This window comes from Tepidimonas sp. HKU77, assembly GCF_049728535.1.
Lineage (GTDB): Bacteria > Pseudomonadota > Gammaproteobacteria > Burkholderiales > Burkholderiaceae_C > Tepidimonas.
In genome coordinates, this window is record NZ_CP187300.1 from 1,351,411 (window position 1) to 1,392,500 (window position 41,090).

Annotated in this window: 36 protein-coding genes and 1 tRNA gene (2 of these 37 only partly in view); 22 read left to right on the plus strand and 15 right to left on the minus strand. The window is 68.1% G+C overall.

Features of this window, described 5'->3' with window-relative positions:
* From secY to ltrA, 10 genes are all read left to right on the plus strand, one after another.
* A protein-coding gene (gene secY / locus ACPP3B_RS06510; RefSeq protein ID WP_424860094.1) for a preprotein translocase subunit SecY crosses the window boundary here: on the plus strand, positions 1-778 show its 3' portion. The gene continues 539 nt to the left of window position 1, outside the view; only the last 778 of its 1,317 coding nucleotides appear in the window; its start codon lies beyond the left edge, outside the window; it ends in the stop codon at positions 776-778.
* A 4-nt stretch (positions 779-782) separates the two neighbouring features.
* Entirely contained in the window at positions 783-1,001 is a 219-nt protein-coding gene (gene infA, locus ACPP3B_RS06515) for a translation initiation factor IF-1 (protein WP_043700245.1), read from the plus strand.
* A 30-nt stretch (positions 1,002-1,031) separates the two neighbouring features.
* A complete protein-coding gene (gene rpmJ, locus ACPP3B_RS06520; RefSeq protein ID WP_072242940.1) occupies positions 1,032-1,145 on the plus strand; it encodes a 50S ribosomal protein L36 in 114 nt (37 codons plus the stop codon).
* A gap of 18 nt (positions 1,146-1,163) precedes the next feature.
* Positions 1,164-1,529, plus strand: coding sequence for a 30S ribosomal protein S13 (gene rpsM / locus ACPP3B_RS06525; protein WP_424860095.1), 366 nt, complete (start codon positions 1,164-1,166; stop codon positions 1,527-1,529).
* Between the two features lie 21 nt (positions 1,530-1,550).
* The gene (gene rpsK, locus ACPP3B_RS06530; protein WP_144328861.1) at positions 1,551-1,955 is read left to right on the plus strand and encodes a 30S ribosomal protein S11; all 405 of its coding nucleotides are present in this window, start codon (positions 1,551-1,553) and stop codon (positions 1,953-1,955) included.
* 215 nt (positions 1,956-2,170) lie between these two features.
* Positions 2,171-2,794 (plus strand): 30S ribosomal protein S4, encoded by a 624-nt coding sequence (rpsD, locus tag ACPP3B_RS06535; RefSeq protein ID WP_424860096.1) that lies wholly within the window; start codon positions 2,171-2,173, stop codon positions 2,792-2,794.
* A 111-nt stretch (positions 2,795-2,905) separates the two neighbouring features.
* Positions 2,906-3,892 (plus strand): DNA-directed RNA polymerase subunit alpha, encoded by a 987-nt coding sequence (locus tag ACPP3B_RS06540; protein WP_424860097.1) that lies wholly within the window; start codon positions 2,906-2,908, stop codon positions 3,890-3,892.
* 79 nt (positions 3,893-3,971) lie between these two features.
* Positions 3,972-4,373, plus strand: coding sequence for a 50S ribosomal protein L17 (gene rplQ / locus ACPP3B_RS06545; protein ID WP_314226340.1), 402 nt, complete (start codon positions 3,972-3,974; stop codon positions 4,371-4,373).
* Between the two features lie 24 nt (positions 4,374-4,397).
* Positions 4,398-4,474 (plus strand) — tRNA-Met (locus tag ACPP3B_RS06550).
* Positions 4,475-4,891: 417 nt separating this feature from the next.
* Positions 4,892-6,256, plus strand: a complete 1,365-nt coding sequence (ltrA, locus tag ACPP3B_RS06555) for a group II intron reverse transcriptase/maturase (protein WP_424860098.1) — start codon at positions 4,892-4,894, stop codon at positions 6,254-6,256.
* A gap of 113 nt (positions 6,257-6,369) precedes the next feature.
* Here the strand turns inward: ltrA and ACPP3B_RS06560 are convergent, their stop codons facing one another.
* The 4 genes from ACPP3B_RS06560 to pgi are packed head-to-tail and all read right to left on the minus strand — an operon-like array spanning position 6,370 to position 10,409.
* Positions 6,370-7,575, minus strand: coding sequence for a CaiB/BaiF CoA transferase family protein (locus ACPP3B_RS06560; RefSeq protein ID WP_424860099.1), 1,206 nt, complete (start codon positions 7,573-7,575; stop codon positions 6,370-6,372).
* A 4-nt stretch (positions 7,576-7,579) separates the two neighbouring features.
* On the minus strand, positions 7,580-8,089 hold the full coding sequence (locus ACPP3B_RS06565; protein ID WP_299019153.1) for a low molecular weight protein-tyrosine-phosphatase: 510 nt from the start codon (positions 8,087-8,089) through the stop codon (positions 7,580-7,582).
* Between the two features lie 45 nt (positions 8,090-8,134).
* Positions 8,135-8,758 carry a MarC family protein gene (locus ACPP3B_RS06570; protein ID WP_299019157.1) on the minus strand — a complete coding sequence of 208 codons (624 nt, stop codon included), beginning with the start codon at positions 8,756-8,758 and terminating at the stop codon, positions 8,135-8,137.
* Between the two features lie 46 nt (positions 8,759-8,804).
* A complete protein-coding gene (gene pgi, locus ACPP3B_RS06575; RefSeq protein WP_299019160.1) occupies positions 8,805-10,409 on the minus strand; it encodes a glucose-6-phosphate isomerase in 1,605 nt (534 codons plus the stop codon).
* A 207-nt stretch (positions 10,410-10,616) separates the two neighbouring features.
* On the opposite strand from pgi, the gene ACPP3B_RS06580 reads away from it, so the two are divergent.
* From ACPP3B_RS06580 to secF, 5 genes are all read left to right on the plus strand, one after another.
* Complete coding sequence (locus ACPP3B_RS06580) at positions 10,617-14,258, plus strand: indolepyruvate ferredoxin oxidoreductase family protein (RefSeq protein WP_424860100.1); 3,642 nt, start codon at positions 10,617-10,619, stop codon at positions 14,256-14,258.
* A 79-nt stretch (positions 14,259-14,337) separates the two neighbouring features.
* The gene (locus tag ACPP3B_RS06585; RefSeq protein ID WP_424860101.1) at positions 14,338-15,354 is read left to right on the plus strand and encodes a DMT family transporter; all 1,017 of its coding nucleotides are present in this window, start codon (positions 14,338-14,340) and stop codon (positions 15,352-15,354) included.
* Positions 15,355-15,459: 105 nt separating this feature from the next.
* A complete protein-coding gene (gene yajC, locus ACPP3B_RS06590; protein ID WP_299023104.1) occupies positions 15,460-15,780 on the plus strand; it encodes a preprotein translocase subunit YajC in 321 nt (106 codons plus the stop codon).
* A 70-nt stretch (positions 15,781-15,850) separates the two neighbouring features.
* Entirely contained in the window at positions 15,851-17,728 is a 1,878-nt protein-coding gene (gene secD / locus ACPP3B_RS06595) for a protein translocase subunit SecD (RefSeq protein WP_424860102.1), read from the plus strand.
* Between the two features lie 18 nt (positions 17,729-17,746).
* Positions 17,747-18,697 carry a protein translocase subunit SecF gene (gene secF, locus ACPP3B_RS06600; RefSeq protein WP_424860103.1) on the plus strand — a complete coding sequence of 317 codons (951 nt, stop codon included), beginning with the start codon at positions 17,747-17,749 and terminating at the stop codon, positions 18,695-18,697.
* A gap of 31 nt (positions 18,698-18,728) precedes the next feature.
* Here the strand turns inward: secF and dprA are convergent, their stop codons facing one another.
* Both dprA and ACPP3B_RS06610 read right to left on the minus strand, forming a co-directional pair.
* A complete protein-coding gene (gene dprA / locus ACPP3B_RS06605; RefSeq protein WP_299023098.1) occupies positions 18,729-19,850 on the minus strand; it encodes a DNA-processing protein DprA in 1,122 nt (373 codons plus the stop codon).
* 18 nt (positions 19,851-19,868) lie between these two features.
* A complete protein-coding gene (locus ACPP3B_RS06610; protein WP_424860157.1) occupies positions 19,869-21,035 on the minus strand; it encodes a LysM peptidoglycan-binding domain-containing protein in 1,167 nt (388 codons plus the stop codon).
* A 201-nt stretch (positions 21,036-21,236) separates the two neighbouring features.
* Here ACPP3B_RS06610 and def point away from each other — a divergent pair, with 201 nt between their 5' ends.
* The 4 genes from def (at position 21,237) to ACPP3B_RS06630 (ending at position 23,971) form a co-directional block, all read left to right on the plus strand.
* Positions 21,237-21,818 carry a peptide deformylase gene (def, locus tag ACPP3B_RS06615; RefSeq protein ID WP_299023095.1) on the plus strand — a complete coding sequence of 194 codons (582 nt, stop codon included), beginning with the start codon at positions 21,237-21,239 and terminating at the stop codon, positions 21,816-21,818.
* Between the two features lie 65 nt (positions 21,819-21,883).
* Entirely contained in the window at positions 21,884-22,852 is a 969-nt protein-coding gene (gene fmt, locus ACPP3B_RS06620; RefSeq protein ID WP_424860158.1) for a methionyl-tRNA formyltransferase, read from the plus strand.
* Positions 22,849-23,643, plus strand: a complete 795-nt coding sequence (locus ACPP3B_RS06625; RefSeq protein ID WP_424860104.1) for an AzlC family ABC transporter permease — start codon at positions 22,849-22,851, stop codon at positions 23,641-23,643. The genes fmt and ACPP3B_RS06625 overlap by 4 nt, the downstream gene beginning before the upstream one ends.
* Positions 23,636-23,971: an AzlD domain-containing protein gene (locus tag ACPP3B_RS06630; RefSeq protein ID WP_424860105.1), complete on the plus strand. Its 336-nt coding sequence runs from the start codon at positions 23,636-23,638 to the stop codon at positions 23,969-23,971. The genes ACPP3B_RS06625 and ACPP3B_RS06630 overlap by 8 nt, the downstream gene beginning before the upstream one ends.
* On the opposite strand, the gene ACPP3B_RS06635 is transcribed toward ACPP3B_RS06630, so the two are convergent.
* The 3 genes from ACPP3B_RS06635 to ACPP3B_RS06645 form a co-directional block, all read right to left on the minus strand.
* Entirely contained in the window at positions 23,922-25,913 is a 1,992-nt protein-coding gene (locus ACPP3B_RS06635; RefSeq protein ID WP_424860106.1) for a response regulator, read from the minus strand. The two genes, ACPP3B_RS06630 and ACPP3B_RS06635, sit on opposite strands and share 50 nt — an antisense overlap.
* Positions 25,910-26,374, minus strand: coding sequence for a molybdopterin-dependent oxidoreductase (locus ACPP3B_RS06640; protein ID WP_299023091.1), 465 nt, complete (start codon positions 26,372-26,374; stop codon positions 25,910-25,912). Before ACPP3B_RS06640 ends, ACPP3B_RS06635 begins: the two co-directional genes overlap by 4 nt.
* Before the next feature lie 100 nt (positions 26,375-26,474).
* Positions 26,475-28,577 carry an ATP-dependent helicase gene (locus ACPP3B_RS06645; protein ID WP_424860107.1) on the minus strand — a complete coding sequence of 701 codons (2,103 nt, stop codon included), beginning with the start codon at positions 28,575-28,577 and terminating at the stop codon, positions 26,475-26,477.
* A gap of 117 nt (positions 28,578-28,694) precedes the next feature.
* On the opposite strand from ACPP3B_RS06645, the gene ACPP3B_RS06650 reads away from it, so the two are divergent.
* Complete coding sequence (locus ACPP3B_RS06650; protein WP_299022259.1) at positions 28,695-29,645, plus strand: AEC family transporter; 951 nt, start codon at positions 28,695-28,697, stop codon at positions 29,643-29,645.
* 15 nt (positions 29,646-29,660) lie between these two features.
* On the opposite strand, the gene priA is transcribed toward ACPP3B_RS06650, so the two are convergent.
* The 3 genes from priA to ACPP3B_RS06665 all read right to left on the minus strand — a co-directional run bounded on the left by priA (position 29,661) and on the right by ACPP3B_RS06665 (position 35,459).
* The gene (gene priA, locus ACPP3B_RS06655; RefSeq protein ID WP_424860108.1) at positions 29,661-31,772 is read right to left on the minus strand and encodes a replication restart helicase PriA; all 2,112 of its coding nucleotides are present in this window, start codon (positions 31,770-31,772) and stop codon (positions 29,661-29,663) included.
* A gap of 283 nt (positions 31,773-32,055) precedes the next feature.
* Positions 32,056-33,168 (minus strand): uroporphyrinogen decarboxylase, encoded by a 1,113-nt coding sequence (hemE, locus tag ACPP3B_RS06660; protein WP_424860109.1) that lies wholly within the window; start codon positions 33,166-33,168, stop codon positions 32,056-32,058.
* A gap of 77 nt (positions 33,169-33,245) precedes the next feature.
* The gene (locus tag ACPP3B_RS06665; RefSeq protein ID WP_424860110.1) at positions 33,246-35,459 is read right to left on the minus strand and encodes a protein-disulfide reductase DsbD family protein; all 2,214 of its coding nucleotides are present in this window, start codon (positions 35,457-35,459) and stop codon (positions 33,246-33,248) included.
* 175 nt (positions 35,460-35,634) lie between these two features.
* On the opposite strand from ACPP3B_RS06665, the gene ACPP3B_RS06670 reads away from it, so the two are divergent.
* Both ACPP3B_RS06670 and ACPP3B_RS06675 read left to right on the plus strand, forming a co-directional pair.
* Positions 35,635-36,903, plus strand: coding sequence for an SAM-dependent methyltransferase (locus tag ACPP3B_RS06670; protein WP_299022275.1), 1,269 nt, complete (start codon positions 35,635-35,637; stop codon positions 36,901-36,903).
* A 26-nt stretch (positions 36,904-36,929) separates the two neighbouring features.
* Entirely contained in the window at positions 36,930-37,799 is an 870-nt protein-coding gene (locus ACPP3B_RS06675) for a creatininase family protein (protein ID WP_299022277.1), read from the plus strand.
* 12 nt (positions 37,800-37,811) lie between these two features.
* On the opposite strand, the gene ACPP3B_RS06680 is transcribed toward ACPP3B_RS06675, so the two are convergent.
* The 3 genes in view from ACPP3B_RS06680 to ACPP3B_RS06690 are tightly spaced (at most 27 nt apart) and all read right to left on the minus strand, a layout consistent with a single transcriptional unit that may run on beyond the window.
* The gene (locus tag ACPP3B_RS06680) at positions 37,812-38,480 is read right to left on the minus strand and encodes a histidine phosphatase family protein (RefSeq protein ID WP_424860111.1); all 669 of its coding nucleotides are present in this window, start codon (positions 38,478-38,480) and stop codon (positions 37,812-37,814) included.
* Between the two features lie 27 nt (positions 38,481-38,507).
* Positions 38,508-39,161 (minus strand): LysE family translocator, encoded by a 654-nt coding sequence (locus tag ACPP3B_RS06685; RefSeq protein WP_424860112.1) that lies wholly within the window; start codon positions 39,159-39,161, stop codon positions 38,508-38,510.
* Positions 39,158-41,090: the 3' portion of an ABC-F family ATP-binding cassette domain-containing protein gene (locus tag ACPP3B_RS06690; protein WP_424860113.1), read on the minus strand. It continues 14 nt past the right edge of the window; only the last 1,933 of its 1,947 coding nucleotides appear in the window; its start codon lies off the right edge, out of view; it ends in the stop codon at positions 39,158-39,160. Before ACPP3B_RS06690 ends, ACPP3B_RS06685 begins: the two co-directional genes overlap by 4 nt.

Below are 41,090 nucleotides of genomic sequence, written 5' to 3' on the forward strand. Positions count from 1 at the left end.
CGGCATCTCGATCCTGATTTTTGCGGGGATCGTGGCCGGTTTGCCGAACGCCATCGGCGGGCTGCTCGAGCTGGTGCGCACGGGGGCGATGAGCATCCTGGCGGCGATCTTCATCGTCACGTTGGTGGTGCTGGTGACCTATGCGGTGGTGTTTGTCGAACGCGGTCAGCGCCGCATTCTGGTGAACTACGCCCGGCGTCAGGTCGGCAACAAGGTCTATGGCGGCCAGTCGTCGCACCTGCCGCTCAAGCTCAACATGGCCGGCGTCATTCCGCCGATCTTCGCCTCGTCGATCATTCTTCTGCCGACCACGCTGGTGAGCTGGATGAGCACGGGTGACGGCACGCGTTGGTTGCGCGACTTGGCCTCCGCCCTGTCGCCGGGGCAGCCGATCTACGTGGCGTTGTATGCGACGGCGATCGTTTTCTTCTGCTTCTTCTACACGGCGCTCGTCTTCAACAGCCGCGAGACCGCCGACAACCTGAAGAAGAGCGGGGCGTTCATCCCCGGGATCCGTCCCGGCGAGCAAACCGCGCGCTACATCGACAAGATCTTGCTGCGTCTGACGCTGGTTGGCGCGGTCTACATCACACTGGTGTGTCTGCTGCCGGAGTTCCTGATCCTGAAGTACAACGTGCCGTTCTACTTCGGCGGCACTTCGCTGCTGATCATCGTGGTGGTGACCATGGACTTCATGGCGCAGGTGCAAAACTACCTGATGTCGCAGCAGTACGAGTCACTGCTGAAGAAGGCCTCGTTCAAGGCCTCGGGTGCGTGAGATCATGGCGAAGGACGATGTCATCGAGATGCAGGGTGAGGTGATCGAAAACCTCCCCAATGCCACCTTCCGGGTCAAGCTGGAAAACGGCCACGTCGTGCTGGGGCATATCTCCGGCAAGATGCGCATGCACTACATCCGCATCCTGCCCGGAGACAAGGTCAAAGTGGAGCTCACGCCCTATGACCTGACCCGCGCGCGCATCGTGTTCCGCGCCAAGTGAGCGACCGGTTTTCGTTTTTAGGAGAGCAACATGCGAGTTTCGGCTTCGGTCAAGAAAATGTGCCGCAACTGTAAGATCATCCGTCGCCATGGCGTCGTGCGCGTGATTTGCACCGACCCGCGACACAAGCAGCGTCAAGGCTGATTCGAGTAGAGGACCACCATGGCACGTATCGCTGGTATCAACATTCCGCCGCACAAGCACGCGGAGATCGGCCTGACGGCGATCTTCGGCATCGGCCGCACCCGCGCGCGCCAGATCTGCGACGCTTGCGGCATTCCGTATTCCAAGAAGATCAAAGACCTCACCGACACTGAGCTGGAAAAGGTGCGTGAGCAAGTGGGTCGATTCACGATCGAGGGCGACCTGCGCCGTGAAGTGACCATGAACATCAAGCGCCTGATGGACATCGGCTGCTACCGCGGGTTCCGTCACCGCCGTGGCCTGCCGGTGCGTGGTCAGCGCACCAAGACCAATGCGCGCACGCGCAAGGGTCCGCGCAAGGCCGCCCAGCCGCTGAAGAAATAATTTGCCGCATAAAGGACAGTCATGGCCAAGTCTCCCTCCGCCAATGCTGCGGCGCGCGTGCGTAAAAAGGTCCGCAAGAACATTTCGGACGGCATCGCGCACGTGCACGCGTCGTTCAACAACACCATCATCACCATCACCGACCGCCAGGGCAATGCGCTGGCATGGGCGTCCGCAGGTGGTCAGGGCTTCAAAGGCTCGCGCAAGTCCACGCCGTTTGCAGCCCAGGTGGCCTCCGAGGCCGCTGGCCGCGCGGCCATGGAGCAGGGCATCAAGAATCTGGATGTCGAGATCAAGGGCCCAGGCCCGGGTCGCGAGTCATCGGTGCGCGCGCTGGGTGCGCTGGGCATCAAGATCACGTCGATTTCGGACGTGACCCCGGTGCCGCACAACGGCTGTCGACCGCCGAAGCGGCGCCGCATCTGATGCGGTTGGCGCGCCGTGGCAGAAAAGCCGGGCGCGCGCTAGAATCGCAAGCTTTTCGAAGAGGCGGTCGGGCGTCGTCCGGCCGTGCGTGATTGAGACCACCGCCAGTGCGGCCGGGTGATGAGTGTCAGCGTTAGCCGATCCATCGCCCCACGCACGGGCTCCCGCAATGACCCCGGAAGGGGTGGGTTGCGGCAGTACGGAAAGGAAAACCAGTGGCACGTTATCTGGGCCCCAAGGCCAAACTCTCCCGCCGTGAAGGCACGGACTTGTTCCTCAAGAGCGCGCGCCGCTCGATCAGCGACAAGGCCAAGTTCGACACCAAGCCCGGCCAACACGGTCGTACCTCGGGTTCGCGTACATCGGACTTTGGCTTGCAGCTGCGCGAGAAGCAAAAGGTCAAGCGCATGTACGGCGTGCTGGAGCGTCAGTTCCGCCGCTACTTTGCCGAAGCCGACCGCCGTCGTGGCAATACCGGTCAAAACCTGCTGTCGATCCTCGAATCGCGCCTGGACAATGTCGTCTACCGCATGGGTTTCGCGTCCACGCGCGCCGAAGCGCGCCAGCTGGTGTCGCACAAGGCGATCAGCGTCAATGGGCAGACGGTCAATATCCCGTCGTACCTGGTCAGCCCCGGTGACGTGATCGCCGTGCGCGAAAAGGCGCGCAACCAAGCCCGCGTCAAAGAAGCGCTGGAGCTGGCCAAGCAGATCGGCTTCCCTGGCTGGGTCGAGGTGGCGGCAGACAAGTGCGAGGGTGTCTTCAAGAAGGTGCCGGATCGTGATGAGTTCGGCGCCGACATCAACGAATCGCTCATCGTCGAACTGTACTCGCGTTGATCGTCGGGCGAGCCCCGTTAGAGCCCGGATCCCGCTGCGTGCGGGGTCCGGGATTTTGTGCTCCATCGGCCTTATCGGTGTAACGAGCCGAGGGTATTGAAGGAAGTCCGAATGCTGAATAACCTGCTCAAACCCAAGACCATCCAAGTCGAGCGCTTGGCGGACAACCGCGCCGAAGTCACGCTCGAGCCCTTCGAGCGGGGCTATGGCCACACGCTGGGCAATGCGCTGCGGCGAGTCCTGTTGTCGTCGATGGTCGGGCACGCGCCGACGGAGGTCACGATCGCCGGGGTGGTGCACGAGTTTTCCACCATCGACGGCGTGCAAGAGGACGTGGTGCACATCCTGCTCAACCTCAAGGGCGTGGTGTTCAAGCTGCACAACCGTGACGAGGTGACGCTGAGCCTGCGCAAGGAGGGCGAAGGGGTCGTCAAGGCGGGCGACATCCAGACGCCGCACGATGTGGAGATCCTCAACCCCGAGCACCCGATCGCCACGCTCGCGCCGGGTGCCAAGCTCGACATGCAGATCAAGGTCGAAAAAGGCCGTGGCTATGTGCCGGGCAACCTACGCAAGGGTGACGATCATCGCAACAGCATCGGGCGCATCGTGCTCGACGCCTCGTTCTCGCCCATCAAGCGCGTGAGCTATGCGGTCGAAAACGCCCGCGTGGAGCAGCGCACCGATCTCGACAAACTGGTGCTCGACATCGAGACCAACGGCGCCATCGGCCCCGAGGAAGCGGTGCGGGCGGCGGCCAAGATTCTGGTCGAGCAACTGTCGGTGTTTGCGCAACTCGAAGGCGGCGCGGCGTTCGAGTCGGGCGCGTCCGCCAAGGGTGGCGCGCCGGCGTTCGACCCGATCTTGCTGCGTCCCGTCGACGAGCTCGAACTGACCGTGCGTTCGGCCAACTGTCTCAAGGCCGAGAACATCTACTACATCGGTGACCTGATCCAGCGCACCGAAAACGAGCTGCTCAAGACGCCCAACCTGGGGCGCAAGTCGCTCAACGAGATCAAGGAAGTCTTGGCGTCGCGTGGCCTGACGCTGGGCATGAAGCTCGAAAATTGGCCGCCGGCCGGTCTGGAAAAGCACTGACCGCCGTCTTTTCTCTCCCCCAGTGACCCCCGGCGGTACCTGATCCGGCCGCCGGTGACAAGACAGAAAGGAAACTCCCATGCGTCACGGACACGGACTGCGCAAACTCAACCGCACCAGCGCCCACCGCCAGGCGATGCTGCGCAACATGGCCAACTCGCTGCTCAAGCACGAAGCGATCAAAACCACCCTTCCCAAGGCGAAGGAACTGCGCCGCGTGGTCGAGCCGCTGATCACGCTGGCCAAGAAGCCCACGTTGGCCAACCGTCGCCTGGCGTTCGACCGGCTGCGCGACCGCGACACCGTGGTCAAGCTGTTCAACGAGCTGGGCCCGCGTTTTGCCAACCGGCCGGGTGGCTACACGCGCATCCTGAAGATGGGCTTCCGCGTCGGCGATAACGCGCCGATGGCGTACATGGAGCTCGTCGATCGCGCCGAGCCGGCCGCGGCTGCCGAGCCCGCCGGTGACAAGGCCGAATAATCGTGCTATAATTCCAGCTTCTGACGCGCGGTGGAGCAGTCTGGTAGCTCGTTGGGCTCATAACCCAAAGGTCGGTGGTTCAAATCCATCCCGCGCAACCACTTTCCGAACCCGCTGGCGTGCTCCAGCGGGTTTTTTATGTGCGCCCGGCACGGGCGCACTCTTGTGGGTGAAAGTCCCACCGTAAGTTGATCACAGCGAACGAAGCGAAGCGCAACTGCATGAGGGCGACCGAGTGTGGGGAGGAAGCGTGGAGCGAAACTGCGAGCCGATGGACAAGAACCGGATAGAAGGCGCTGCCGAGCAGGGCGAGCGGGCATGAATCCGCGAAGCTCTCGTGATCAAGGCGAAGCGGCGTAAATCCGGCGGTTGTGCAGTGAAGGAGTGCGTTCTTACCCGGGGAGATCTCGCCTTATGCCTGAAAGGGCGACGTGGTGACACGGAGCGAGAAGTCAGCAGAGGCCATAGTAGCTGCCAGTCGTGAGCGAAGGGCCGAACGAGAAGGAGTGCTTGAGACCATGTCGATGCTGGAAGCAAGGCGTCAGAAGTCTGCGCAAGCAGAGCGGGCGGGGGTAGCGCACGGTGAAGCCGGGCGGGAACCTGTCAGCGACGAAGCGGCCGGCCCGCGACGGGACACCGAGAGCACAGGGCCGGGACTGCTGCAAGCGGTTCTGGCGAGAGAGAACCTGCGGCGAGCATGGAAGAGAGTCAAAGCCAACAAAGGCGCAGCCGGCGTGGATGGGCTGGACATTGACCAGACCGCCCGCCATCTGGTGACGGCGTGGCCATTGATTCGGGAACAACTGCTGCAGGGGAGGTACCGGCCCAGTCCGGTACGACGGGTAACGATCCCGAAGCCGGACGGTGGCGAGCGCGAGCTCGGCATTCCGACGGTCACGGATCGGCTGATCCAGCAAGCACTGCTGCAAGTGCTGCAACCGCTACTTGACCCGACATTCAGCGAGTGCAGCTACGGCTTCCGGCCGGGCCGACGAGCCCACGACGCGATACTGGCGGCGCAGGGCTACATCCAGTCCGGACGGAAGATCGTGGTTGATGTCGATCTGGAGAAATTCTTTGATCGAGTCAACCACGACATCCTCATCGACCGCCTACGCAAACGCATCGACGATGCTGGAATCATTCGGCTGATACGGGCGTACCTGAACAGCGGCATCATGAGCGATGGCGTAGTGTTTGAGCGGTATCAAGGCACGCCGCAAGGTGGGCCGCTGTCGCCGCTGCTGGCGAATGTGATGCTGGACGAAGTGGATAAGGTACTGGAGAAGCACGGCCACTGCTTTGCGCGCTATGCCGACGACTGCAACGTCTATGTCCGTAGTCGGAAAGCTGGCGAACGGGTCATGGCGCTGCTGCGCAAGTGTTACGGCAAGCTGAGGCTCAAGGTCAATGAAGCCAAGAGTGCGGTGGCCAGCGTCAAGGGAAGGAAGTTCTTGGGCTACAGCTTCTGGTTTGGCAAGGAGGGCGTCAAGCGCAGGGTGGCCGACAAGCCGATGGCGACGTTCAAGCAGCGGGTGAGGCAACTGACCCGGCGCTCAGGCGGACGCAGCATGGCGGAGGTCATTGAGCGACTGAAACCTTATCTGTTGGGATGGAAAGCCTACTTTGGGCTGGCGCAAACACCGGGCGTCTGGCGATCGCTGGACGAATGGCTGCGCCACCGACTACGGGCGATCCACCTCAAGCACTGGAAGCGGGGTAGCACGATCTACCGGGAACTGCTCAACCTAGGCGCGTCCGAACACGTGGCAAAGCGGGTGGCAGGCAATTCCCGCTGCTGGTGGCGGAATAGCGCGGGCGAGCTCAACCGGGTGCTGACCATTGCCTACTTCGACAAACTTGGCGTTCCCCGTCTCTCATGACCTCAACTTCTCGAACCGCCCGGTGCGGACCCGCATGCCGGGTGGTGTGGGAGGGGCCCGGTCAGGTATCCTGACCGCCCCTATCTCGATTGGCCTGGGCCGAATGCAACGGTTCAGCCGCCCCGGCAGGGCCAGCCCGCGGCGTGGCGCACGTCATCGTCATGCTCCCCCAGCCGCGGTGCCCGGTGGCGTAACGACCCCGGGGTGGCGCTCAGCTTGGGCACGACGCCCGGCACTTTGAGCGGGCGGCCCTCGCGGTCGGTGGTTTGCACGATCATGGCGCGCGCGTGGTATTGCGGGTCGCGCGCGATGTCGGCCACGCTGTAGATTTTGCCGACGGGGACGTCGGCGGCGTCAAGGGTCTGGATCACCTCATCCACGCTGCGCTGCTGGGTCCAGGCTTCGATGGCGGCGTCGAGCTCGTGTGCGCGGCGGGCGCGGCCGTCGTTGTGGGCCAGCTCGGGGTCTTGCGCCAAGTCGTCGCGGCCGATCGCGGTCATCAAGCGCCGAAAGATGCCATCACCGTTGCCACCGATCAGCACATAGGTTTCCCGCCCGTCGGGGCCCGAGCGACAGCGGTAGGCATTGGACGGAGCGATGCCTGGCAACGCGCTGCCCGCGCGCTCGCGCACGACACCAAAAGCGTCGTATTCGGGTAGCAAGCTCTCCATCAGGTTGAACACGCTCTCGTACAGGGCGACGTCGACCATCTGCCCCGTGCCGCCGCGCGCATCGCGGTGGTAGAGCGCCATCAGCACGCCAATGACGCCGTGCAGGGCGGCGATCGAGTCGCCGATAGAAACGCCGCAGCGCACGGGGGTACGTCCGGGCTCGCCGGTCAGGTAGCGCAGCCCGCCCATGGCCTCACCCAGGATGCCAAAGCCGGGTTTGTGTGCGTAGGGCCCCGTCTGTCCATAGCCGGATAGCCGCAGCATCACCAGCCGCGGGTTGAGGGCGTGCAGCTCGTCCCAGCCCAGGCCCCAGTCTTCGAGGGTGCCGGGCTTGAAGTTTTCGATCAACACGTCGGCTTCGGCAGCCAGCCGCCGCACCAGCGCCTGTCCCTCAGGCGTGCGCAGATCGGCACACACAGAGCGCTTGTTGCGCGATTGCACCTCCCACCACACCGATGTGCCGTCGCGCAACAGGCGCCATTTGCGCAGTGGGTCGCCCGAGGGCGGCTCGATTTTGATGACGTCGGCACCGAAGTCGGCAAGCGTTTTGGCCGCAAACGGCCCCGCGATCAACTGGCCGAGTTCGAGCACACGGATGCCAGCCAGGGGGCCGGCAGCGGGCAAGGCGTCGCGTTCAGGGGTTTGCATGGGGTCAGTGACGAGTCGGCTGGCGCGCGGCGAGCACGCGTTCGATGTGGTCGATGAGTCCGTCGCAGGCGTCCTCGATCAGGTCGAGCACGTGCTCGAAACCGTCGGTGCCCCCGTAGTAGGGGTCGGGCACGACCGGACTGTCATGGCGGCGGCAGAACTCTGTGAGGCGTCGCAGCTTGCGCCGATGCGCGGGCGGACACATGGCCTCGGCCAGCGCCAGGTTGTCCCAGTCCATGGCCAGCAGCAGGTGGGCGCGCTCGAAATCGGCAGGCGCCAGTTGCCGCGCACGCAGATCCGACAGGTCGTACCCGCGCCGTTGGGCGTGGTACTGGCTGCGCGGATCCGGGGGCTCGCCCACATGGTAGGCGTGGGTGCCTGCCGAATCGACCGCCACGCGTTGGTGCAGGCCACGGGCCAGCAGCCGCTCGCGCAAGACGCCGTGGGCGGTGGGGCTGCGGCAGATGTTGCCCATGCAAAAAAACAGCACCCGGTACTCGAAGACATCGTCCATGGGACGCATTGTGCCGCGATCGCTGCGCTGGCACCTCCGCCCGCACTATCCCCCCGCCAGTGCCGGAAATAGCCGCACCAGGCCACTGGCCATCACCTCCACCGCCAATGCCGCAAGAATCAGGCCCATCAAGCGGGTCATGACATTGATGCCTGTCTTCCCGAGTACACGTGAGATCGGCTCGGCCAGGGTAAAGCACAGCGCGGTCGCCGCGGCGATGACGACACCGTAGCCGACCAAAGCCGCGTGTTGCCAGAAGGTCTTGGCCTGGTCGGCGTAGATGACGACGGTAGACATGGTGGCCGGGCCGGTGAGCAGCGGAATGGTCAACGGTACGACGGCGATCGAGGCGCGGCTGGCGGCGTCGTCGACCTCGTCGCGCGTGGCTTTGGCCTCGGCGGGCTGCGCATTGAGCATCGACAGCGCCGACATCAACAGCAGCATGCCGCCGCCGACCTGGAAGCTGGCCAGCGAGATGCCAAAGAACTCCAGGATCTGCAAGCCCGCGAGGGCGCACACGGCGATGACCGCGAAGGCCGTCAGCGCCGAGATGGCCACCGTGCGCCGCCGCTGGCGAGGCGAGAAGCCCAGCGTGTAGTGGATGAAGAAGGGCACGATGGCCAAGGGGTTGACGATGGCCAGCAGGGTGATGAGGGGCTTGAGGTCCATGGGCAATGCGCGCGTCAGACGCACTGTAGCACCCCGAGTGGCGTCCTCAGTGCCTATGTGCGTTGCCGCCGGGTTGCTGTTGAGCCAGCGTCTTGCCCAGTTCGACCCCCCATTGGTCGAACGGGTGAATACCCCACAGAACCGCCTGATAAAACACTTTGTGTTCGTGGGCAGCGATCAGGGCGCCCAGGTGGTACGGATCGAGCCGAGGCAACCAGATCAGGTTGCTCGGCACGTTGCCGCGGTAGGTGCGGTGCGGGGTCATCCGGGCGACGCTGACCTCGTCCAGACCCTCGGCGCGCAGGGCGGCGGCCGTGGCGGCTTCGTCCCGGCCTTCGGCCAGCGCCTGCGCTTGCGCCAGCAGGTTGTTGCGCACCACGCGCGCATGGGCCGATCCCAGCGGCAGCGGTTCACCGAGATCCTGCACGCCGATGAAGTCCACCGCGATGCGGTGGGTGCCTTGATGCAGCAGCTGAAAATAGGCGTGTTGGCCGTCGTTGCCCAGTCCACCCCAGACGATGGGGCAGGTGTCCACCGCGACGGCACTGCCGTCGACGTGGACCGACTTGCCGTTCGACTCCATCTCCAGCTGCTGCTGAAAGGGCACCCATCCGTCCAGCCGCGCGCTGTAGACGGCGACCGCCAAGGTCGGGCAGCGCAGAAAATTGCGGTTCCACACGCCCAACAGCGCCAGCGCAAGGGGCAGGTTGCGCGCGGGCGGCGCATGACGGACGTGTTCATCCACGGCATGGCCGCCGGCGAGCAGCTGCTCGAACCCGGTGCGGCCAATTGCGATGGCTAGCGGCAGCCCGATGGCGCTCCACAGCGAGTAGCGCCCTCCAACCCAATCCCAAAAGCGGTGGATTTGCGCAGCTGGCACGCCCCAGGCCTGCGCGCGCTCGGGGTGCGCGGTGACGGCGATCCAGTGGGGCTGCTGCGCCGCCTCGGCAATGCCGGCGTTGGCCAGCCAGCGGCGCGCGCTCGCCGCCAGCGTCAGGGTCTCTTGGGTGGTGAAGGTCTTGCTCTGAACGATGAAGAGCGTTTGCCGTGGATCGAGCGGCTGCAGCACGTCGTGCAGCGCGTGGGCGTCGACGTTGGAGACGAAATGCACGCGCACGGGCCCCGGGCGTTCAGGGGCGAGCGCCCGCACGGCCATGCGTGGGCCCAGATCAGAGCCACCGATGCCGAGGTTGACGACGTGTCGCACGGGCTGACCGTCGCTGCCCCGCCACTGGCCGTCGCGGATGCGTTCGGCGGTGTCGAGAAAGCGGGCGAGCTCTGCGCGCACCTCGAACTGGATGGTCTGACCCCACGGGGGATCGGCCAAGGGGCCGCCGCGCAATGCCACGTGCAGGGCGGCGCGCCCTTCGGTGGGGTTGACGGGCTCGCCTCGCCACATCGCCTCGATATGTGCCTGTACGTCACTTTCCTGCGCCAGCGCCAGCAGCGTGTGCCAGATGGGCAGTGTGATGGCCTGGCGGGTGGCGTCCAATGTCAGGCCGGCGGCGTGGAATTGCAGCGCGGCCGTGCGTTCGGGGTCGGCGGCTGCCAACAGGGTACGCAGGTGGGGCCGCGGTTGGTCGGCCAAGGCTTGCAGGCTTTGCCACGCGCGGCGCCGCTGGGGGGGGACGAAAACCGGAGTGTGTGACATACGCGGCCGCACTGTAGCACTGGCGCTTGACGCCATCGGGAAACCCCTTGGGTGCACGCACGCCGCCTTGGTTCTACACTGCAGCCTGTCGTCCCGGGCGCAGCGGTGCGCGCGGCAGAGATCCTGCTCGCGCTCTCGCGGGCGCTGGCAGGCCCGCCGCCCGGTTTTCGTGGCTTACCGGCCACTGCGATGAGAGGAGATCCTGCCATGACCGCACCGTTGCCCGAGCACGTCCGGCGCGCGCTCGAAAGCGTTTCGTTGGACGATAAATACACCCTGGAGCGGGGCCGCGCCTTCATGAGCGGCATCCATGCGCTGGTGCGCCTGCCTATGTTGCAACACCAGCGCGACCGGCTGCAAGGCAAGCACACCGCCGGCTTTATCAGCGGCTACCGCGGCTCTCCGTTGGGGGGCTACGACCAAGCGCTGTGGAAAGCGCGCCAGCACCTGCAAACGCACCACGTGGTGTTTCAGCCCGGGGTCAATGAGGAGCTGGCGGCCACCGCCGTCTGGGGCACGCAGCAGTTGGGCTTTGCGCCGCCGGGCAGCGCCAAGTACGACGGCGTGTTTGGCCTGTGGTACGGTAAGGGGCCGGGTGTGGACCGGTGCGCCGATGTCTTCAAGCACGCCAACATGGCGGGCACGACGCCCTGGGGGGGCGTGATCGCCGTGGCGGGCGACGACCACGTGGCCAAGAGCTCGACGGCCGCGCACCAGAGCGACCATATTTTCAAGGCCTGTGGGCTGCCGGTGTTCTTTCCGGCCAGCGTGCAGGAGATCCTAGACCTGGGCCTGCACGCCTGGGCCATGAGCCGCTATGCCGGCGTGTGGGTAGGGATGAAGACGATCCAGGAGATCGTCGAGTCCAGTGCCACGGTCGAGATCGACCCCGAGCGCGTGCGCATCGCCCTGCCCGACGACTTCGAGCTGCCCGCCGGGGGGGTGCACATCCGCTGGCCGGACATGCCGCTGGAGCAGGAAGAGCGGCTGATGGACTACAAGTGGTACGCCGCGCTGGCCTATGTGCGTGCCAACCGGCTCAACCACAACGTCATCGAAGGCCCGAACGACCGCTACGGCATCATCGCCAGCGGCAAGGCCTACAACGACTTGCGTCAAGCCCTGCATGACTTGGGGCTGGACGACGATACCTGCCGCCAGCTCGGCATTCGCGTGCACAAGGTGGCGGTGGTGTGGCCGCTGGAGGCGCAGATCACGCGCGCGTTCGCCCAAGGCTTGCGCGAGATCCTGGTGGTAGAAGAAAAACGCCAGGTCATCGAATACCAGCTCAAGGAAGAGCTCTACAACTGGCGTCCCGACGTGCGCCCTGACGTGCTGGGTAAGTTCGACGAGATCGAGGGCGACCACTCGGGGGGCGAATGGTCCATGCCCAACCCCAGTGCCAACCAGTTGCTGCGCGCCAACGCCGACTTGACGCCTGCCATCATCGCGCGCGCGCTGGTCAAGCGGCTGCGTCGGCGCGGTCTGCTGCCGGAAGGCAGCGATATCGCTGCCCGGGTGCAGGCGCAGTTGGCCATCATCGAGGCGCGTGAGCGCTCGCTGCAGACGTTGCAGGCGCAGCTGCGCGACGTGCAGCGCGTGCCCTGGTTTTGCTCGGGCTGCCCGCACAACACCTCGACGCGGGTGCCCGAGGGCTCGCGCGCGATGGCGGGCATTGGCTGCCATTACATGGCGATCTGGATGGACCGCCACACGGTTGCGTTCACGCAGATGGGGGGCGAGGGCGTGCCGTGGGTGGGGCAGCAGCCGTTCTCGAACGAAAAGCACATCTTCGCGAACCTGGGCGATGGCACATACTTCCACAGCGGGCTGTTGGCTATCCGGCAGGCGATTGCCGCCGGGGTCAACATCACGTACAAGATCCTGTACAACGACGCGGTGGCCATGACCGGCGGCCAGCCCGTGGGCGAGCGGCCCGAGGGGCACTCGGTGCTGCAGATCGTGCACAGCCTGCGCAGCGAGGGGGTGCGCAAGCTCTTCATCGTGACGGATGAGCCCGCCAAGTACGCGGGCGCGCACCACACCACGCTCGGCGGCGTGACGCTGACGCTGCCGCCCGACGTGCCGGTGCTGCACCGCGACGAGCTTGATCGCGTGCAACGCGAATGCCGCGACACCGAGGGCGTGACCGCGATCATCTATGACCAGACCTGCGCCACCGAGAAACGCCGCCGCCGCAAGCGCGGCCTGATGGCCGACCCCGACCAGCGTGCCGTGATCAACGAGCGCGTCTGCGAGGGCTGTGGCGATTGCGGCGTGCAAAGCAACTGCTTGAGCGTGGAGCCGCTGGAGACCGAGTTCGGCCGCAAGCGCACCATCAACCAGAGCACGTGCAACAAGGACTTTTCCTGCGTCAAGGGCTTTTGCCCCAGCTTCGTCACCGTACGAGGCGGCAAGCTGCGCAAGCCCGGGCGCGATGCGGGCGTGCCGGATCCGACGGCCCTGCCGCCGCTGCCCGAGCCATCGCTGCCGGAGCTGCGCCCGGGCGCGTCGGCCTGGGGCATCGTGGTGGCGGGCGTCGGCGGTACCGGGGTCATCACCATCGGCCAGTTGCTGGGGGTGGCTGCGCACATCGAAGGCAAAGGCGTGGTGACGCAGGATGCGGCGGGCCTGGCGCAAAAGGGCGGCGCCACCTGGAGCCATGTGCTCATCGGCGCGCGCCAGGAGGATATCCTGACCACGCGCGTGGGCACGGCGGCCGCGGACCTGATCTTGGGCTGCGACCCCATCGTCACCGCCAGCGCCGAGACGCTGGCGCGCATGCGCGAGGGGCGCACCCACGTGGCGCTCAATGCGCAGGCGACGCCCACCGCCGCGTTCGTCAAAGACGGCGCTTGGCAAAACCCCTCGGCGCGGTGCATCGCGGCGATCACCGAGGCCGCTGGCGCCGCGAGCGTGTCGGCGTTCGACGCCGAGGCGCTCGCGCAGCGACTGCTGGGTGACACGCTGTACGTCAACCCCATGGTGTTGGGCTACGCGTGGCAAAAGGGGTGGATTCCGCTGGGGCTGGCGTCGCTGCAGCGCGCCATCGAACTCAATGGTGTGGCGGTGGCGGCCAACCTGGCGGCTTTCGAGTGGGGCCGGCGGGCCGCACACGACCCGGCTGCGGTGCAGCGTTGGGTGAGTCCGGCGCAAGTGATCGAGCTGCGCCCGCGCCGCACGCTCGATCACCTGATTCGCACGCGCGTCGAGCACCTGACGGGCTACCAAAACGCCGCCTACGCCCAGCGTTATGAAGCGCTGGTGCGCCGCGTGCAGCAGGCCGAAGCGGCGCTGGGAACGGGTTCGACCGCGCTGGCCGAAGCGGTAGCGGTGCATCTGGCGCAGCTCATGGCCTACAAGGACGAGTACGAAGTCGCGCGGCTCTACGCGGACGGCGCCTTCTTGCAGCGCTTGCGCGCGCAGTTCGAGGGTGACTTCACGCTGCGCTTCCACCTAGCGCCCCCGTTGCTGGCCAAGCGCAACGAGCGCGGCGAGCTGGTCAAGCGTGAATTCGGCCCGTGGATGATGGGCGCATTTCGCGTGTTGGCGCGGCTCAAAGGGTTGCGTGGCACGGCCCTCGACCCCTTTGGCTACACCGAAGAGCGGCGCACCGAACGCGCGCTGATCCGCGAGTACGAGGCAGCGATCGACGAGGTGTTGCGCGATTTGCGGCCGGAACGCCTGCCGCTGGCGCTGGAGATCGCGCGCTGGCCGGCGCGCGTCAAGGGCTTTGGTCACGTCAAGGCGCGCCACCTGCAAGCGGCCCGTCCGCTGTGGGATGAGCTGCGGCGGCGCTGGCGAGCGGGTGAATCGGGCGCTGTGCCCGCGGCCCGCGCGGTGGCCTGACGCCGAGCGCACCACTGCTGCGGGCTGCTGGCCGCCGCGCGTACACTGTGCCCCTTTTCGGGTCACACAGAGGATGGCGATGGCCGCAAGTGGCGATGGGGCGGTGGTGCCCCCAATGACGGGAGGCTTGGGCAGCGGGGTGTTGTGGGCGCTGGCCGCCGGGGCGCTGTGGGGGTTGGTGTTCGTCGCGCCGCTGATGCTGCCCGAGTACCCGGCGGCGCTGCTGTCCGTGGGGCGCTATCTGGCATTCGGGCTGCTGTGCGTGCCGCTGGCCTGGTTCGACCGTGCCGAGCTGCGCGCACTCTCGCGCGCCGACTGGTGGCAGGCGCTGCAGCTCGCGTTCGTCGGCAATCTGCTGTATTACCTGCTGCTGGCCGGTTCGATCCAGCGCACCGGTGGGCCGCTGTCGACCGTCATCATCGGCACGCTGCCCGTGGTGATTACCATCGTGGCCAACCGGCGCGACGCGGCACGCGACGGCCGCCTGCCCTGGCGGCGTTTGTGGCCAGCGTTGGCGCTGATCGCCGTTGGCATTGCGCTCGTCAACCACACCGAGCTGCAAGCCGTCGTGGCGGATCCGGCGCGCGACGTCGCCGTGTATGGGCTGGGTGCACTGCTGGCGGTGGGCGCGGTGGCGTGCTGGACCTGGTATCCGCTGCACAATGCCGACTGGCTGCGCGCCCACCCCGGGCGCAGCGCGCGCGCCTGGTCCACTGCGCAGGGGTTGGCGACCTTGCCGCTGGCCGCGCTGGGTTACGCGCTGGTGTGGGCGCTGGACGCGGTGCGTGGCGAACCGTTCCCCATGCCGTTCGGGCCGCGGCCCGAGGTGTTTCTGGGGTTGATGGTCTCGGTCGGGCTGTTGGCTTCGTGGTTGGGCACGCTGTGTTGGAACGCGGCCAGCCAGCGCCTGCCCACGGCGTTGGCAGGGCAGCTGATCGTCTTCGAGACGCTGGCGGCGCTTCTGTACGCTTACCTGTGGCGTGGTCAATGGCCAGCGCCGCTGTCGCTGTTGGGGATTGGCGCGCTGGTGGCGGGGGTGCTGTGGGGCGTGAATGTCCGGCCGCAGCCGGTCGTCGCCCACGCCCACCCCGACTGAGCGGCGCGCCCGCTACAATGCCCGCTTGCCTTCGGGGCGGCGTGACGCGTTGTGCCGTCATCGCAGGCCCGTTTTTCACCCTTTTGCACGCATGAGGATATCGACGTGTTCATCTCTCCCGCTTATGCCCAAGCCGCCGCTGGCGGCGACGCGCCCTCCACGCTCATGAGCCTGCTGCCACTGCTGCTCATGTTCGTGGTGCTGTACTTCGTCATGATTCGGCCGCAGATGAAGCGCCAAAAAGAGCACAAGGCCATGATCGACGCACTGGCCAAGGGCGACGAGGTCGTGACCGCCGGTGGCCTGCTGGGCAAGGTGACCAAGGTCGCTGACAGCACCATCGGGCTGGAGCTGGCCGACGGCGTCGAGGTGCAGCTGCAGCGCACCGCCGTGGTGCAAGTCTTGCCCAAAGGCACATTGAAGTGATCGGGGCGGCGCCGCGCGGGGCGACGTCCTGCCCAACCGCAGCGCGCCGTGCGCCGCAAGGGTGGCCTGTATGAACCGTTACGCCTGGTGGAAGTACGCGACCCTGGTGGTCGTGCTCGTCATTGCCGCGCTGTATACCCTGCCCAATTTTTTTGGCGAGGCGCCAGCGGTGCAGGTATCGTCGGCGCGCGCCGGGCATCGGCTCGACGAGGGGACGGTGCAGCGCATCGAGCAGGCGCTGGCTGCCGCCGGGCTGGGGGCGCAAGCCATCCAGTACGACGGCCAGACCGTGCGCGCGCGCTTTGCCAGCACCGATGAGCAAATCCGCGCCCGCGACGCCATCGAGCGCGCGCTCAACCCGGATGCGGCCAACCCCGCGCACGTGGTCGCGCTCAACCTGCTGCCGCGCACGCCCGAGTGGCTGCAGCGGCTGGGGGCGCAGCCCATGTATCTGGGGCTGGACCTGCGCGGTGGGGTTCACTTCCTGCTGCAAGTGGACATGGCCGCAGCCCTGGACAAGCGACTGGAAGGGCTGGTGGCGGATCTGCGCACAGCGCTGCGTGACAAGGGTATTCGCCACGGCGGGGTGCGGCGCGAAGGAAACGCGGTGACGGTGCGTTTGCGCGAGGCGGGCGCGGTGCGGGGCGCCGAGGATCTGATCGCGCGCGATTTTCCCGACTTGCAGCCCTCGGTGCGCGAGGAGGGGGCAGAGACGGTAATCGCGCTGACCCTGCGCCCGGAGGCGGCGCGGCGTATACAAGAGCAGGCGCTCAAGCAAAACATCTTGACGCTGCGCAATCGCATCAACGAGCTCGGGGTGGCCGAGCCCGTGATCCAGCAGCAGGGGCTGGACCGCATCGTGGTACAACTGCCCGGGGTGCAGGACACCGCCAAGGCCAAGGACATCCTGGGCCGTACCGCTACGCTCGAGATCCGCATGGTGGACGAAAGCCCCGAGGGGCTGGCCGCCGAGCGAGATGCTACGGCGCCCGTGCCGTTCGGCTCCGAGCGGTATTTGGATCGCAACGGCCGCCCCGTCATCGTCAAGCGCGAGGTGATCCTGACCGGCGAGAACCTGACCGATGCGCAAGCGGGCTTCGACAGCCAGACGCAGGAGCCGGTGGTCAACCTGACGCTGGACGGCAAGGGGGCGCGGGTGTTCCGCGATGTCACGCGCGACAACGTCGGCAAGCGCATGGCGATCCTGCTGTTCGAAAAAGGCAAGGGCGAGGTGGTTACGGCGCCGGTCATCCGCACCGAGATCGGCGGCGGGCGCGTGCAGATCTCCGGCCGGATGACGACGCAGGAGGCCAACGACACCGCGCTGCTGTTGCGCGCCGGCTCGCTGGCCGCGCCGATGGAGATCATCGAAGAGCGCACCATCGGCCCGAGCCTGGGCGCCGACAACATCCGCATGGGCTTCAACAGCGTGGTGTGGGGCTTCGTGGTGGTGGTCGCGTTCATGTGCGTCTACTACCGGCTGTTCGGCGTGTTCTCCAGCGTGGCGCTGGCGGTCAACCTGATGCTGCTGGTGGCGGTGCTGTCCATGCTGCAGGCGACGCTGACGCTGCCGGGCATTGCCGCGATCGCCCTCACGCTGGGCATGGCGATCGATGCCAACGTGCTGATCAACGAGCGGGTGCGCGAGGAGCTGCGCAACGGCTCCGCGCCCCAGACCGCGATCCACAAGGGCTACGAGCACGCCTGGGACACGATCCTCGACTCGAACATCACGTCGCTGCTGGCTGGCCTGGCGCTGCTGACCTTCGGCTCGGGTCCGGTGCGCGGGTTTGCCGTGGTGCACTGCATCGGGATATTGACCAGCATGTTCTCGGCGGTCTTTTTCTCGCGCGCCTTGGTCAACCTGTGGTATGGGCGGCGCAAGAAGCTGCGCGCCGTCTCGATTGGCATCACCGTCGAGCCCGCGTCGACGGGCAAGGCGGGCTGATCCGCCGGGAGAGCGACGATGGAACTGTTTCGCCTGCGCCGCACCATTCCGTTCACGCGCCACATGTTGGTGCTGAACCTGATCTCGTTCGTCACGTTTTTGGCGGCGGTATTTTTTCTGGTCACGCGCGGCCTGCACCTGTCGATCGAGTTCACCGGCGGCACCGTGGTGGAAGTGGCCTACACGCAGCCGGTCGATCTGGCGCAGGTGCGCAGTGCGGTGGCCGGCTTGGGCTACAGCGACGTGGCGGTACAGCACTTTGGCAGCGCGCGCGACGTGATGCTGCGCCTGCCGCTGCGCGAGGGGGCGTCCTCCAGCCAGCAGACCGAGGAGTTGCTCGCGGCGCTGCGCGCCCAGGATCCGACGGTGACGCTGCGCCGCACCGAGTTCGTCGGGCCGCAGGTCGGCCGCGAGCTGGTGGAAAACGGCCTACTCGCGCTGGCCTTCGTCATTGGCGGCATCATGATCTACTTGGCCGTGCGCTTCGAGTGGAAGTACGCGGTCGCGGCGATCATCGCCAACCTGCACGATGTCGTCATCATCCTCGGCTTCTTCGCCTTCTTCCAGTGGGAGTTCTCGCTCGCGGTGCTGGCAGCGGTGCTGGCGGTGCTGGGCTATTCGGTCAACGAGTCGGTGGTGATCTTCGACCGCATCCGCGAGACCTTCCGCCGGCAGCGCAAGATGACGGTGCGCGAGGTCATCGACCATGCGATCACGTCGACCATGAGCCGCACGATCATCACCCACGGCTCGACCGAGGCGATGGTGCTGTCGATGTTGCTGTTCGGCGGCCCCACGCTGCATTACTTTGCGCTGGCGCTGACCATCGGCATCCTGTTCGGCATCTACTCGTCGGTGTTCGTGGCCGTGGGTATCGCGATGTGGCTGGGCATCCGGCGCGAGGATCTGGTCAAGGCGACCAAGAAGCCGGGCGAAGGCGACGACCCGAACGCGGGCGCCGTCGTTTGACGTTTTTTCCGTGGCGCGCCGCCCCGCGGCCTCAGGCACTCGCCAGCCGCTGTAGGCGCCCGCCGGGCAGGCGCTGCACCCGGCCGTCGAGCTCCAGCGTGAGGAGGTGTGCCTGCAGACGCGCGGTGTCCCACCCGCAGCGCGCCTGCAACACGTCGAACGGGGTGGGGTCGTATCCCAGCGCGACGAGCACAGGATCGTCTCCAGTGTTCGCAGCCGCCGTCGGCGCCGCCGTGGGGGGCGTGGCGGCGGGCGTTGAGGCGTGCGCCCACACGCCGGCGAGCTCCTCGTGGATGTGCGCGGCGGTCTCGACCAGCTTGGCACCTTGGCGGATGAGTGCGTGGCAGCCGCGCGACTGCGGCGAGTGGATGGAGCCGGGAATGGCAAACACCTCGCGCCCCATCTGCGTGGCGAGTTCAGCGGTGATGAGCGAGCCCGACCCCAGCGCCGCCTCGACCACCAGCGAGCCCTGCGACAGGCCAGCGATGATACGGTTGCGGCGCGGAAAGTGCGCGGGCAGCGGGGGCGTGCCAAGCAGGTATTCGCTGACCACGCTGCCGGCGTGCGCGATGCGATGCGCCAGCGCCCGGTGACGGGCGGGATAGACGCGATCGACCCCGGTGCCGACGACCGCCACCGTCTGGCCGCCCGCATCCAGCGCCCCCTCGTGCGCCGCGGCGTCGATGCCAGCGGCCAAGCCCGAGACGATGCAAACCCCCTCGCCTGCCAGCGCACGCGCGAAAGCGCGCGCATTGTCCGCGCCCTGCGGCGTCGGGTTGCGGCTGCCGACGATGGCGAGCGCGCGTGGCGCGGCCAACGCTACGGGGTCCCCCACCACATGCAGCAGGGGCGGGGGATCTGGCGTGGTCAGCAGCGCGGGGGGATAGGCCTCGTCGCCGAGCGCGAGCAGGTGGTGGTTGGGGTTGGCCAGCAGCCACTCGCGGGTGCGCGTGCGCAGCTCCTGCCAGCCGTCCGGCATGCCCAGTAAACGGGCTGCCGTCACCGCGCCCACGACCTCCGCCAACGTGTTGGCGCGTTGGGCGAAGATTGCTGCCGGCGGGCCGAACGCGGCCAACAAGCGCCGCGCCGTCGTTGGGCCGACGCCGTCGGTGGCCATCAGGCGCAGCCAGTCCTCCCAATCGTCGGGTGCCATGCCGTGTTCCGCCGTCGATCAGGGGTTGACGAACCGATCGCCAATCTGGACGCCGTCGGTGATCTGCAGCACGAGTGCGTAGGCCACGCGGTCGAAGGTGCGAAACACCATCATCAAGCCGTTGCGCTCACCCGGCAACAGCAGGCTCGGGCGGGCGTCGTCGGTTTTGTCCGTGACCTGCGTGCGCGCCTTCAGCAGCGCCAACACGTGCCCCACTTCCAGCCCATGTTCCCGGCCGCGGTTGAGCACGACGACCTGATTCTGGCCTGCGAACCGTACTGCATCGCCGTGCACTTTGACGATCTGGCCCTGCACCGGTTGCCCAGGGGCATGGGGCACGTAGGCGCGGCTTTCCCGAGCCGTCGGGGGCAGCAGCCGGTCACCGATGCGCACTTCCTCGCGCGCGGTCAGGATGTCGACGGTGGCGGGCACGAGCGCGGGCTGGCCGTCCGGGCCTTCGCCGTTGCGCTCGCTGCGCACCAATTGGGCACGACCCACGGCCATCGCCTCGTAGCCCAGTACCTCGCCGGTCTCCGGGTCTTTGAGCGCAGTGGCATTGCGGTAGATCGCGAGCAACCGTGGGCGTTCGCGTGACGCCTCCAGGGCGTCGCCCGACAGCGCCGCGCTGGGCCCGACCTGGCCGCGCGCATAGGCGCGGTCTCCGGGGCCGAGCAGCACGCGCGCTTCCGGGCCGGCGACGATGCGCGGGGCGCGCTGGTGCGCTTGTTCGTCCACCACTTCGACGTCGGTGAGGAACGGTTCGATGGCGCCCGGCGGCAGCGCCGGAATGCTGCCGTCGTCGATGCGCTCCGCCCGAACGCGCGGGGAGAGTTTGAGCGTGGGGGGCTCGTCCGAGGCGAGCTGCAGCACGGCGCGATCGCCCACGCGCGTGAGCACCAGCACTTGGCCCGGGTAGATCAGGTGCGGGTTGCGGATCTGCTGCAGGTTCATGCCCCACAGCTCGGGCCAGCGCCACGGGCGTTTGAGATAGAGTGCGGAGATGTCCCACAGCGTGTCACCGCGCTTGACGGTGTAGCGCTCGGGCGCGTTGGGCGCCAGTTCGGCCAACGGCACCCCCGCTTGGGCGACCTGCTGCGCGGTGCTGCGCTGCTGGGGGGTGATGGGGTAGGGGGGCGCGGCCACGGCCGCGCTACCAGCCAGGCCGATCGCGACCGCGGCGAGCATGGGTCGCCACTGGGCCTTGCGGTGCAGACGGGCATGGGTCGCGGGCGCGCGGAACCAAATTAGGGGGCGCTGGGGTTTCATGGATCGCATTTCCTCCCTTGCGATTGTGCGGGCTGCCCCCACTTCTGGCAATGGCATCGCTGCCGACCGACTGGTCTTTCGCGGCAAAAGTGGCGAAAATACCGACATTCGCCCATGAACATGAATACCACCGTCGAACTCCTGCCCATTTTGCGGTACCCCGACCCGCGCTTGCACACGGTTGCACGGCCCGTGGCGGCCGTGGACGATCGGGTGCGCGCCATCATCCCTCGCATGCTTGCCACCATGTATGCGGCCAATGGCATCGGACTGGCGGCCACGCAGGTGGACATCCACGAGCGCATCGTCGTCATCGATGTCAGCGAGGAGCGCAACCAGCCGCTGGTGCTGATCAACCCCGAAATCGAGTGGGCCAGCGAAGAGAAGCGCCGCGGCGAGGAGGGCTGTCTGTCGGTGCCGGGTATCTATGACGGGGTCGAGCGCTCGGTCGCGGTGCGGGTGCGCGCGCTCGACGAGCATGGGGTGAGCCGCGTCATCGACGCCGAGGGACTGCTGGCCGTGTGCATCCAGCACGAGATGGATCACCTGCAGGGCAAGGTGTTCGTCGAATACTTGTCGCCGCTGAAACGCGAGCGCATCAAAACCAAGCTGATCAAGGCCGCTCGTGAGGCCGCGCGGTCCGACGGACCCGTCCGGTCCCCGGCGCGGGCTCGGCGCGAGGCGGCGGAGGCGCGGCTTTGACCGCGCCCGTGGTAACCGATCCCGCCAGTGGCCAGGGGGGTGACCGGGGAACCGGGGCGAGGCCATTGCGCGTGGCCTTTGCCGGCACCCCCGACTTTGCCGCGGTGGCGCTGGCGGCGATCGCCCAAGCGGGCTACCCCATGGCGCTGGTGTTGACGCAGCCGGACCGTCCCGCCGGGCGCGGCCTGAAGCTGCAACCCTCTCCCGTCAAGACCTTGGCGCTAAAGCACGGTTGGCCGCTCGCGCAGCCGCGCGGGTTGCGGCTCGATGGCCGTTGGGCCGAAGACGCCGCCGCGGCGCGCGACGCGCTGCTGACCGCGCGTCCCGACGTGTTGGTGGTGGCCGCCTACGGATTGATCCTGCCGCGCTGGGTATTGGATTTGCCGCGGTTGGGCTGCTTGAATATCCACGCCTCGCTGTTGCCGCGCTGGCGCGGCGCGGCGCCGATCCAGCGCGCCATCGAAGCGGGTGACGCCGAAACCGGCATCACGCTGATGCAGATGGACGAGGGCTTGGATACCGGCGACATCGTGGCGATGCAGGCGCTGCCCATCGGGGCGCACGAGAGCGCCGGACAGCTGCATGACCGGCTGGCCGCTTTGGGGGCGCAGCTGGTGGTGCAGGCGCTGCAGGCCGCCGAGGCGGGGCCATTGCCACGGCGCCCGCAACCCGCGCAGGGCGTGACCTATGCGCACAAGATCGACAAGGCCGAGGCAGTGCTCGACTGGCGGCAGCCGGCAGCGGTGCTGGCGCGGCGCGTGCGGGCATTCGATCCCACCCCAGGCGCGGTGACCGTGCTCGACGGTACGCCACTGAAGGTGTGGCGTGCACAGGCAGAGATTGCGTTCGCCGTGTCGCCGACCGCACCGGGCACGGTGGTGGCGGCTGATGACCACGGCATCCGTGTGCAGACCGGCGACGGGGTGCTGGTGCTGACCGAGGTGCAACGCGCCGGTGGCCGGCGCTTGCCGGTGCGCGACTTTTTGCGCGGCGCGCCGCTGCGTGCTGGGGTGCGGCTGGGGGAGGGTGCGTGAGCGCGTCGGGCGCGAGCGCGTTTTGGCGGGCGGGGTTTCTCAATCCCGCGTTGTGGCGGCGTGCCGCTTTCGCGACCGGCGCGCGCGAATTGCTCAGCGCCGCCACGGGTATCGGGGCGTGGGGGTTGATGACGGGGGTGGCCATGGTGCAGTCGGGCCTGAGCGCACCAGAGGCCCTGTGGATGACCGCGCTCGTCTATGCCGGCAGTGCGCAGCTCACCGCCGTGCCATTGATCGTGGCCGACGCGCCGTTGTGGGTGATTCTGGCGGCGGCGTTTTGCGTCAACCTGCGCTTCGTGGTGTTTTCTGCTCATCTGCGCCCGTATCTGGCCCATCTGCCGCGCGGGCAGCGGCTGCTGACCGGCTACCTCACGGGGGATTTGAGCTACGTGTTCTTTGCCCGCCGCTATCCCCACCCGGGGCGCACGGACGACGAGCGACTCGATCAGGAAGCCTACCTGGCGGGCAGCTGCGCGGTCAACTATGCGTTTTGGATGACGGCCAGCGTTATCGGCATCGGTCTGGCGCACGCCATCCCGCTGGAATGGGGGTTGGGGTTTGCAGGGATTCTGGCGCTGTTGGGGGTGGCGTGTTCACTGGCGAGCACCCGGCTGCGCGTGTTGTCGGCGGTGGTAGCGGGTTCGGCGGCGGTGGCGGCGTGGGCGTTGCCGCTCAAGCTGCACATCGTGGTGGCGATCGCGGCAGCGGTCGCCGTGTGTCTGGTCGCCGAGGCGCACGGCCCGCGCTGGCTGCGCGGATCGGCCATTCCTGCGCAGGGCGGTCATGGGTGACGTCGATCCCTATCGGCTGTTGACGTTTGTCGCGCTGGGCGCGATCACGGTGGTGACGCGCGGGTTTTTCTTCCTGTCGGATCGTCCGTGGCGCCTGCCCCACTGGGCCGAGCGGGGACTGCAGTACGCGCCCATCGCGGCGTTGGCGGCGGTCGTCGTGCCCGAGGTGGTGATGCAAAACGGCCAGCTCATCCACACCTGGCAGGATGCTCGCCTGTACGCGGCGGTGGCCGGCGCGGGTTGGTTCTTCTGGCACCGGGGAGTGCTGGGGACGATCGTCACGGGCATGGCGGTGTATCTGCCGCTGCACTTGGGGCTGGGGTGGTAGGCGCGGCACGGGGGGCGGCGATGCAGCGCGCCATCGCAGCCTCAAGGGCGGGGCGCTGCACCGGCTTGGCCAAAAATCCGTTCATGCCGGCGGCCTGTGCCCGCTGCTGCGCGTCGTCCATGACGTCGGCCGTCAGCGCGATGATGGGGACCTGACCTCGCGGCCCCGGCAGGGCACGGATCTGTCGCGAGGCCTGCAGCCCGTCCATGCCGGGCATGTGAATGTCCATCAGGATGACGTCGTAGTCGTGTTCGGCCGCCTGCTGCAGTGCTTGCTGTCCATCCTCGGCGAAGTCGACGCGATGCCCCATTTTGTCCAGCAATAGGCCGATGACCTTGCGATTGACCGGGTGGTCTTCGGCCACCAGCACGCGCCAGCCGCTGCCGTGCGGCGCGGTCGGGGGCGGGGCGGGGAGTTCGGCGCCGGCCTGCCCGGGCACCGCCTCGGCAGGCGGCGGTCCGTCCATCCAGCCGGGCGTTTGTGTGACGGCAAAGTCGGATGGCGTGGTTTCAGGTGCAGCGATCGGCGTCACCCAGGTGGCCGTGAAGGTGGAGCCTGCCCCCGGCTGGCTTTCGACCTGCACGTCGCCGCCCATCAGGCGTGCCAGCGTGCGCGAGATGTCCAGCCCGAGCCCACTGCCGCCGTAGCGGCGCGTGATCGAGGGGTCCGCCTGCTGAAACCGTTGAAACAGCCGCGACAGGGTCGACGCGTCCATGCCGATGCCCGTGTCGCGCACCACGGCCCTCCAGCGCACCCGTGGTTCGCGACCGGGTACCGATTCCGCGCGCACCGTGAGATCGACCCGGCCACGGTCGGTGAATTTGATGGCGTTGCCCAGCAGGTTGAGCAAGATTTGCCGCACGCGTGTCGCATCGGCGAGCACCCACGGGGTGCCACCGTCGTCGATCGACAGGCCCAGCTCGATCCCCTTGCGCTCGGCTTGGGGTTGCAACCAGCGGTGCACGTGGCGAACCAGCTCTGGTAGATCCACGGGTTCGGGCTGGATGCGCAGCTGGCCGGCATCGAGCGCCGACAGATCCAGGATGTCGTTGAGCAGCGCCAGCAGATGCCCGGCCGATGCGCGCGCGGTCTGCAGAAGATCGCGCTGGGCGGGCGTCAGCGGGCTGTCGGCCAGCAGGTCCAGCATGCCGAGCATGCCGTTGAACGGGGTGCGCAGCTCATGGCTCATGTTGGCCAGAAACTGGCTCTTGATACGGCTGGCGGCTTGCGCCTCGTCGCGCGCGCGGGCCAAGGCGGTGTTGAGGGCTTCGAGCGCTCTGCGCTCTTGGGTTTGCCGGCGCTGCCGCTGCCACAGCGCGAGGGCCGCCAATAGCAGCACCAGTACCTGGGCCGCCATTAGCCAAATGACATAGCCGCGCAGGCGTCGCACCTCGTGCAGCTTGGCAGCGACCCGCTCGCTGACCAGCCGATCGGCGGTCAGTGTCAGGGCTTGCACCTCCGGGCCCAGCGCGTCCATTTGCTGCAGCGCCTCGTCCAAGCGTGGCCCATCGGTTGCCGGCAGCGCGGCGTCCAGGGTTTGCACCAGTTGGTGCAGACGCGGCATCAGCTGCTGGTACGCAGGCAGCTGGCGCAGGGGCTCGATGGAGGGGTTTTCGGCCAGCAGGGCGACACGGCTGGCGTAGATTTCGTGCCGCAACACGACCGCATCCCAGTCGGGGGGCGAGCGGCCCCGTAGGGCTTGCGTGAGGGCGCTGCGCAGGCGCAAAAACTCCCGTTCGTGCTGAAAGGCCAGCGCCGTCAGCGAATCGGCCTGCAGCTGCGCCGATTCCTCGGCCGAGCGGGACTGCTGCAAAAAGACCCCGAGCAGCACCGCCAAACCTGCCGCCAACACGGTGGTGGTGAGCGCGACCCACCACAAAAACCGGCGCCCTTCGGCGCTGGCGGTAGTGGCGGCGGTCGGGGCCGCAGGGGTCGGATTCATTCCACGTCGATCGCCTTGAGCTGCCAGATCGAGCGCTCGTAGTAGCGCAGGTCCTTGAGCGCAGGGTCGCGGTCGAAGGGATAGACGATGAACAGGGGGCCCTTGTCGCGCACCGCCATCGGCACCCCGTTTTTGCGGGTGGCGATGATGACGTCGTGGCGCTGGGCGTCCTCGAACGGGATCACGACACGGTAGTCATTGAGCGCCGTGGCGCGCAGCTGCCGTCCTTCGGCACGGACGGCGGCCAGTACATCGCGCAGGCGCGGGCCGCGGAAGGTGACCGGTTGATCGTCCCACGGCGTGCGGGTGGTGAAGGTGTGTTGGGGCAATGCCTCCAACATGGCCATGTCGAACGCGGCGTGCGAGCCGTGGTTGCGCACGCCGATCTGCCCCCCCAGGGTCAACACGACGCGGTCTTTGGGCGCTGGCAACGACGCTTGGGCGTGCGCGACGGTGGCCATGCCGCACACGACGGCCGTCAGCGCGAGCGCCACAGATCTGCGTGAAATAGAAAAAACCATACGAACTGCAGCCCCCGGTATTTTCAGATTTGTCAGGATCTTACGACAAGGCACGCGGCGCGCCAATGGGGCGGCTTTGTGGCGGGGCGCTGGTACCACCCGAGCCCTGGGCTGCCGCGCGCGCGGCAAACTCCTCGCGCAGGGCACGCAGCTTGGCGCGCGGGTCCTCTTGCGTGGTGGCGGGGTCGAGCTGCATTTCGGCAATGAAGCGGCTGGGCTGCGCGGTGACGCGCTCGCGCCCTTGTTTGCGCTGCTTGAGCCAACTGACCACCAGCGTGCGCTGGGCGCGCGTGATGCCGACATACATCAGGCGGCGCTCTTCCTCGATGCGTGCGGCGAGCTGCTGCGCGTCGTCCTCGTCGGGCTTGAAGGGCAGCAGCCCTTCGTTGACGCCGACCAGCATGACATGGGGCCATTCCAGCCCCTTGGCCGCGTGCAGGGTCGACAGCGTCACCACGTCTTGGTCTTGCTCGCGTTCGGACAGCGTGCTGATGAGTGCCACCGTCTGCGCCACTTCCAGCAGCGGGCGCGGCGCGCGCGCCTCGCCGCTGGCGCTGCCCGTGTCGTCGATCTGCCCGCCGCAGCGTTGCACCATCCAGTCGATGAAGTCCAGCACATGGCCCCAGCGCGTCTGCGCCTGTTGCGGGCTGTCGGCGTGGTCGTGCAGGTGGCGCTCGTAGCCGATGTCGGTGAGCCACTGCATCAGCACCGCGCGCGCCGCCTCGTGCCCGACGGCGTGCCGGGCACGGAATTGCAGTTCGTTGACGCAGCGCCCGAATTCGTGCAGCGCCGCCAGCGCCTTGGCGCCGACGCTGGCCTGCAGCAGGGGGGACGACAGGGTCTCGAACAGGCTCAGGCGCAGCCCGCTGGCCACTTGCCCGAGCTGGGCCAGGGTTTGGTGGCCGATGCCGCGCCGGGGCGTGGTGATGGCGCGCAGGAAGGCCGGGTCGTCGTCCTCGTTGGCCAGCAGGCGCAGCCAGGCGCACAAATCCTTGATTTCGGCGCGGTCGAAAAAGCTCGTCCCGCCCGAGACCTTGTACGGCACGCCCGCGCGCCGCAGTGCGACTTCGAACGCGCGCGATTGGTGATTGGCGCGGTACAGGATGGCACAGTCGCGCCACGCCGCGCCTTGTGCGCGCAGGCCCTGGATGCGCGCCAGGGCGCGCTCGGCTTCGTGCTCTTCGTGGTCGCAGGCGAGCACGCGCACGGGTTCACCCTCACCCAGCGCGCTCCACAGCGTTTTGGGAAACAGCTTGGGGTTGGGGCCGATGACCGCATTGGCCGCGCGCAGGATGGCGTTGGTGGAGCGGTAGTTTTGCTCCAGCTTGATGATCGCCAGGTTGGGAAAGTCTTGCGGCAGGCGCCGCAGATTGTCCAGCGTGGCGCCGCGCCAGCCGTAGATGGATTGGTCGTCGTCGCCGACGCAGGTCAGGCGCGGGTCGGGCCGCTGGCCGTGGCCCACCAGCACTTTGAGCAGCTCGTACTGCATCGCGCTGGTGTCCTGGTACTCATCGACCAGCACGTGGCCCAGCCGCTGCTGCCAGCGCATCCGCGCCTCGGGGCACTGTTGCAGCAGCTTCAGCGGCAGTCCGATCAGGTCGTCGAAGTCGACCGCCTGATAGGCGGCGAGCCGTTCCTGGTAGCGTGCCATCACTCGGGCGATATGCCGCTCGCTCTCGTCACGCGCTTGCGCCAGGGCCGCGTTGGCGTCCACCCCGGCGCCTTTCCACTGGCTGATGCGCCACTGCCAGTGGCGCGCGGTGGTGCTGTCGGTGGTGCCGCCGCAGTCTTTCAGGATGCCGACGATGTCGTCGGTGTCCAGAATGGAAAACTGGGGTTTGAGCCCGATGGCGGCACCGTCTTCGCGCAAGATGCGCACGCCCAGCGCGTGGAAGGTGCACAGCAGCACGCCCTGGGCCGCCTTGCCGACGAGGGCGCGGGCGCGCTCGCGCATTTCGGCCGCGGCCTTGTTGGTGAAGGTGATGGCGGCGATGCGCTCGGGTGCCAGTCCGGCTTGGATCAGACGCGCGATTTTGTGCGTGATGACGCGCGTTTTGCCCGAGCCAGCGCCCGCCAGCACGAGCGAGGGGCCGTGCAGATGGTGCACGGCTTGGAGTTGGGCGGGGTTGAGGGTGTCGTGCATCGACGGCACTGGACGCGAAAACGCGGCCGCCAGGACAGAGGCGCCGCGGGGATGGGAAGGGGCGAATGATAGCGGGGTGACAGCGCCAGGCCGCGCCGCCCGTTACCATCGCCGTTCATGGGCGCCATCTTGCTGGTCACCTTTCCCTTTTTTGCGCTGGTCGCCGCTGGCTACTTGGCCGCGCGGCGGCGCTGGCTGCCGCTGGAGGCGATTCCCGGGCTCAACGGTTTCGTGCTGTATTTTGCGCTGCCGGCCATGTTGTACCGCTTTGGCGCGTCGACGCCGATCGCGCAGCTGCTCGACGGCGCGGTGGCTGGGGTATGGTTGCTGTGTGCGTTGGCCGTGGTGGGTTTTGCGGTGGCGGTGACGTGGGGCGGGCGCATCGGCTGGAACGACGCCGCCTTCGGCGCGTTGGTGGCGGCGTTTCCCAATTCGGGCTTCATGGGGGTGCCGCTGATCGCCGCCTTGCTGGGGCCGGCGGCCGTGGGAACGGTAATCGTGGTCATCGTGGTGGACATGGTCATCACCAGCTCGCTGTGCATCGCCCTGTCGCGGCTGGATGCCGGTGAGGGCGGTGCGCGCGCCGCGCTGCGGCAGGCGCTGCTGGGGGTGGCGCGCAACCCCATGCCGTGGGCCATTGGCCTGGGGGCGCTGGCGTCGGCGTGGCAGGTGGCACTGCCGCGGCCGCTCGACCAGACCGTGGGGCTGCTGGCGGACGCGGCCAGCCCGGTGGCGCTGTTCACCATCGGGGCGGTGCTGGCGCGCTCGCAGATGCAGGCCGATCACCCGATGCCGTGGCGCGACTACGTGCCGCTGGCGCTGGTCAAACTGCTGTTGCACCCGCTGCTGGTGTTGTTGGTGGGCGCGGCGGCCATCCAGCTGGGGGCGCCGCTGCAGCCGACGGCGCTGACGGTCATGGTGCTGGTGGCGGCGCTGCCCAGCGCCAGCAATGTGTCATTGTTGGCCGAGCGCATGGGGGCCGACAATGGCCGCATCGCGCGCATCATCCTCGTGTCCACCGCGCTGGCATTTCTGACGTTTTCGGCGGCGGTGGCCGCCTTGCGCTGAGCGGCAGGCGCGCCGTCAGAAGCTGAGCGGATCGACGTCGATGGCCCAGCGCACCAGGCCGCGCGTGTCGGCATGGCCGCGCAGGCCTTGCAGGCGCGGCATCCAGGCGGTCAGCAGGGCCTGCAGGGCGCTGCGCCGGGGGCTCTCGAGCAGCAGTTGTGCGCGTTCGATGCCGGCCACGCGCGTCAGCGTCATCGGCACCGGCGCATAGAGGGTGACGTGGGCGCGTCCAGGCAGGTCGTGCGCTGCCTCGGCGGCGCGGCGCAGCCAGGCCAGGGCCGCGTCGAGCTGCCGTGCCTCGGCGCGCAGCAGCGCCTGGTGGCTGAAGGGGGGCATGCCGGCGATGCGCCGCTCTTCGAGCTGTTGCGCGGCGAAGGCGGCATAGTCGTGCCGGGCCAGCGCCGCAAACAAGGGATGTTCGGGGTAGGCGGTCTGCACCCACAGCTCCACCGCGCTGTTGTGGGCCGCCACGAACGCGGCGTCGCGCCCCGCGCGCCCCGCGGCCTGCATCAGCAGCGAAAACAGCCGCTCCGGCGCGCGCCAGTCGCTGGCAAACAGGGCGCCGTCGGTGTTGACGCTGGCCACCAGGGTGATGCGCCGGAAGTCATGCCCTTTGGCGATCATTTGCGTGCCGACCAACACATCGACGTCACCCGCGTGCATCGCCGCCAGCGTGCGCTCGAGCGCACCTGCGGCGCGCGCCGTGTCGGCATCGAGCCGACCGACACGCACCGGTGTGCCGTCGGGCCGCCGCAGGTGGCTCAGCGCGGCGATCAACTGCTCTTCGAGCTGCTCGGTGCCGCGCCCCAGCGGGGCCAAATCCACGTTGCCACAGTCCGGGCAGGCACGGGGCACGGGGGCGGTGTGGCCGCAGTGGTGGCAGCGCAGGTGGCGGTCGCCTTTGTGGTAGACCAGGTGCGCGCTGCAGTGCGGGCAGCCGCTCTTCCAGCCGCAGTCGGCGCAGGCGATCACGGGGGCGTAGCCCCGCCGGTTGAGCAACACGAGCGCCTGTTCGCCGCGCTCCAGGCGCGCCTCGATGGCGGCCAGCAGGGGCGGCGCCAGCGCCACGCCGCGCGGTTGTTGGCGCAGATCGAGCAGCCGCAACCGGGGCCACAGGGCCCCGCCCATGCGGTCGCTGATGTCCACGCGCCGGTAGCGGCCGCGCTCGGCGGCATGCCAGCTCTCTAGCGAGGGGGTGGCCGAGCCTAGCACGACGCGGCAACCCGCGTCGGCGCCGAGCCGGCCCCGGTACACGGCCAGATCGCGCGCGGAGTAGCGCGCTCCCTCCTGGCTTTTGTAGCTGGGGTCGTGCTCCTCGTCCACCACGATGAGGCGCAGCCGCGGCAGGCTGGCGAAGATGGCCATGCGCGTGCCCAGCACGATGCGTGCGTGCCCCAGATGCGCTGCCAACCAGTGCCGCAGGCGTTGCGCAGGGGTCAAGCGTGAGTGCAGCGTCGTCACCGCGTCGCCAAAGCGGGCGCGAAAGCGCTGCTCCAGCTGTGGCGTCAGGTTGATCTCCGGCACCAAGACCAGCGCTTGGGCGTGCGGCTCGCGCGCCAGCAGACGCGCCGTCGCTTGCAGGTAAACCTCGGTTTTGCCGCTGCCGGTGGCACCAAACAGCAGCACGGGCCGATCACTGCTTTCGATGGCCGCCAGCGCCTGGGCCTGCGCCGAGGTCAGCGCGGGCCCGTCGGCGGCGGGCGCGGGCGCTGTTGCGGGGGGCGCCAGCCGCTGCAAGCGCCGCGCGATTTGTGCCTTGTTCGCGTCGCGCAGCGCGGGCGGCAGGGCCGCCAAGGCGACTTCGCCCAGCGCACGCTGGTAGTAGCGGGCCGCAAACGCCACCAGGGCGCGCCACTCGGCGCTCAACGCGGGCAGGGCGTCCCAGACTTCGCCGATGGGGCGGATCTGATCGGGCGTGACCGCTGGCGCCGCCTCGGTGCCGTCCGCACAGTCCCAGACGATGCCCAACACGGTGCGCCGCCCCAACGGCACGCGCACCAGTGTGCCCGGCGTCAGCGGACGCTCGTAGCCGTAGGTCAGGCGTTGCCCCAACCCGCTGTGGGCGGGCGCTGCGACGACCACATCGACGCGCACCGGTGTCAGGGGAGTGTCGGCCCGGTCGATCATGGTGGCTCTGGGGCGCCCCTCGTGCCTCTGTGGCGACTGGGCAGATCGGCGGTCAAGGGTGTGGATAAATTTGTCGACAAGCTGCGGATCTTGCGCGTAAGTCCTTGATGTGGCGGTACTCCACGGTTTTTCGACTCCCCGGAGAGGTGGCCGGTAATGGCTTTCATATCAATGACTTACGTCGGTTCGCAGGAGGATTGTCGAGTGCTTCCCTTGCCGATGGACAGGCTGGCCCGCTTGCGGCCATCTGTGCATAACAACCGACGAATCGCGACCCGCGCCGTCAAGTACGTTGCCGCATCTGGCGCGAATGGCGATGCACCGTCTCGACCAGCACGTGCACGTGCTCCGGGGGCGTGTGCAGGCTGATGCCGTGTCCCAGGTTGAAGATGTGGGTGGGCCCGCGTTGGCTCGGGTCGGTGTGCGGCGGCCCGAAGGATTCCAGCACGCCTACGGCCTCGCGCTCGATGGCCTCGGGCGTGGCCAGCAGCACCGCGGGGTCCAGATTGCCTTGCAACGCTTTGCCCGGCCCGCCCGGTACCCCGCCAACGCGCTGGCGCGCAGCCCCCAGGTTGACCGTCCAGTCCAGCCCCAGCACGTCACAGTCCAGCTCGGCCATCGCTTCCAGCCACTGCCCGCCCCCCTTGGTGAAGACGATGCGCGGAATCACCTGGCCCGCGTGCTCGCGTGGCAGTTGTTCGAGAACGCGGCGGGTATAGGCGAGGCTGAAGGTGTGGAACGCCCCATCGGCCAACACCCCACCCCAGCTGTCGAACACCATCACCGCCTGCGCCCCAGCCTCGATCTGCTGGCGCAAATAGTGCGCCACCGCGTCGGCGTTGACTGCCAGCAGCCGGTGCATCAGATCCGGTCGGCTGTAGAGCATGCGCTTGACGTGGTGGTAATCGTCCGACCCGCCCCCCTCGACCATGTAACACGCCAGCGTCCAAGGGCTGCCCGAAAACCCGATCAGCGGTACCCGCCCGCCCAGCGCGCGCCGGATGCTGGTGACGGCGTCGAACACGTACCGCAGGCGTTCCATATCGGGCACGGCCAGTGCGGCCACGTCGGCTTCGGTGCGCACGGCACGTTCGAACCGCGGCCCCTCGCCGTTGACGAAGTGCAGCCCCAGGCCCATGGCGTCGGGCACGGTCAGAATGTCCGAAAACAAAATCGCCGCATCCAGCGCGTAGCGATCCAGGGGCTGCAGCGTCACCTCGGTTGCGTAGTCCACGTTCGTCGCTAGCCCCATGAAGCTGCCCGCGCGTGCGCGCGTGGCCCGGTACTCGGGCAAATAGCGCCCCGCCTGGCGCATCAGCCAAATCGGCGTGTATTCGGTGGCCTGCCCCAGGCAGGCGCGCAGGAAAGTGTCGTTTTGCAAAGGGGCGAAGGGCATGGGTGGTCGCAGCGATGGGGAGCCGGTGGATGCCGCATTATCCCGTGTCGCGGCTCCGCGTCCGGGCGCGGGCGCCGTCACAGCGTCGCCAGTGCCTCGCGCACCTCGCGTACCGACAGCAGTTCCGACAGCACCCGTGGCGCACGCCCGGGGGCGAGCAGCACATAGACCGGCACCCCGGTGCGCCCCAGGCGGGCCAGCTCGGCGGTGATGACGGGGTCGTAGCGCGTCCAGTCGGCACGCAGCAGTTGCACCCCTTTGGCGCGCATGTCGGCCAGCACGTCGGGGTGGCTCAGTGTCGTTTTTTTGTTGACCTGGCAGGTCACGCACCACGCGGCAGTAAAGTCAACGAACACGGGCTGGCCGCGCGCCAGCAGCCGCTCGACCGCCTCGGGCGACCAGGGCTGCCACACCAAATCGCCCGCCAGCGCCTCGTCGGCGGCCGCGGTGGTGCCATCGCTGGCCACATTTGCCGGTATCAACTGCCCGACGCGCGGGCCCCAGACGGTGCCTAGCCATCCCAGCAGCGCCACGGCCACACTGCCCAGTACCCAGCGCGCGCGTCCGCGCAACGACCAGGCCCACAGGGCAAAGGCCAACGCCACCAGTAGAGCCAGCAGCGCTGCCGCGCCGTCGATGCCGCTTTGCTGTCCCAGCACCCACAGCAGCCAGACGACGGTGGCGAACATCGGAAACGCCATCGCGTGCCGGAACGTCTCCATCCACGGCCCGGGCCTTGGCAGGCGCCGTGCCAGCGCAGGCCAGAAGCTGGCCGCCAGATACGGCAGCGCCATCCCCAGGCCCAGGGCGGCAAAGACGCTGAGCGCCTGCGCCGCCGGCAGCGTCACCGCCAGCCCCAGCGACGCCCCCATGAACGGCGCGGTACAGGGCGAGGCGATCGCGGTGGCCAGCACCCCGGTCAAAAAGGCATCGGCCAGCGGATGGCGCAACTGCAGGCCAGCCAGCCCCGGGGGCGCGAGCTGACCCAGGTGGAACACCCCCGCGAGATTGAGGCCGATCAGCGTGAACAGCGTGGCCAAGCCAGCGACGACCCAGGGGTTTTGCAGCTGAAACCCCCAGCCCACGGCCTCACCCGCCGTGCGCAGCCCGAGCAAAACGGCACCCAGGGCGAGAAACGACAACACCACGCCCGCGGTGTAGGCCAGCCCACGCAGCCGGTGGGCGCGCGCGTCGCTGCCGTGCGATTGAAACGCCATGACCTTGATCGCCAACACGGGAAAGACGCACGGCATCAGGTTGAGCACCATCCCGCCCACCAACGCCCCCAACAAAGCCAGGGCGAAGCCCAGCGACGACGGTGGCGGATTGGCGGGCACGGGCGTCGGCAGGGCTGGCGTGGCAGCGGGCGCTGGCGCCACGGGCGGCCAGCGACCCGCCACGGGCCAGTCGAGCCGCACACCCGCTGTAGCCAGGCCATGGGGCTGGGGCGCCGGTGGCGCCAGCACGAATGCCAGACGGTCGGGAGCCTCGCTGCGGTAGGGCGTCAGCGGGACGCTGGCGTGCCAGGTATCGCCGTCCCAACGCTGCTCCCACGGCGCACCCGGTGCGATGAGATTGCCCGTCTCCGGAAAAAATTCGAGCCGCTGCCCGCGCCATGCGGGGGGCAATCCCGCCACCTGCAGCCGCAGCCGCTCGCCCTCCACGCGCAGCTCGCCGCGTCCCTCGATCGTGCGCGGCACGGCCGCGAGCGCCGCCTCGAAGGCGGCCGCGTGCTCCGTAAGGGGGCGGTCCGTCGGTATTTGCAGCTGCAGCCGCGCCTCCTCCGGCACGCATTCGCGGCGACAGATCAGCCAGGTGGCGCGCACTTGCACGGTCAGGGTGGGCCCGTCCGCGAGGCGCGACACGGTGACCGGTACCGGCAGCAGCAGCGTGCCGTCATAGCCGTAATTGGCCAACTCACCAATGGGGAACTTGCGCGGGGTGGGCCACTGCACCTCACCCGGCTGTAGCCCGTCTGGCAACGTCCACTCGAGTTCGATCGGCAGGCCCGAGTCACCCGGGTTTTTCCAATAGGTGTGCCACTCGGGTGTGTGTTCGATGCGCAGGCCCAACCACAAGGGCCGACCCGGCGCGACGCCTTCGGGGGCGTGCGCCAGCAGCTCGACGCGCGAATACTCACTTTGCGCCACCGCGGTCGGCGTGGTCGAGCGCCCGGGCAGTGACCAGCCACCTTGTGCGGCCACCCAAGGCGAAAACAGCAGCAACCAAAACAGCAGCCACGCGCGTACGGGGCGCAGGGGGTCGATGGGGCGGGCGGTCGCGGACGTCATGTCACCTCTCATGATCGGAAAGTCGGTGCAGCGTTCCCGATTGTCGGGCAGTCGCGGCAGGCTTGCAGGCGCCGCCCACCCATACCGGCCGGGGGCTTCCCATTTCGGGCCGCTCGTTCAACAATGATCAGGCGAAATCGTATCCATACGTGTGTTGTTGGAACGAGGAGAGGACATGCTGTCCATCGACCACACCATCGAGAGCTGGGTGCGCCGCTGGCGCGAGCGCGTCGATCTGCCGCTGCGTGTGCGCTGGCACACCGACGCGGGCGCGGCGGGCGAGGCGCCATTTTGGGACCTGGGGAACTTCGAACAGCCACGGGTGACCATCACCGTGCGCGATGCCGCGGCACTGCCCGCGCTGCTGGCCCCCAGCCTGGATACGCTGGGCGAGGCGTATGTCGAGGGTCGTATCGACGTCGAAGGCGCGATCGAGGATGTCATCGCCATGGCGCAAACGCTGGTGGCGGCCAGCGCCGAGTCAGAGTCCCGCACGCCGGGCGCCCTTTCGCGTTGGGTGCGGGCGTTGACGACGCACACCCGCCGCTCCGACCGCGAGGCCATCCAGTACCACTACGACGTCTCCAACGATTTCTACGCGCGCTGGCTCGACCCGGCCATGGTTTACTCGTGCGCCTATTTCGAGCAGGGCGACGAGGACCTGGCCACCGCGCAGCGCAAAAAGATCGACCACATTTTGACCAAGGTGCGGTTGCAGCCTGGCCAGACCTTACTCGACATCGGTTGCGGTTGGGGCGCGCTCGTCATGCGTGCCGCGCAGGCGTTCGGCGCGCGCTGTGTCGGCATCACGCTGTCGCAGGCGCAGTACGACCTGGCGCGCGAGCGTGTGGCCGCTGCCGGGCTTGCCGACCGGGTCGAGATTCGCCTGCAGGACTATCGTGACGTCGACGGTACCTACGACTGCATCACCAGCGTCGGCATGTTCGAGCACGTCGGGCTGCGCCATCTGCCGGAGTACTTTCGCATCATCCACGACCGACTGGCGCCCAGTGGCTGGTGCCTCAACCACGGCATCACTACCACCGATCCCCACGATGGCGAGACGCCGCACGGCGGTGGCCGTTTCATCGATCGCTACGTCTTTCCGCATGGGGAGCTGCCGCACATCGGCACGGTGCTGCGCACCCTGCAAGAGGGCGGATTGGAGCCGTTCGACGTCGAGAGCCTGCGCCGCCACTACGCGCTGACGCTGACGCATTGGAGCCGCGCCTTCGAGGCGCAGCGCGATGCCCTGCGCGCGATGGTGCCCGAGAAAACCTGGCGCATCTGGCGTGTCTATCTGGCGGGCTGCGCCTGGGCGTTCGAGCACGATCAGGTCTCGATCTTTCAGGTGCTGTGCCGGCGCGCGGGCCGCAGCGCGCAGGAGCTGCCGTGGTCACGGCGCTGGATCTACGAGGGCCAAACGCGCGGGCCGGGCGGTTGATCGGCGCGATTGGCTAAGATGGGCCCATGTCCGTCTCGCCCGCTGCTGCACCGTCCCCGACCCTGAAGCGCTGGGCCGACCTGCGCTGGCCGGAGGTACAGGCGCTCGACCCCGCGCGCACCGTGGCCGTGTTGCCACTGGGCGCGACCGAGCAGCACGGTCCCCATTTACCGCTCGGGGTCGACACCGCCATTGCCGAGGCCGTGCTGGCGGCCGCTGCCCCCCACCTGCCACCCGACGCGCCGATCTATGCCCTGCCGACGCAAGCCGTGGGCTTGAGTCCCGAGCACGCGCGCTACCCCGGCACCCTCACCCTGTCGGCGCCGACCGCACTCGCCCTGCTGGGCGACATCGGCGCGTCCGTGGCGCGCGCCGGCGTGCGCAAGCTCGTCTTCTTCAACGGCCATGGGGGGCACGTGGGGTTGATGGACATGGCCGGTCGCGAGCTGCGGGCGCGGCACGACGTGCTCGTGTGGGGCGTCAACTGGTACGACCTGCCGTGGACCGAGGCCGACGGCCACGACCTGCAGTCCGATCTGTCGGCGCGCGAGCGCCGCTTCGGCGTGCACGCGGGCCAAGTGGAGACGGCACTCATGCTGGCGATGGCCCCGCAGCGGGTGGCGCTGGCGGCGGCGCGTGACTTTGCCTCGTCCTCTGAGCAGCGTGCCCAGCGCTATCCGCTGCTGGGCAATGGCCGCAGCGCCAAATTCGCTTGGCAAATGCAAGACCTGCACCCGGCGGGCGCGGCCGGCAACGCGACGGCCGCCGACGCCGAATGGGGTCGGCGGGTGGTGGCCGCGGCGGGTCGGTCGCTCGCCCAGTTGTTGCTGGAAGTGATGGCCGTGCCTCTCACCACGGCGGTGGCTGGGCCGTCGATGGAGGAAGGCGGCGCCTGAGTGGCGCGGCGCTCACGCGTGCGTGATCCACTCGCGATGCTGGGGCTCGCTCAAGTGCGGCAGTGCGTTGAAACTCACCAGCGCGCATCGCTTCGGGGTGTGCGCGACTTCCGTCACGCTCGTGTTGCGCATGCGCAGATTGAGCTCGATCGTCGCCTCTGGCGAGGCCGCCACCAAATGCCCGACGATGGTAGCAATGGGGCCGCCGCTGGTCACCACCAGCACGTCACCCGCATACTGGGCGCGCACATGCGCCAGCACCGCCACCGCTTCTCGCACGAAGGTGTCGTAGGTCGGCATGCCGCGCGGCGAGATCACCCCCGCCATCCATTGCTGTAACGCATCGCGCAGCAGACGAAAGTGCGCTCGGTAGCCCTGCGGCGTGTGCGGGTCGCCCGGCGGGGGCGCATTCAGGGCTTCGATCAGCGCGGCGCTGTCGTACTCGTCCAGCCCTGGCCAGACCTGGGCCTCACCCTCGATCTGCCCACCGTCTCGAATGGCCTGCCAGGTCTCGTGGTGGCGGCGCAGGGTGCCCGTCAGCACCGCGTCGAACCGCATCCCGTGCGCGCGAAAATACTCGCCCAGGCGCCGCCCCTGTTGCCAGCCCAACGCGCTCAGGCGGTCGTAGTCGTCGCTGCCGAAAGAAGCCTGCCCGTGGCGCACGAGGTGGATCGTTCCCATGCGCCCATTGTCGGTCGCCACACCCGGTCATCCGGTCGCGTGAGCGACGCCACCCATGCCGCTCGATGCCATCCACACCGCCGTGACCACCAACGCCGCAGCCATCACGCGATTGAAAACCCGTAGGCGCCGCCCGCTCGGTCGGCCCTCGACCACGGGCCCCGCCAGCCAGCCGCGCAGTACCGAGCCCACCAGCGCATAGGTCAGGTTGCTTGAAAAAGCATAGAACACCATCACCGGCAGCACCAGCCAGAACCGCGGCCACGCGTGTGCGTGTCCCGCGATCCAGCCCGCCACGATGGACAGCGCGAGCATCCAGGCCTTGATGTTCAAGAACTGCAGGCTCACCCCGCGCCAAAACGTGATGGCCAGGGCATCCGACTCGCCGCGTGCCAGTGTCGAAGCGCCGGCCAGCCGCCACGCCAGCCACAGCAGGTAAGCGACCCCGCCCCAGAGGATTCCCAGCCGCAGCGCCGGCACGGCCAGCACCACCGCCCCCACGCCGGCGGCGCACAACGCGAGCAGCAACGACCAACCCACTGGCACGGCACACACGAAAGGCAAGGCGCGACGCAGCCCCCCGTTGGCCGCCAGGGTGGTCGAGAGTGTGGTGTTGGGACCAGGTGTGAAGCTGGTGGCCGTGGCCAGCGTCAGCAGGGCCAGGAATTCACTCCAGGTCATGGATGGGGCTCACCGCGCTCGCACGCACTCAGGGCTTCCCAGCGCTCCAGCGCCTCCATCAGCGCTGCTTCGATCGCCCCGTGCCGTTCGGCCAGCGTCTGCGCCCGCTGGGGGTCACGTCCGTACAGCGTGCCGTCGGCCAGCTCGGCCTCGATCGCACGCTGCTCGGCCTCCAGTGCATCGATGCGTCTCGGTAACGCCTCCAGTTCTCGCCGCTCTTTGTAACCCAAGCGGCGCGGGGCGGGAGCCGCCGTCGTGGAGGCGGCGCGGGGTGCGGTCGCTGTCTCGGTCGCCTTCGTTTCGGCCCGGCCCGGCGCGTCCTCGTCCCGCCAGGCCGATGGCCACACCGGCACCCGCCCATGCAGCCGCATCGACTGCGTCATCCAGTCTTGCACTCCGCCTTCGTATTCGCGCCAGCAGCCGTCGCCCTCGAACACCAGCGTGCTCGTCACCACCGCGTCCAGAAAGCGCCGGTCGTGGCTTACCAGCAACACCGTGCCGGGATAGTCCGCCAATCGCTGCTCGAGCAGCTCCAGCGTGTCGATGTCGAGGTCGTTGGTCGGTTCGTCCAACATCAGCACGTTCGCCGGTCGCGCGAACAGCCGCGCCAGCAGTAGCCGGTTGCGCTCGCCTCCCGACAACGAGCGCACCAGGCTCTGGGCGCGGGCCGGGGAGAACAAAAAATCGGCCAAGTAGCTGCGCACGTGCATGCGTCGTCCCTCGCACTCGATCCAGTCGCTGCCCGGGCTGATGGCTGTTTCCAGCGTGGCGTCGAGGTCCAGCGCGTCGCGCATTTGGTCGAAATACGCCACCGCCAACTGGCTGCCCAGACGCACCTGGCCCGCATCGGGCGCCAACTCACCCAGCAACAGACGCAACAGTGTCGTCTTGCCAGCGCCGTTGGGGCCGATGAGTCCAATCTTGTCACCTCGGAGCACCGTCAAGGACAAATCACGCACGATGGTCGTGCGCTGTGCCCCCTCACCCAGCGCCAGGCTCACCCGCTCCAATTCCGCCACCAGGCGCCCACTCGCCTGTCCGCGCGCCAGCTCCAGCCGCACCTGGCCGACCGCCTCGCGCCGCTCGGCGCGTGCCCGTCGCAGCCGCTGCAACCGCTCGATGCGTGCCTGTGCCCGCGTGCGGCGTGCCTCCACACCCTTGCGGATCCACGCTTCTTCTTGGGCCAGCAGCCGGTCGGCCTTGGCCTGCACCACGGCTTCTTGGGCCAGCTGTTCGGTTTTCAGGGCCTCATAACGGCTGAAGTTGCCGGGGTAAGACTGCAAGCGCGCGCGATCCAGCTCCACGATGCGGGTCACTACCCGGTCCAGAAAATAACGGTCGTGGCTGATCACCACCACGCTCCCCCGAAACGCCAGCAGCTGCTCCGCCAGCCAATCGATTGCATCGATGTCCAGGTGGTTCGTCGGCTCGTCGAGCAACAACACGTCGGGCCGACCCACCAGTGCCCGCGCCAGCGCCACGCGCTTGCGCACGCCACCCGACAACGTCTGCAGCACGCCGTCCGCGGGCAGCCGCAGGCGCGCCAGCGTTTCGGCCACGCGCTGCTCCCAGCGCCAGCCGTCCACCGCCTCGATCGCATTCTGCAGCGCATCCAAATCCTCGCCGGGCGTGGCCGCCATGTACCGCTGCAGCCATGTGCGAACCTCCTGCAGACCGTCGGCGACCGCCTCGAAAACCGTGTGTTGGTCCTCGAACGCCGGCTCCTGCGCCACGTACGCCCAACGCAGCCCCTGCCGCCGCTGCACCGCCCCGCTGTCGGGGTGTACCAAGCCGGCCAATAACCGCAACAGCGTCGATTTGCCGCAGCCATTGCGTCCCACCAGGCCCACCCGTTCGCCGGCGTCCAGGGTGAAGTCGGCCCCGTCCAACAGCGGCACGTGCCCGTAGGCCATCGACACTGCCATGCAT

What these genes read in the sequence shown, in the direction of transcription:
- infA (WP_043700245.1), top strand. Translation starts at nt 783, where the DNA reads ATGGCGAAGGACGATGTCATCGAGATGCAGGGTGAGGTGATCGAAAAC.
- rpmJ (WP_072242940.1), top strand. Translation starts at nt 1,032, where the DNA reads ATGCGAGTTTCGGCTTCGGTCAAGAAAATGTGCCGCAACTGTAAGATC.
- rpsM (WP_424860095.1), top strand. Translation starts at nt 1,164, where the DNA reads ATGGCACGTATCGCTGGTATCAACATTCCGCCGCACAAGCACGCGGAG.
- rpsK (WP_144328861.1), top strand. Translation starts at nt 1,551, where the DNA reads ATGGCCAAGTCTCCCTCCGCCAATGCTGCGGCGCGCGTGCGTAAAAAG.
- ACPP3B_RS06540 (WP_424860097.1), top strand. Translation starts at nt 2,906, where the DNA reads ATGCTGAATAACCTGCTCAAACCCAAGACCATCCAAGTCGAGCGCTTG.
- rplQ (WP_314226340.1), top strand. Translation starts at nt 3,972, where the DNA reads ATGCGTCACGGACACGGACTGCGCAAACTCAACCGCACCAGCGCCCAC.
- ltrA (WP_424860098.1), top strand. Translation starts at nt 4,892, where the DNA reads ATGTCGATGCTGGAAGCAAGGCGTCAGAAGTCTGCGCAAGCAGAGCGG.
- ACPP3B_RS06560 (WP_424860099.1), bottom strand. Translation starts at nt 7,575, where the DNA reads ATGCAAACCCCTGAACGCGACGCCTTGCCCGCTGCCGGCCCCCTGGCT.
- ACPP3B_RS06565 (WP_299019153.1), bottom strand. Translation starts at nt 8,089, where the DNA reads ATGGACGATGTCTTCGAGTACCGGGTGCTGTTTTTTTGCATGGGCAAC.
- ACPP3B_RS06570 (WP_299019157.1), bottom strand. Translation starts at nt 8,758, where the DNA reads ATGGACCTCAAGCCCCTCATCACCCTGCTGGCCATCGTCAACCCCTTG.
- pgi (WP_299019160.1), bottom strand. Translation starts at nt 10,409, where the DNA reads ATGTCACACACTCCGGTTTTCGTCCCCCCCCAGCGGCGCCGCGCGTGG.
- ACPP3B_RS06580 (WP_424860100.1), top strand. Translation starts at nt 10,617, where the DNA reads ATGACCGCACCGTTGCCCGAGCACGTCCGGCGCGCGCTCGAAAGCGTT.
- ACPP3B_RS06585 (WP_424860101.1), top strand. Translation starts at nt 14,338, where the DNA reads ATGGCCGCAAGTGGCGATGGGGCGGTGGTGCCCCCAATGACGGGAGGC.
- secD (WP_424860102.1), top strand. Translation starts at nt 15,851, where the DNA reads ATGAACCGTTACGCCTGGTGGAAGTACGCGACCCTGGTGGTCGTGCTC.
- secF (WP_424860103.1), top strand. Translation starts at nt 17,747, where the DNA reads ATGGAACTGTTTCGCCTGCGCCGCACCATTCCGTTCACGCGCCACATG.
- dprA (WP_299023098.1), bottom strand. Translation starts at nt 19,850, where the DNA reads ATGGCACCCGACGATTGGGAGGACTGGCTGCGCCTGATGGCCACCGAC.
- ACPP3B_RS06610 (WP_424860157.1), bottom strand. Translation starts at nt 21,035, where the DNA reads ATGCTCGCCGCGGTCGCGATCGGCCTGGCTGGTAGCGCGGCCGTGGCC.
- def (WP_299023095.1), top strand. Translation starts at nt 21,237, where the DNA reads ATGAATACCACCGTCGAACTCCTGCCCATTTTGCGGTACCCCGACCCG.
- ACPP3B_RS06630 (WP_424860105.1), top strand. Translation starts at nt 23,636, where the DNA reads ATGGGTGACGTCGATCCCTATCGGCTGTTGACGTTTGTCGCGCTGGGC.
- ACPP3B_RS06635 (WP_424860106.1), bottom strand. Translation starts at nt 25,913, where the DNA reads ATGAATCCGACCCCTGCGGCCCCGACCGCCGCCACTACCGCCAGCGCC.
- ACPP3B_RS06640 (WP_299023091.1), bottom strand. Translation starts at nt 26,374, where the DNA reads ATGGCCACCGTCGCGCACGCCCAAGCGTCGTTGCCAGCGCCCAAAGAC.
- ACPP3B_RS06645 (WP_424860107.1), bottom strand. Translation starts at nt 28,577, where the DNA reads ATGCACGACACCCTCAACCCCGCCCAACTCCAAGCCGTGCACCATCTG.
- ACPP3B_RS06650 (WP_299022259.1), top strand. Translation starts at nt 28,695, where the DNA reads ATGGGCGCCATCTTGCTGGTCACCTTTCCCTTTTTTGCGCTGGTCGCC.
- priA (WP_424860108.1), bottom strand. Translation starts at nt 31,772, where the DNA reads ATGATCGACCGGGCCGACACTCCCCTGACACCGGTGCGCGTCGATGTG.
- hemE (WP_424860109.1), bottom strand. Translation starts at nt 33,168, where the DNA reads ATGCCCTTCGCCCCTTTGCAAAACGACACTTTCCTGCGCGCCTGCCTG.
- ACPP3B_RS06665 (WP_424860110.1), bottom strand. Translation starts at nt 35,459, where the DNA reads ATGACGTCCGCGACCGCCCGCCCCATCGACCCCCTGCGCCCCGTACGC.
- ACPP3B_RS06670 (WP_299022275.1), top strand. Translation starts at nt 35,635, where the DNA reads ATGCTGTCCATCGACCACACCATCGAGAGCTGGGTGCGCCGCTGGCGC.
- ACPP3B_RS06675 (WP_299022277.1), top strand. Translation starts at nt 36,930, where the DNA reads ATGTCCGTCTCGCCCGCTGCTGCACCGTCCCCGACCCTGAAGCGCTGG.
- ACPP3B_RS06680 (WP_424860111.1), bottom strand. Translation starts at nt 38,480, where the DNA reads ATGGGAACGATCCACCTCGTGCGCCACGGGCAGGCTTCTTTCGGCAGC.
- ACPP3B_RS06685 (WP_424860112.1), bottom strand. Translation starts at nt 39,161, where the DNA reads ATGACCTGGAGTGAATTCCTGGCCCTGCTGACGCTGGCCACGGCCACC.